Source organism: Rhodococcus sp. NPDC058521 (genome assembly GCF_042719695.1).
Classification (GTDB): Bacteria; Actinomycetota; Actinomycetes; order Mycobacteriales; family Mycobacteriaceae; genus Rhodococcus_F.
In genome coordinates this window covers 231,869-289,539 of the sequence record NZ_JBHXNL010000004.1, presented here as the reverse complement: position 1 = coordinate 289,539, position 57,671 = coordinate 231,869, and the positions used below count along the sequence as shown (strand labels likewise).

52 protein-coding genes and 1 pseudogene (1 of these 53 cut by a window edge) are annotated in these 57,671 nt (G+C 65.2%); 36 read left to right on the top strand and 17 right to left on the bottom strand.

The annotated features are described in order from the left end of the window. From ACFWO3_RS09415 to ACFWO3_RS09400, 4 genes are all read left to right on the top strand, one after another. Positions 1-524: the 3' portion of an esterase/lipase family protein gene (locus ACFWO3_RS09415; protein WP_378576459.1), read on the top strand. The gene continues 451 nt to the left of window position 1, outside the view; the window shows 524 of its 975 coding nt (coding positions 452-975); its start codon lies beyond the left edge, outside the window; the stop codon is at positions 522-524. Positions 525-658: 134 nt separating this feature from the next. Further along, complete coding sequence (gene fmt, locus ACFWO3_RS09410; protein WP_378576457.1) at positions 659-1,582, top strand: methionyl-tRNA formyltransferase; 924 nt, start codon at positions 659-661, stop codon at positions 1,580-1,582. After that, positions 1,579-3,063, top strand: coding sequence for an RsmB/NOP family class I SAM-dependent RNA methyltransferase (locus ACFWO3_RS09405; protein ID WP_378576455.1), 1,485 nt, complete (start codon positions 1,579-1,581; stop codon positions 3,061-3,063). Before fmt ends, ACFWO3_RS09405 begins: the two co-directional genes overlap by 4 nt. Before the next feature lie 100 nt (positions 3,064-3,163). After that, complete coding sequence (locus ACFWO3_RS09400) at positions 3,164-4,021, top strand: mycofactocin-coupled SDR family oxidoreductase (RefSeq protein WP_378576453.1); 858 nt, start codon at positions 3,164-3,166, stop codon at positions 4,019-4,021. A gap of 1 nt (position 4,022) precedes the next feature. Here ACFWO3_RS09400 and ACFWO3_RS09395 read toward each other — a convergent pair whose 3' ends face one another. Further along, positions 4,023-4,376, bottom strand: coding sequence for an MmcQ/YjbR family DNA-binding protein (locus tag ACFWO3_RS09395; RefSeq protein ID WP_378576451.1), 354 nt, complete (start codon positions 4,374-4,376; stop codon positions 4,023-4,025). A 60-nt stretch (positions 4,377-4,436) separates the two neighbouring features. Here ACFWO3_RS09395 and rpe point away from each other — a divergent pair, with 60 nt between their 5' ends. The 18 genes and pseudogenes from rpe to ACFWO3_RS09305 all read left to right on the top strand — a co-directional run bounded on the left by rpe (position 4,437) and on the right by ACFWO3_RS09305 (position 23,917). Next, positions 4,437-5,120, top strand: a complete 684-nt coding sequence (rpe, locus tag ACFWO3_RS09390; protein WP_378576448.1) for a ribulose-phosphate 3-epimerase — start codon at positions 4,437-4,439, stop codon at positions 5,118-5,120. A gap of 7 nt (positions 5,121-5,127) precedes the next feature. After that, complete coding sequence (gene ribD, locus ACFWO3_RS09385) at positions 5,128-6,177, top strand: bifunctional diaminohydroxyphosphoribosylaminopyrimidine deaminase/5-amino-6-(5-phosphoribosylamino)uracil reductase RibD (RefSeq protein WP_378576446.1); 1,050 nt, start codon at positions 5,128-5,130, stop codon at positions 6,175-6,177. Between the two features lie 5 nt (positions 6,178-6,182). Beyond that, positions 6,183-6,791 carry a riboflavin synthase gene (locus tag ACFWO3_RS09380; RefSeq protein WP_378576444.1) on the top strand — a complete coding sequence of 203 codons (609 nt, stop codon included), beginning with the start codon at positions 6,183-6,185 and terminating at the stop codon, positions 6,789-6,791. 81 nt (positions 6,792-6,872) lie between these two features. Beyond that, a complete protein-coding gene (locus tag ACFWO3_RS09375; RefSeq protein WP_378576442.1) occupies positions 6,873-8,126 on the top strand; it encodes a bifunctional 3,4-dihydroxy-2-butanone-4-phosphate synthase/GTP cyclohydrolase II in 1,254 nt (417 codons plus the stop codon). Next, a complete protein-coding gene (ribH, locus tag ACFWO3_RS09370) occupies positions 8,123-8,620 on the top strand; it encodes a 6,7-dimethyl-8-ribityllumazine synthase (protein ID WP_378576440.1) in 498 nt (165 codons plus the stop codon). Before ACFWO3_RS09375 ends, ribH begins: the two co-directional genes overlap by 4 nt. Continuing rightward, positions 8,617-9,087 (top strand): PH domain-containing protein, encoded by a 471-nt coding sequence (locus ACFWO3_RS09365; RefSeq protein WP_378576437.1) that lies wholly within the window; start codon positions 8,617-8,619, stop codon positions 9,085-9,087. Before ribH ends, ACFWO3_RS09365 begins: the two co-directional genes overlap by 4 nt. A 59-nt stretch (positions 9,088-9,146) precedes the next feature. Further along, complete coding sequence (uvrC, locus tag ACFWO3_RS09360; RefSeq protein ID WP_378576434.1) at positions 9,147-11,318, top strand: excinuclease ABC subunit UvrC; 2,172 nt, start codon at positions 9,147-9,149, stop codon at positions 11,316-11,318. Positions 11,319-11,386: 68 nt separating this feature from the next. After that, positions 11,387-12,253: an RNase adapter RapZ gene (rapZ, locus tag ACFWO3_RS09355; RefSeq protein WP_378576672.1), complete on the top strand. Its 867-nt coding sequence runs from the start codon at positions 11,387-11,389 to the stop codon at positions 12,251-12,253. Beyond that, on the top strand, positions 12,250-13,287 hold the full coding sequence (yvcK, locus tag ACFWO3_RS09350; protein ID WP_378576432.1) for a uridine diphosphate-N-acetylglucosamine-binding protein YvcK: 1,038 nt from the start codon (positions 12,250-12,252) through the stop codon (positions 13,285-13,287). The genes rapZ and yvcK overlap by 4 nt, the downstream gene beginning before the upstream one ends. Before the next feature lie 22 nt (positions 13,288-13,309). Then, entirely contained in the window at positions 13,310-14,287 is a 978-nt protein-coding gene (gene whiA / locus ACFWO3_RS09345) for a DNA-binding protein WhiA (RefSeq protein WP_378576670.1), read from the top strand. A gap of 158 nt (positions 14,288-14,445) precedes the next feature. Next, positions 14,446-15,465 carry a type I glyceraldehyde-3-phosphate dehydrogenase gene (gap, locus tag ACFWO3_RS09340; RefSeq protein ID WP_378576430.1) on the top strand — a complete coding sequence of 340 codons (1,020 nt, stop codon included), beginning with the start codon at positions 14,446-14,448 and terminating at the stop codon, positions 15,463-15,465. A gap of 17 nt (positions 15,466-15,482) precedes the next feature. Continuing rightward, positions 15,483-16,694: a phosphoglycerate kinase gene (locus tag ACFWO3_RS09335; protein ID WP_378576428.1), complete on the top strand. Its 1,212-nt coding sequence runs from the start codon at positions 15,483-15,485 to the stop codon at positions 16,692-16,694. A gap of 2 nt (positions 16,695-16,696) precedes the next feature. Beyond that, complete coding sequence (gene tpiA / locus ACFWO3_RS09330; RefSeq protein WP_378576426.1) at positions 16,697-17,512, top strand: triose-phosphate isomerase; 816 nt, start codon at positions 16,697-16,699, stop codon at positions 17,510-17,512. 136 nt (positions 17,513-17,648) lie between these two features. Beyond that, positions 17,649-17,882, top strand: coding sequence for a preprotein translocase subunit SecG (gene secG, locus ACFWO3_RS09325; RefSeq protein WP_378576423.1), 234 nt, complete (start codon positions 17,649-17,651; stop codon positions 17,880-17,882). 70 nt (positions 17,883-17,952) lie between these two features. Further along, entirely contained in the window at positions 17,953-20,754 is a 2,802-nt protein-coding gene (gene ppc, locus ACFWO3_RS09320; protein ID WP_378576421.1) for a phosphoenolpyruvate carboxylase, read from the top strand. 418 nt (positions 20,755-21,172) lie between these two features. Then, positions 21,173-21,687, top strand: a pseudogene (locus ACFWO3_RS09315) (Tn3 family transposase); the annotation flags it as partial. A gap of 285 nt (positions 21,688-21,972) precedes the next feature. Then, positions 21,973-23,490 carry a SulP family inorganic anion transporter gene (locus ACFWO3_RS09310; protein ID WP_378576668.1) on the top strand — a complete coding sequence of 506 codons (1,518 nt, stop codon included), beginning with the start codon at positions 21,973-21,975 and terminating at the stop codon, positions 23,488-23,490. Position 23,491: 1 nt separating this feature from the next. Continuing rightward, complete coding sequence (locus ACFWO3_RS09305; RefSeq protein ID WP_378576419.1) at positions 23,492-23,917, top strand: MerR family transcriptional regulator; 426 nt, start codon at positions 23,492-23,494, stop codon at positions 23,915-23,917. 91 nt (positions 23,918-24,008) lie between these two features. On the opposite strand, the gene ACFWO3_RS09300 is transcribed toward ACFWO3_RS09305, so the two are convergent. Then, on the bottom strand, positions 24,009-25,403 hold the full coding sequence (locus tag ACFWO3_RS09300; protein WP_378576417.1) for an MFS transporter: 1,395 nt from the start codon (positions 25,401-25,403) through the stop codon (positions 24,009-24,011). 79 nt (positions 25,404-25,482) lie between these two features. Between ACFWO3_RS09300 and ACFWO3_RS09295 the strand changes: the two genes are divergently transcribed. Both ACFWO3_RS09295 and ACFWO3_RS09290 read left to right on the top strand, forming a co-directional pair. After that, a complete protein-coding gene (locus tag ACFWO3_RS09295; protein ID WP_378576415.1) occupies positions 25,483-26,115 on the top strand; it encodes a TetR/AcrR family transcriptional regulator in 633 nt (210 codons plus the stop codon). A gap of 38 nt (positions 26,116-26,153) precedes the next feature. Further along, positions 26,154-26,819 carry a hypothetical protein gene (locus tag ACFWO3_RS09290; protein WP_378576412.1) on the top strand — a complete coding sequence of 222 codons (666 nt, stop codon included), beginning with the start codon at positions 26,154-26,156 and terminating at the stop codon, positions 26,817-26,819. Between the two features lie 141 nt (positions 26,820-26,960). Here ACFWO3_RS09290 and pgl read toward each other — a convergent pair whose 3' ends face one another. The 5 genes from pgl to tkt are packed head-to-tail and all read right to left on the bottom strand — an operon-like array spanning position 26,961 to position 33,406. Continuing rightward, positions 26,961-27,713, bottom strand: a complete 753-nt coding sequence (pgl, locus tag ACFWO3_RS09285) for a 6-phosphogluconolactonase (RefSeq protein ID WP_378576409.1) — start codon at positions 27,711-27,713, stop codon at positions 26,961-26,963. Next, positions 27,706-28,617 (bottom strand): glucose-6-phosphate dehydrogenase assembly protein OpcA, encoded by a 912-nt coding sequence (gene opcA, locus ACFWO3_RS09280; protein ID WP_378576407.1) that lies wholly within the window; start codon positions 28,615-28,617, stop codon positions 27,706-27,708. The genes pgl and opcA overlap by 8 nt, the downstream gene beginning before the upstream one ends. A 2-nt stretch (positions 28,618-28,619) precedes the next feature. Then, entirely contained in the window at positions 28,620-30,164 is a 1,545-nt protein-coding gene (gene zwf / locus ACFWO3_RS09275; protein WP_378576405.1) for a glucose-6-phosphate dehydrogenase, read from the bottom strand. Positions 30,165-30,168: 4 nt separating this feature from the next. Beyond that, entirely contained in the window at positions 30,169-31,293 is a 1,125-nt protein-coding gene (gene tal / locus ACFWO3_RS09270; RefSeq protein WP_378576403.1) for a transaldolase, read from the bottom strand. A gap of 4 nt (positions 31,294-31,297) precedes the next feature. Continuing rightward, positions 31,298-33,406, bottom strand: a complete 2,109-nt coding sequence (gene tkt, locus ACFWO3_RS09265; protein WP_378576401.1) for a transketolase — start codon at positions 33,404-33,406, stop codon at positions 31,298-31,300. A gap of 197 nt (positions 33,407-33,603) precedes the next feature. Between tkt and ACFWO3_RS09260 the strand changes: the two genes are divergently transcribed. After that, positions 33,604-34,584, top strand: a complete 981-nt coding sequence (locus ACFWO3_RS09260) for a heme o synthase (protein ID WP_378576665.1) — start codon at positions 33,604-33,606, stop codon at positions 34,582-34,584. Between the two features lie 10 nt (positions 34,585-34,594). On the opposite strand, the gene ACFWO3_RS09255 is transcribed toward ACFWO3_RS09260, so the two are convergent. After that, positions 34,595-35,560, bottom strand: coding sequence for a quinone oxidoreductase family protein (locus ACFWO3_RS09255; protein WP_378576399.1), 966 nt, complete (start codon positions 35,558-35,560; stop codon positions 34,595-34,597). A gap of 111 nt (positions 35,561-35,671) precedes the next feature. Between ACFWO3_RS09255 and ACFWO3_RS09250 the strand changes: the two genes are divergently transcribed. Then, positions 35,672-36,043, top strand: a complete 372-nt coding sequence (locus tag ACFWO3_RS09250) for a hypothetical protein (RefSeq protein WP_378576397.1) — start codon at positions 35,672-35,674, stop codon at positions 36,041-36,043. Here the strand turns inward: ACFWO3_RS09250 and ACFWO3_RS09245 are convergent. The 5 genes from ACFWO3_RS09245 to mptB all read right to left on the bottom strand — a co-directional run bounded on the left by ACFWO3_RS09245 (position 36,040) and on the right by mptB (position 42,123). Continuing rightward, positions 36,040-37,023, bottom strand: a complete 984-nt coding sequence (locus ACFWO3_RS09245) for a heme A synthase (RefSeq protein ID WP_378576395.1) — start codon at positions 37,021-37,023, stop codon at positions 36,040-36,042. The genes ACFWO3_RS09250 and ACFWO3_RS09245 overlap by 4 nt on opposite strands. A 57-nt stretch (positions 37,024-37,080) precedes the next feature. Continuing rightward, positions 37,081-38,511 carry a hypothetical protein gene (locus ACFWO3_RS09240; RefSeq protein ID WP_378576663.1) on the bottom strand — a complete coding sequence of 477 codons (1,431 nt, stop codon included), beginning with the start codon at positions 38,509-38,511 and terminating at the stop codon, positions 37,081-37,083. Positions 38,512-38,603: 92 nt separating this feature from the next. After that, positions 38,604-39,404 (bottom strand): ABC transporter permease, encoded by an 801-nt coding sequence (locus ACFWO3_RS09235; protein ID WP_378576393.1) that lies wholly within the window; start codon positions 39,402-39,404, stop codon positions 38,604-38,606. Then, complete coding sequence (locus tag ACFWO3_RS09230; protein ID WP_378576391.1) at positions 39,401-40,345, bottom strand: ABC transporter ATP-binding protein; 945 nt, start codon at positions 40,343-40,345, stop codon at positions 39,401-39,403. The genes ACFWO3_RS09235 and ACFWO3_RS09230 overlap by 4 nt, the downstream gene beginning before the upstream one ends. Next, positions 40,342-42,123 (bottom strand): polyprenol phosphomannose-dependent alpha 1,6 mannosyltransferase MptB, encoded by a 1,782-nt coding sequence (mptB, locus tag ACFWO3_RS09225; protein WP_378576389.1) that lies wholly within the window; start codon positions 42,121-42,123, stop codon positions 40,342-40,344. The genes ACFWO3_RS09230 and mptB overlap by 4 nt, the downstream gene beginning before the upstream one ends. A 142-nt stretch (positions 42,124-42,265) precedes the next feature. Here mptB and ACFWO3_RS09220 point away from each other — a divergent pair, with 142 nt between their 5' ends. From ACFWO3_RS09220 to ACFWO3_RS09190, 7 genes are all read left to right on the top strand, one after another. After that, positions 42,266-43,060 (top strand): helix-turn-helix transcriptional regulator, encoded by a 795-nt coding sequence (locus ACFWO3_RS09220; protein WP_378576387.1) that lies wholly within the window; start codon positions 42,266-42,268, stop codon positions 43,058-43,060. A gap of 81 nt (positions 43,061-43,141) precedes the next feature. Next, complete coding sequence (gene sufB, locus ACFWO3_RS09215; RefSeq protein WP_378576384.1) at positions 43,142-44,599, top strand: Fe-S cluster assembly protein SufB; 1,458 nt, start codon at positions 43,142-43,144, stop codon at positions 44,597-44,599. Further along, the gene (gene sufD / locus ACFWO3_RS09210; RefSeq protein ID WP_378576381.1) at positions 44,599-45,822 is read left to right on the top strand and encodes a Fe-S cluster assembly protein SufD; all 1,224 of its coding nucleotides are present in this window, start codon (positions 44,599-44,601) and stop codon (positions 45,820-45,822) included. Before sufB ends, sufD begins: the two co-directional genes overlap by 1 nt. A 44-nt stretch (positions 45,823-45,866) precedes the next feature. Continuing rightward, positions 45,867-46,691, top strand: a complete 825-nt coding sequence (gene sufC, locus ACFWO3_RS09205; protein WP_378576379.1) for a Fe-S cluster assembly ATPase SufC — start codon at positions 45,867-45,869, stop codon at positions 46,689-46,691. A 6-nt stretch (positions 46,692-46,697) separates the two neighbouring features. Next, a complete protein-coding gene (locus ACFWO3_RS09200) occupies positions 46,698-47,954 on the top strand; it encodes a cysteine desulfurase (RefSeq protein WP_378576377.1) in 1,257 nt (418 codons plus the stop codon). Beyond that, positions 47,954-48,424, top strand: a complete 471-nt coding sequence (gene sufU / locus ACFWO3_RS09195; protein WP_378576374.1) for a Fe-S cluster assembly sulfur transfer protein SufU — start codon at positions 47,954-47,956, stop codon at positions 48,422-48,424. The genes ACFWO3_RS09200 and sufU overlap by 1 nt, the downstream gene beginning before the upstream one ends. Next, positions 48,421-48,825, top strand: a complete 405-nt coding sequence (locus ACFWO3_RS09190; protein ID WP_378576372.1) for a metal-sulfur cluster assembly factor — start codon at positions 48,421-48,423, stop codon at positions 48,823-48,825. Before sufU ends, ACFWO3_RS09190 begins: the two co-directional genes overlap by 4 nt. Here the strand turns inward: ACFWO3_RS09190 and ACFWO3_RS09185 are convergent. Further along, positions 48,822-49,733 (bottom strand): Ku protein, encoded by a 912-nt coding sequence (locus tag ACFWO3_RS09185; protein ID WP_378576661.1) that lies wholly within the window; start codon positions 49,731-49,733, stop codon positions 48,822-48,824. The genes ACFWO3_RS09190 and ACFWO3_RS09185 overlap by 4 nt on opposite strands. Positions 49,734-49,763: 30 nt before the next feature. After that, positions 49,764-50,894, bottom strand: coding sequence for a lycopene cyclase family protein (locus ACFWO3_RS09180; protein WP_378576370.1), 1,131 nt, complete (start codon positions 50,892-50,894; stop codon positions 49,764-49,766). A gap of 310 nt (positions 50,895-51,204) precedes the next feature. Here ACFWO3_RS09180 and ACFWO3_RS09175 point away from each other — a divergent pair, with 310 nt between their 5' ends. Both ACFWO3_RS09175 and ACFWO3_RS09170 read left to right on the top strand, forming a co-directional pair. Then, positions 51,205-52,836 carry an ABC-F family ATP-binding cassette domain-containing protein gene (locus ACFWO3_RS09175; RefSeq protein WP_378576368.1) on the top strand — a complete coding sequence of 544 codons (1,632 nt, stop codon included), beginning with the start codon at positions 51,205-51,207 and terminating at the stop codon, positions 52,834-52,836. Positions 52,837-52,890: 54 nt separating this feature from the next. After that, the gene (locus tag ACFWO3_RS09170; RefSeq protein ID WP_378576366.1) at positions 52,891-53,118 is read left to right on the top strand and encodes a helix-turn-helix domain-containing protein; all 228 of its coding nucleotides are present in this window, start codon (positions 52,891-52,893) and stop codon (positions 53,116-53,118) included. 4 nt (positions 53,119-53,122) lie between these two features. Here the strand turns inward: ACFWO3_RS09170 and ACFWO3_RS09165 are convergent, their stop codons facing one another. Further along, a complete protein-coding gene (locus tag ACFWO3_RS09165; protein WP_378576363.1) occupies positions 53,123-53,689 on the bottom strand; it encodes a TetR/AcrR family transcriptional regulator in 567 nt (188 codons plus the stop codon). An 89-nt stretch (positions 53,690-53,778) separates the two neighbouring features. Next, positions 53,779-56,583 (bottom strand): aconitate hydratase, encoded by a 2,805-nt coding sequence (locus ACFWO3_RS09160; protein WP_378576361.1) that lies wholly within the window; start codon positions 56,581-56,583, stop codon positions 53,779-53,781. 305 nt (positions 56,584-56,888) lie between these two features. Here ACFWO3_RS09160 and ACFWO3_RS09155 point away from each other — a divergent pair, with 305 nt between their 5' ends. Continuing rightward, positions 56,889-57,521 (top strand): DUF6676 family protein, encoded by a 633-nt coding sequence (locus tag ACFWO3_RS09155; RefSeq protein ID WP_378576359.1) that lies wholly within the window; start codon positions 56,889-56,891, stop codon positions 57,519-57,521. The last annotated feature ends 150 nt before the right edge of the window (positions 57,522-57,671 follow it).

Sequence of the window (57,671 nt, the reverse complement as noted above, 5' to 3'; positions counted from 1 at the left end):
TCGTCGGATACTCGCAAGGAGCCAATGTGACACGGTACTACGTGAACAAACTCGGCGGTTCGGCCGAGGTACGGAAATGGGTCGGACTCGCGTCACCCACCTACGGCGGCACGATGTACGGGCTGGGTCCAGCCCTTCATGGACTACCCGGTGGCGACGACTTCGTCAGGAGGGCCACGTCGACGGCGGTGTTGGAGCAGCTGCAGGGATCACCGTTCCTGAACGAGCTGAACAACCCGGTCGACACGGTTGCGGGGGTCGCGTACACCACCGTGGGATCACGCTACGACGAGATGATCCAGCCGTACACGAATCAGGCGCTGCGTGGTCCGGGAGCTACGAACATCATCGTTTCGGACGTGTGCCCGCAGAACGCGTCCGGGCATTTTCGGGCGCCGTACGATCCCTTCACGCTGGATCTCGTTCGCAGCGCGCTCGACCCTGATGCGCAGCCGCGAGCCGACTGTGAGTTCGTGCCTCTCGGTGCGGACATCCCACAGGTGATTTTCGACAGCAACTCGTAACGGCGGGTAAGTAGGCGTGCACGGACTCCTTAGACTGGTGGTCGCGCCGGGGAGTCCGGCGCTGTCTGCGAGGGAGATTTCTTGGTGTCGGAGTATCTGGCTGCGTTCACTGCCGCCGCGACGGTGTGGTCCGAATGCGCATAGTCTTCGCCGGCACCCCGGATGCCGCAGTGCCCTCCCTCGAGCGCCTGATCGGGTCGACCAGGCACGAGGTCGTCGCTGTCGTGACGAGGCCGGATGCCGCCGCTGGACGTGGCCGCAAATTGGTGCGATCACCGATCGGGGCCCTCGCCGACTCGCACGGCATCGAAGTACTGACCCCGGGTCGTCCGTCCGAACCCGATTTCGTGGAGCGCCTCGAGGCTCTTGCTCCGGACTGCGCGCCGGTCGTCGCTTACGGTGCGCTGCTACCGAAGAACGTGCTCGACATCCCTACCCATGGATGGGTGAACCTGCACTTCTCGTTGTTGCCCGCATGGCGCGGTGCAGCGCCGGTTCAGGCTGCCATCGGTGCCGGCGACGACATGACCGGCGCGAGTGCGTTCCGTCTCGAGGAGGGGATGGACACGGGGCCGGTGTACGGGGTCGTCACGGAACGGATTCGGGACACCGATACGTCGGGCGATCTGTTGGGGCGACTGGCGACCGGCGGTGCGATCCTTCTCGACTCGGTGTTGGACGGAATCGAGGACGGCGCACTTTCCGCCGTCCCGCAATCTGCCGACGGTGTGTCGTACGCACCGAAGGTCACCGTCGACGCCGCTCGCATTCGATGGGATCGACCGGCTGCGTTGGTCGACCGGCACATCCGATCGGTGACCCCGGCGCCGGGCGCGTGGACGACCATCGGTGACCTCCGCGTGAAGCTCGGGCCGGTGGCGCATACCGACGAACACCTCGAGCCGGGGGAGATGGCCGTGTCGAAGTCGGGTATGTCGGTGGGAACGGGCACGACAGCCGTACGACTCGACCGCGTCCAGCCGCAGGGCAAGAAGGAGATGGCCGCAGCCGACTGGGCGCGCGGAGCACGACTCGACGTGGAGGTACGAGCACAGTGAGCGAATCCAGAAGACCGTCGCGGCGAAGTCGCTCCGGTTCCGATTCCAGGAACTCCCCACCGCCTCGCGGCGACAGGAGCGCGCGCGGTGCCGGGTCTCGCAACAACAGGCCGAAGCAGCCGGGACGCCCCGACGCGGCGCAGGCGAACCTGGACCAGCCGCGCCTCGCTGCGCGTGACGTATTGCGGGCGGTACGTGAACGCGATGCCTACGCGAACCTCGTTCTTCCCGGGCTGCTTCGGGAACGTCGCCTCGACGGCCGTGACGCGGCACTCGCAACGGAACTGGCCTACGGCGCCTCGCGCGCTCAGGGGTTGCTGGACGCGGTGATCGCCGACTGCGCGGGACGGCCGATCGAGGAGGTCGACGGCGAACTGCTCGACGTTCTGCGTCTCGGTACCTATCAGTTGTTGCGGACCCGGGTCGCTCCACATGCGGCGGTCGCGACATCCGTCGATCTCGTCCGGGCCGAGGCAGGCCCCGGAAAGTCCGGTTTCGTGAACGCCGTCCTGCGGCGTGTGTCGGAGCGTTCGGAGAAGGAGTGGGTCGACCGCCTGGCCCCGCAAGATCCGGTCGGGAGAGTTGCGTTCCATTACGCACACCCCACGTGGATCGCGCAGGCGTTCGCCGACGCCCTGGGTGCAGATGCCGGTGAGCTCGAGGACGCGCTCCTCGCGGACGACGCTCGTCCGGCTGTTCACCTGGTGGCCCGCCCGGGAGAGATCTCGGCCGAGGAACTCGCACTCGTCACAGGCGGGGAGATCGGCCGCTACTCGCCGTATGCGGTGTATCTCGACGGCGGAGATCCCGGATTGCTCGACGCGGTTCGCGAAGGTCTTGCCGGCGTTCAGGACGAAGGTAGCCAACTCGTCGCCCGCACTCTCGCCCAGGCACCCGTCGAGGGCGTGGATGGCGGCCGCTGGCTCGATCTGTGCGCGGGCCCCGGCGGCAAGGCTGCGCTTCTCGGCGCGCTGGCCGGGATCGAAGGTGGACGTCTCGACGCGGTCGAACCGGTGGAGCATCGCGCCGAGCTCATCCGCAAGACGACGCGAGAGCTACCGGTGGACGTCCGGGTGGTCGACGGCCGGGAGTCCGGGCTCGAACCCGGCTACGACCGGATCCTCGTCGACGCCCCGTGTACGGGACTCGGCGCACTTCGGCGGCGTCCGGAGGCGCGTTGGCGTCGACAGCCGTCGGATGTTGCAGATTTGGCCAAGTTGCAGCGCGAACTGCTCGCCGCCGCGATCGACCTGGTGCGTCCGGGTGGTGTCGTGCTCTATTCCACCTGCTCGCCGCATCTGTCCGAAACGGTGACGGTCGTGGCCGACGCGGTTCGGCGCTATGGGATGACCCAACTGGACACTCCGAGTTTGCTGCCGAACGTGCCGAACGTCGGTGCGGGTCCCGGCGTGCAGCTGTGGCCGCACAGGCACGGCACCGACGCGATGTTCCTCGCAGCGTTGCGTAAGCCGAACGACTGACGGCCGGTCGACCCGGAATCTCTATAACGTGTTCCAGGACTGACTAAAACGTGTTCTACTTTCAGTTGTGTCATGCATCACACTCGACTGGAGGATTTCGATGAATCGCGTTGCCGGAAAGGTCGTTCTCGTCACCGGAGCTGCCCGCGGACAGGGGCGTAGTCACGTCGTGCAGCTCGCCGACGAGGGCGCAGACGTCATTGCGTTCGATCTGTGCGAGAACATCGACTCCAACGAGTACCCGCTCGCCACGGAGGCGGATCTCGAGGACACACGCAAGTTGGTCGAGAAGTCCGGCCAGCGGGTGGTCACCGCGAAGGTCGACGTGCGTGATCGGGCGGCTCTGAAGACCGCGCTGGATTCGGCCGTGGCCGAGTTGGGTCGACTCGACGTCGTCGTTGCCAATGCGGGCATAGCCCCGCTCGGGCCCGAGGTCCCCGTCGAAGGGTTCGTCGATGCATTCGACGTCGACTTCGTGGGCGTGATCAACACCATCCACGTGGCCATTCCGCACCTCCAGGAAGGTGCGTCGATCATCGCTACCGGCTCGGTTGCGGGACTCGTTCCGCAAACGGGTCTCAACGGTCAGCAGGCGCTACAGGGGCCTGGCGGTGACGGTTACGGGCTCGCGAAGAAGATGATCTGGACGTACACGAACTCGCTCGCGCTGACCCTCGGCCCCAAGTCGATCCGGGTCAACGCCGTACACCCCACCAACTGCAACACCGACATGCTGCAGAGTCCGCCGATGTACCGCACGTTCCGTCCGGACCTGCCGAACCCCACCGCGGAGGACGCGAAGGTCACCTTCCCGTTCATGCAGGCCATGCCCACCCCGTGGGTCGAACCGTCGGACGTGTCGCACGCCGTCGTCTTCCTGGCGTCGGACGAATCACGATTCGTGACAGGCCAGCAACTGCGGGTCGACGCCGGTGCCGGGCTGAAGCTGGGCGTCTGACCTATCCGGCGCCGGGCGACTCCTCGTCGAACGTCGCGATCAGACGCTTGGGGGCTTTCGTTCGCCACGCGTCCTCGAGAACTTCGGCCAGCCGCCCGGATTCGACCTGTTCGAGATCGACGAGGATCGCGCCGTAACCGTCGTAATGGGGTGTGGTGTAGAACGGTGCGCCCTCGGCGAGAAGTGCCTGCTTCTCGTCGAGGGCGCACATCGCCACCAATCCACCGTCGGATTCCGTCCGTAGCCGTGCGAAGGTCTTGCCTCGAACCTTCAGCGCAGGTGTTCCGTACGACGTGGATTCCGCGACCTCCGGCAGGTTCTCTGCGATTTCCACTACCTGTTCCCACATCGGCATGCGTCGATTATCGCGGTGGCGACACCGACCGTGTGGGTGTTACCGACTAAACTCCGCCGCGTGGCACATCCGATGATCGCACCGTCCATTCTGTCCGCCGATTTCGCGCGTCTCGCGGACGAGGCCGCCGCCGTCGCGGGCTCCGACTGGCTCCACGTCGACGTCATGGACGCCCATTTCGTCCCGAATCTCACACTCGGTCTTCCCGTGGTCGAAAGCCTGTTGAAGGCCACCGACATCCCGCTCGACTGCCATCTGATGATCGAGAACCCCGGCCGGTGGGCGCCGCCGTACGCCGAGGCGGGTGCGCACAACGTCACGATCCACGCCGAGGCGACCGACGATCCGCGCGCGGTTGCTCGCGACATCCGGGCGGCGGGCGGCAAGGCCGGCCTGAGCGTGAAGCCGGGGACGTCGATCGAGCCGTATCTCGAGATTCTGAAAGACTTCGACACACTCCTCGTGATGAGTGTGGAGCCCGGCTTCGGTGGTCAGTCCTTCATGCCCGAGGTGCTCGACAAGGCGCGTGCCGTCCGCAAACTGGTCGACTCCGGTGAGTTGACACTTCTCGTGGAGATCGACGGCGGTATCAACGCGAACACCGTCGAACAGGCGGCCGAAGCCGGTATCGACTGCTTCGTGGCTGGGTCTGCGGTCTACGGGACAGCGGATCCCGATGCTGCCGTCCGCTCGCTTCGCGAGCAGGCAGCGAAGGCGTCACCGCACCTGACTCTGGCGAACTGATACCTCCGTGGCCCACACCAACAGTCGTGCCGACATCGAGGCCACGATGGCGATCGCGATCGAAGCCGCGGAATCGGCGCGCGGATTCAGCACCCCCAACCCAGCTGTGGGAGCGGTGATTCTGGCGACGGACGGGACGATCGCGGGTGTCGGCATGACCCAGCCGCCGGGCGGGCCACATGCGGAGATCGTCGCGCTCCGGCAGGCCGGCGCCGCAGCTCGCGGTGGAACGGCCGTCGTGACGCTGGAACCGTGCAATCACCAGGGGCGAACCGGCCCGTGTTCGCAGGCGCTGATCGACGCCGGGGTCTCGACGGTGCACTATGCCGTCGACGACCCCAATCCGGCTGCGGCCGGTGGGGCGGCAACCTTGCAGGCGGCCGGGATCCGAGTCACCGGCGGAATCGGGTCCGAGGCGGCATCGCGCGGGGCATTGCGGGCATGGTTGCACAAGCAGCGCACCGGTCGGCCGCACATCACGTGGAAATATGCCGCCACTCTCGACGGTCGCAGTGCGGCGGCGGACGGCACCAGCCAGTGGATCACCGGGCCCGCCGCTCGTGGCCGTGTGCACGAGGACCGCGCGAAGCTCGACGCCGTGGTGGTGGGGACGGGCACGGTCGTCGCGGACGACCCCTGGCTCACTGCGCGAATGCCGGACGGCTCGCTCGCGGCCAGGCAACCTCTGCGTGTGGTCGTCGGCACCCGCGACATTCCGGCGAGTTCGCGGATCCTCGACGATGCTGCACCGACCCTGCACCTGCGAACGCGCGACGTCCACGAGGTGATCGACACCCTCACCGATCTCACCGACGTACTGATCGAAGGTGGCCCCACCCTGGCCGGCGCCTTCCTGGCTGCCGACGCGGTGGACCGAATTCAGGCCTTCGTTGCTCCGGCGATCCTCGGTGCGGGTGCCGCGGCCGTCGGCGACGCGGGAGTACAGACCATCGCGGAGGCTCGCCGGTTCAGCCGCGAATCCGTGGAAACAATCGGGCCCGACATCTTGTTGAGCTTGATTCGGGACTCGGGTCCTGGTGTGGGAAGACAGGAGTAGCGGACGTGTTCACAGGAATTGTCGAGGAACTGGGTGAGGTCGTCGCAAGGGAGGACCTGACCGACGCCGCGCGTTTCACGGTTCGTGGCCCGCTGGTGACGTCGGACGCATCGCACGGCGACTCCATCGCTGTCAACGGCGTCTGTCTGACCGTCGTGGACGTTCTCGCCGACGGGTCGTTCACCGCGGACGTGATGAAGGAGACACTCGACCGATCGAGCCTCACCCGGATCGGCGTCGGCAGTCGGGTGAATCTCGAGCGCGCCGCGGCCCTGGGGAGCAGGCTCGGTGGACACCTCGTTCAGGGGCACGTCGACGGCACCGGGCACGTGGTGAGCCGCAGTCCTTCCGAGAACTGGGAGGTCGTCCGAATCGCTCTACCCGACAGCATCTCTCGATACGTTGTCGAAAAAGGGTCGATCACGGTCGACGGAGTGTCGCTGACGGTATCCGCGCTCGGCGGCGACAAGGGCGACGAGTATTTCGAGATCTCGTTGATCCCCACCACGCTCGAGATGACGACACTGGGTGGCACCGAAGTCGGTTCTCCGGTGAACCTCGAGGTGGACGTGATCGCAAAGTACGTGGAGCGCCTGAATGGCGCATCGGGTTAGGTCGTACTGTTGGGTTGCATCCTCGAGGTGCATCCGCAGGTATTCGTAGTTGCTCTAGTGAAGACGTTGGAGACCGAGCACGTGACCAGGTTCGACAGCATCGAGCGCGCAGTCGCCGATATCGCCGCAGGCAAAGCGGTCGTCGTCGTGGACGACGAGGACCGTGAGAACGAGGGTGACCTCATCTTCGCGGCCGAGAAGGCAACGCCGGAACTCGTGGCATTCATGGTTCGCTACACGTCCGGGTACCTGTGTGTTCCGCTCGACGGTGCGGACTGCGACCGTCTCGGACTTCCCCCGATGTACGCGACGAACCAGGACAAGCACGGCACCGCGTACACGGTGACCGTCGATGCCCGTGAAGGTATCGGAACCGGTATCTCGGCCTCTGACCGTGCCGCGACGATGAAGTTGCTGGCAGATCCGTCGACCGGCGCTCAGGACTTCACCCGGCCCGGCCACGTCGTTCCGTTGCGCGCGAAGGACGGCGGCGTCCTTCGCCGCCCCGGACACACCGAGGCCGCCGTGGACCTCGCACGGATGGCGGACCTGCGTCCCGCCGGAGTCATCTGCGAAATCGTCAGCCAGAAGGACGAGGGCGCGATGGCGCAGACGGACGAGCTTCGCGTGTTCGCCGACGATCACGATCTTGCTCTCGTCTCGATTGCCGATCTGATCGCGTGGCGCCGCAAACACGAGAAGCACGTCGAGCGCATCGCCCATGCCCGCATCCCCACCCGGCACGGTGAGTTCACCGCGGTCGGCTACCGGAGCATCTACGACGACGTGGAACACGTGGCTCTCGTGCGTGGGGACATCGCGGGACCGGACAAGGACGGGAGCGACGTTCTCGTGCGGGTCCACTCGGAGTGCCTGACCGGCGATGTGTTCGGTTCGCTGCGCTGCGACTGCGGGCCGCAACTCGATGCCGCACTCGACATGGTCGCGGAGGAAGGTCGCGGTGTCGTCCTCTACATGCGGGGTCACGAGGGTCGGGGTATCGGTCTGATGCACAAGCTGCAGGCATATCAGTTGCAGGACTCCGGTTCCGACACCGTGGACGCCAATCTCGAACTCGGTCTTCCAGCCGACGCACGTGACTACGGCATCGGTGCCCAGATTCTCGTCGATCTGGGTATCTCGTCGATGCGACTGCTCACGAACAATCCCGCGAAGCGGGTGGGTCTCGACGGCTACGGTCTGCACATCACCGAACGCGTGTCCATGCCGCTGAGGGCGAACGCGGAGAACTTGACCTATCTGCGCACCAAGCGTGACCGCATGGGCCACGACTTGATCGGTCTCGACGATTACGAGGCCGGTGAAGTGCGGTGAGCGCTGAGGGAGTGCCGCATCTGTCGGTGTCGGATGCCAAGGACCTGAAGCTGGCGATCGTCGCCGGCCGTTGGCACGCCGAGATCTCGGATGCCCTCGTCGCCGGAGCTCACCGGGTTGCCGAGGAAGCCGAGATAGAAGACGTGACGTTCGTGCGGGTCGCCGGCGCGATAGAGCTGCCCGTGGTGGCGCAGGCCCTGGCGAGGACCCACGACGCAGTGGTGGCGCTCGGTGTGGTCATCAGGGGCGGAACCCCGCACTTCGAGTACGTGTGCGACGCGGTGACTGCCGGACTCACGCGGGTTTCTCTCGACGAGAGCACTCCCGTCGGAAACGGCGTTCTCACGACCGACACCGAGCAGCAGGCACTCGATCGTGCAGGCCTTGCCGACTCCAAGGAGGACAAGGGTGCCGAAGCGTGCGCTGCGGCATTGGACGCGGCAGTGACGCTGAAGCACCTACGGCAGCCGTGGACGGAGGATTCGTTCCGGTGACCGCCGCAAGCGAGAGCCGTGACGCCGACCGGCAGTGGGAGCTGATCGCGCGACCACGCAAGTCTCGGAGGGCTGCGATCGCGGTCGCGGTGCTCCTGGTCGTCGTTCACGTGACGCTGGGCATCCTTCTGCGCACCGAGCAGACCGGGGTGTTCTTCCAGCGGTCGGATCAGCTCGCGATGGCAGGACTCGGATGCATCCTGGCGGCCGGTGTGCTTCTTCTCACCCGCCCGCGCCTGCGAGTCGGGCCCTCGGGTATCGCGGTACGAAACGTCCTGAGCGAGAAGATCGTCGACTGGGATCTGGCCCGCGGATTGTCCTTTCCCGATGGCGCTGCCTGGGCCCGTATCGAACTCCCCGACGACGAATACATCCCGGTCATGGCCATTCAGGCGAACGATCGTGAGTACGCGGTGGACGCGGTTCGTCGCTTCCGGGCCGTCGAGGCCGAATACACCCGTTCCTGATGGCGGAGGTAGGCGCTCCTGCGGGTGGTCGCGTCGGTGGCTCCCGCTAACGTGGTGGTGTGCCTGATCCCTCGACCTACCGACCTGCAACCGGAACCATCCCTGTTGCGCCGGGGGTATACAAGTTCCGGGACCCGCACGGCCGCGTCGTCTACGTGGGCAAGGCGAAGAGTCTCCGCTCGAGGCTCAATTCGTACTTCGCCGACATAACCTCGCTGCACCCACGCACCCGCCAGATGGTGACGACGGCTGCGAGCGTGGAGTGGACGGTTGTCAGCACCGAGGTCGAGGCACTTCAGCTCGAGTACAACTGGATCAAGGAATTCGATCCGCGCTTCAACGTGCGGTATCGCGACGACAAGACGTATCCGGTATTGGCCGTCACCCTGGGGGAGGAGTTCCCCCGGCTTTTCGTGTATCGAGGTCCGCGGCGCAAGGGCGTTCGCTATTTCGGTCCCTATTCACACGCGTGGGCGATTCGCGAGACCCTCGATCTACTCCTGCGGGTGTTTCCCGCCCGAACGTGCTCGGCGGGCGTCTTCAAACGTCACAACCAGATCGGCAGGCCCTGTCTGCTCGGGTACATCGACAAGTGTTCGGCACCGTGTGTGGGCAGGGTGTCGGCCGCCGAGCACCGGCGGATCGTCGAGGATTTCTGTGACTTCCTCGCCGGGCGCACCGACCGGCTCGTGCGCGAGGTCGAACGCCGCATGCAGGACGCGGCCGAAGAGCTCGATTTCGAGCTGGCCGCACGTCTGCGGGACGACCTCGGAGCGTTGAAGAAGGCCCTCGAGAAGCAGGCCGTGGTGCTGGGTGACGGCACCGACGCCGACCTCGTGGCGTTCGCTTCCGACGAACTGGAAGCAGCCGTACAGGTGTTTCACGTTCGTGGCGGCCGGGTGCGGGGTCAGCGTGGATGGGTGGTCGAGAAGTCCGGGGACGTGGCCGATGCGGCAGGTGACGAACGCCGCGGGGAGTCGGATCTGCCCGCTCTCGTGGAGCAGTTCCTCACGCAGTTCTACGGCGAACAGGCTGCGCTCTCGGGTGAGAGTGCGTCGGACTCGACCACCAACGCGGTTCCGCGTGAGGTCCTCGTTCCGGTGCTTCCGGATGGCGCCCCCGAGATCCAGGAATGGCTGGGGGAACTGCGTGGTTCGGCGGTTCAGTTGCGGGTTCCGCAGCGCGGTGACAAGAAGGCGCTGGCCGAAACCGTGCAGCGGAACGCGCACGAGGCGCTCGCCCAGCACAAGCTGCGGCGGGCAGGCGACTTCACCTCGAGGTCGGCTGCCCTGCAAGGAATTCAAGAAGCACTCGACCTGGATTCGGCCCCGTTGCGGATAGAATGTGTCGATATCAGTCATGTGCAGGGCACCGATGTCGTTGCATCCCTCGTCGTGTTCGAGGACGGGTTGCCCAAGAAGTCGGACTACCGGCACTACGGAATCAAGGAAGCAGCGGGCGACGGTCGCTCGGATGATGTTGCGAGCATCGCCGAAGTCACTCGCCGCAGGTTTCTTCGCCACAACAAGGACCTCGCGAACGAAGCAGCGAGAGGAGGGGACGGTGGTGACCTCGCTCCCGAAGCAGCCATCGACCCACAAACGGGTAGACCGAGGCGATTCGCGTATCCACCCAATCTCTATGTCGTCGACGGAGGCCTGCCACAGGTCAATGCCGCTGCCGCAGTGATGGACGACCTCGGTGTGACGGATGTTGCCGTCGTCGGGCTGGCGAAGCGCCTCGAAGAGGTGTGGGTTCCGGGCGAGGACGACCCCGTCATTCTTCCGCGGGCGAGCGAGTCGCTGTACCTACTGCAACGCGTCCGCGACGAAGCGCACCGATTCGCCATTACCTACCACCGCAGCAAGCGTTCGCGCCGTATGACGGCATCCGCCCTCGACTCCGTGCGCGGTCTGGGGGAAACCCGCAGGAATGCGCTGGTGAGCCACTTCGGGTCGGTGGCCAAGTTGAAGGAAGCCACGGTCGACGAGATCACGGCGGTCCCGGGGGTCGGGGTTGCCACTGCCCGTGCGGTGCTCGACGCACTGGGTTCCGGCGCGGAGCAGTCGGTCCAGGTACAGGGCCGAGATCGAACCTCCTCGCCGGAGGAGTCGAGTGCGTCCTCGCCCAACGTGAGGGATGATGAAGGCGCCGAAGGGCCGATCGACGGGCCATCCGGTACGGACGATCTACACACCCGAGCACAACGAACAGGGCAGAGTGTCGAGTGAGCGATCAACAGGGGCGAAGCGCAGCAGATCGGGATGTGGATGTGCAGGCAGACGTAGCGGGAAAGACCATGGAGTTCCTCCTGGTCACCGGCCTCTCCGGAGCAGGGTTGCAGACGTCCGCGAAGGTACTCGAGGACCTCGGGTGGTACGTCGCCGACAATCTCCCTCCCGAGCTGATCTCGCGGATGGTCGATCTTTCACTGGAGTCTGACTCGCGTATCGAGCGCCTTGCGGTCGTCATCGACGTGCGGAGCCGGTTGTTCACGGGTGATTTCGGTTGGGTGCTCGCCGAGTTGTCGTCGAAACCGATTCACACCAGGGTTCTCTACCTCGACGCCTCCGACGATGTGCTGGTGCGTCGGTTCGAACAGGTTCGGCGCAGCCACCCCCTGCAGAACGACGGAATCGACGGCACCCTCTCCGAGGGGATCGCGGCCGAACGAGATCAGCTGGCGACGGTCAAAGCTGCCGCCGATCTGGTGATCGACACATCGGCGCTTGCCGCCCATCACCTGCGACAGAAGATCGAAGATGCGTTCGGAGGCGACGCGAACAGCACGGTCCAGGTGACCGTCCAGTCGTTCGGGTTCAAGTACGGTCTGCCGATGGACGCGGACGTGGTGTGCGATGTGCGCTTCCTGCCGAACCCCCACTGGATTCCCGAACTGCGTGAGCACACCGGGCAATCGGCCGGTGTGCGCGACTACGTGTTGGCCCAGTCGGGTGCTCTCGACTACCTCACTACCTATCATCATCTGATGGAGCTGACGATTGCCGGCTACAGGCGGGAGGGAAAGCGCTACATGACGATTGCGGTGGGATGCACCGGTGGTAAACACCGGAGCGTTGCCATGTCCGAGGCCCTTGCGGGGCGACTGGGGGACGACGCAGGGCTGAATGTTCGCGTCGTACATCGTGATCTGGGGCGCGAATGACGGCGATCGATTCTGTAGCCTCTGCGCCTCGCACGGTGGCTCTGGGGGGCGGGCACGGATTGTTCGCGACCCTGAGTGCCGCTCGCCGGTTCAGCCGGGAGGTGACGGCCGTGGTGACGGTGGCCGACGACGGCGGATCATCCGGCCGCCTTCGGTCCGAACTCGGCGTTCTGCCACCCGGCGACCTCCGCATGGCGCTCGCGGCCTTGGCTGCGGAGGACTCCGACGTCGCCGACTGGACCGCGACGATTCAGCACCGGTTCGGCGGCATCGGAGCGCTGGCGGGCCATTCGGTCGGCAATCTGATGCTCGCAGGACTCACCGAGGTTCTCGGAGACCCGGTGGCGGCGCTCGACGAGCTGGCGCGTCTTCTGCGGATCGAAGGTCGAGTGCTACCGATGTCTCCGATCGCGTTGGACATCGAGGCGGACGTACAAGGTCTCGAAGCGGACCCGCGGGTCAGTCGTTGTATTCGAGGTCAGGTGGCCGTCGCGACCACGCCCGGAAAGGTACGCCGTGTTCGACTGCTCCCGTCCGGCCCGCCGGCGTGTCCGGATGCCGTGGACGCCATCGGCCGCGCGGACATGGTCGTCCTCGGTCCGGGTTCCTGGTTCTCCAGCGTGATTCCACACGTCCTGGTACCCGAGGTGCTCGAAGCGCTGTCGACAACCGGCGCCCGTAAGGTGCTGGTTCTGAATCTCGCTCCGGAGCCGGGGGAGACTGCGGGATTCTCTGCCGAACGCCATTTGCACGTACTCTCCCAACACGCACCGGACCTCTCGGTCGATCACGTGGTCGTCGATTCCGGCTCGGTGCCTGCTGGGCGCGAACGTGAGCATCTCGACCGCGCCGCACGTAAGTTCGGTGCCCGGACGATGTACGCGGACGTGGCGAAAAACGGCACCCACACGCACCATGCAGACAAATTGGCCGCAGTTTTCGAACGGCTCTGGTCCGACACCACTTCGGGGGTTCCGGACGGTGCCGGCGACGAGCGAGCGGTGAACGAAAGGGAGAGCGCTTCGTGGCAATGACACCGGAGGTTCCGTCGTGGCAATGACAGCGGAAGTCAAGGACGAACTCAGCCGTCTGGTGGTCAGCCAGGTGAGTTGCCGGAAGGCGGAGGTGTCCTCCCTGCTACGTTTCGCCGGGGGGCTGCACATCGTCGGTGGCCGAGTGGTCGTCGAGGCGGAGGTGGATCTCGGTAACACGGCGCGCCGGCTCCGCCGGGAGATCTTCGATCTGTTCACCTACAGTTCGGACGTACATGTCCTGAGCGCGGGTGGACTTCGCAAGTCCTCGCGCTACATCGTCCGGGTGTCGAAGGACGGGGAGGCGCTGGCTCGTCAGACCGGTTTGCTCGACCTGCGTGGACGCCCTGTGCGTGGTCTTCCCGCCCAGGTCGTCGGCGGGAGCGTGGCCGACGCGGAAGCGGCATGGCGTGGGGCGTTTCTCGCGCACGGCTCCCTGACGGAGCCGGGACGGTCGTCGGCGCTCGAGGTCAGCTGCCCCGGTCCGGAAGCCGCACTCGCTCTCGTCGGTGCGGCCCGGCGACTGGGTATCTCGGCGAAGGCCAGGGAGGTTCGTGGAACCGACCGGGTGGTGATCCGTGACGGCGAGGCGATCGGTGCGCTTCTCACACGAATGGGTGCCCAGGACACTCGTCTGGCCTGGGAAGAACGACGGATGCGTCGTGAGGTTCGAGCGACGGCGAATCGCCTGGCGAACTTCGACGATGCGAACCTGCGCCGGTCCGCGCGAGCGGCTGTTGCGGCAGCGGCGCGGGTCGAGCGTGCACTGCAGATCTTGGCAGAGGACGTGCCGGACCACCTGGCGGCCGCAGGACACTTGCGCGTCGAGCATCGGCAGGCGTCGCTCGAAGAACTGGGTCAATTGGCGGATCCGCCGATGACCAAGGACGCCGTGGCAGGTCGCATCCGCCGACTCCTGTCGATGGCCGACCGTAAGGCGAAGGAAACGGGTGTCCCCGACACCGAGTCCGCCGTGACGGCGGATCTGCTCGACGACGCCTGAACGGGAGCCCCGCAGGGTGGGCTTCGCACTGCTCGGGGTCGCACATTAGGGTATGGAACACATCGACCGATGAACCGTGTCCGCCCGATCACTCGCACGTGGTTCGGTGTGCGGGCACGAAAGAGCTGCACCACAGATGATGGGCAAAGGAGCTAATTGTGACTGTCCGGGTTGGCGTAAACGGTTTCGGCCGTATCGGACGTAACTTCTTCAGGGCGGTGGACGCGCAGAAGGCGCTGGGAACCACCGACATCGAGATTGTGGCGGTCAACGACCTCACGGACAACGCTTCGCTGGCTCACCTGCTGAAGTACGACTCGATCCTGGGTCGTCTGCCGCACGACGTCTCTCTCGAGGGTGACGACACCATCGTCGTCGGCGACCAGAAGATCAAGGCGCTGTCGCTGCGTGAGGGCCCCGCCGCGCTTCCGTGGGGCGACCTGGGCGTCGACGTGGTCGTCGAATCGACCGGCATCTTCACCGACGCCACCAAGGCGAAGGGTCACCTCGATGCGGGCGCCAAGAAGGTCATCATCTCGGCACCTGCCAAGGGTGAGGACATCACCATCGTGATGGGTGTCAACGACGACAAGTACGACGGCAGCCAGAACATCATCTCGAACGCTTCGTGCACCACCAACTGTCTCGGCCCGATTGCCAAGGTCCTCGACGACGAGTTCGGCATCGTCAAGGGTCTGATGACGACGGTCCACGCCTACACCCAGGACCAGAACCTCCAGGACGGCCCCCACAGCGATCTGCGCCGTGCTCGCGCAGCGGCCTTGAACGTGGTGCCTACCGGAACCGGCGCAGCCAAGGCCATCGGCCTCGTCCTCCCGCAGCTTCTCGGCAAGCTCGACGGCTACGCGCTGCGTGTGCCGATCCCCACCGGCTCGGTCACCGACCTCACTGCGAACCTGACGAAGTCCGCTTCGGTCGAGGACATCAATGCAGCGATGAAGGCTGCTGCCGAGGGCCCGCTGAAGGGCATCCTCAAGTACACCGATGCGCCGATCGTCTCCTCGGACATCGTCACCGACCCGCATTCCTCGATCTTCGACTCGGGCCTGACCAAGGTCATCGACGACCAGGTCAAGATCGTGTCGTGGTACGACAACGAGTGGGGCTACTCCAACCGCCTGGCCGACCTCATCGGCCTCGTTTCCAAGTCTCTCTGAGCGAAGGTTCGATAACCGTGGCAGTTCAGACACTGAAGGATCTGCTGGACGCTGGGGTCGAGGGGCGCGCCGTGCTGGTGCGCTCCGACCTCAACGTTCCGCTGGACGGTCCGAACATCACCGATCCCGGTCGCATCATCGCTTCCGTGCCGACGCTCGCTGCGTTGGCCGAAGCGGGTGCGAAGGTCATCGTCACCGCCCACCTGGGTCGCCCGAAGGGCGAGCCGGATCCCCAGTTCTCGCTCGCCCCGGTGGCGGCGAAGCTCGCCGAGGTGCTCGGACGCAACGTCCAGCTCGCCGGCGACGTCGTGGGTCAGGACGCGTTGGCGCGTTCGGAGGGGCTCACCGATGGTGACGTTCTCCTGCTGGAGAACATCCGCTTCGATCCGCGTGAAACCAGCAAGGACGAGGCCGAGCGCACCAAGCTCGCGAAGGCTCTCGTGGAACTGGTGGGCGACGACGGCGCGTTCGTGTCCGACGGCTTCGGCGTGGTGCATCGCGCTCAGGCCTCGGTGTACGACGTCGCGAAGCTGCTTCCGCACTATGCGGGCAACCTGGTCGCGGCCGAGGTGGACGTGCTCGCGAAGCTGACCGAGGACCCCGAACACCCGTACGCGGTCGTGCTGGGTGGCTCGAAGGTGTCGGACAAGCTCGCCGTGATCGAGGCGTTGGCTCCCAAGGTCGACACGTTGGTGATCGGCGGCGGAATGTTCTACACCTTCCTCGCTGCACAGGGCGTGTCGGTCGGAAACTCGCTGTGCGAGGAATCGATGATCGATACCTGTAAGGACCTGCTCGACAGGTACGCGGATGTGCTGCACATTCCGCAGGACGTCGTGATCGGGGATTCCTTCTCTGCCGATGCGGAGGCGAAGACGGTGCCCGTCTTCGAGATTCCGGACGGTTGGATGGGTCTGGACATCGGCCCCGAGTCGGTGAAGCGTTTCGGTGCGATTCTGACGAGTGCGAAGACCGTCTTCTGGAACGGCCCGATGGGTGTGTTCGAGTTCGAGAAGTTCGCCGCGGGTACCCGGGGTGTTGCCGAGGCGATCGTCGAGGCGACCGGCAAGGGTGCGTTCAGTGTCGTCGGTGGCGGGGACTCCGCCGCTGCGGTTCGTCAGCTCGGTCTTCCCGAAGACGGGTTCTCGCACATCTCCACCGGTGGTGGCGCTTCGCTGGAATACCTGGAGGGCAAGCAGCTTCCGGGTATCTCGGTTCTGGAGGGCTGACAATGACATCCCCCGTCGCTGCGCTCGCCCGGAAGGCACGTAAACCGCTCATCGCGGGCAACTGGAAGATGAATCTGAACCACTTCGAGGCAATCGCCCTGGTTCAGAAGATCGCCTTCTCGCTGCCGCCGAAGTACTTCGACAAGGTCGATGTCACGGTGATCCCGCCGTTCACCGACATCCGCAGTGTGCAGACTCTCGTCGAGGGCGACAACCTCCTGCTCACCTACGGTGCCCAGGATGTCTCCGCCCAGGATTCCGGTGCGTTCACCGGCGAGATCAGTGGGTCCATGTTGGCGAAGCTGGGCTGCACGTTCGCCGTGGTCGGACATTCCGAGCGTCGGACCCTGCACAGCGAGTCGAACGAGACCGTTCTCGCGAAGACGAAGGCTGCCCTGAAGAACGGCCTCACACCGATCGTGTGCATCGGCGAGGGACTCGAGGTCCGAGAGGCCGGCGAGCACGTCGCGTTCAACGTCGAGCAGCTCGGCGGTTCTCTTGCCGGGTTGTCCGCCGAGGACATTGCCAAGGTCGTCGTCGCTTACGAGCCGGTGTGGGCCATCGGCACCGGTAAGGTCGCGTCCGCTGCCGATGCGCAGGAAGTGTGTGCGGCGATTCGCGGTGAGCTCGCGAACTTGGCATCACCGGAGGTCGCACAGTCCGTTCGGGTGCTGTACGGCGGCAGCGTGAACGCCAAGAACGTCGGCGAGATCGTCGGGCAGACCGATGTCGACGGCGCCCTCGTCGGAGGCGCATCTCTGAAGGCGGACGAGTTCTCGACTCTGTCGGCGATCGCTGCGGGCGGTCCTCTGCCCTGACAGCCCGTGTCCCGCGGGTACGCCGACTTCCGGTTGTATGGGCGACCGGAGCGGCGCACCTGCGGGACGCGTCTGTAAAGTGGACGTGATTGTCGTACCGTATTTGTCGTTATCGGATGGGTGGACGTAAACAGACATGGCACTGTTCCTCGATATCTTGCTGGTCGTGACCAGTCTGTTGCTGATCCTTCTGGTACTTCTGCACCGTGCCAAGGGCGGCGGTCTGTCGAGCCTGTTCGGTGGCGGTGTGCAGTCGAGCCTGTCCGGTTCGACCGTTGTCGAGAAGAACCTCGACCGGCTCACCGTGTTCACGGCGGCGATCTGGGTCATCTCTATCGTGGGCATCGGTCTGGAGATCAAGTTCGGCTGATCCGCTATCGATCGGTCTTCTTCCGCTGTGTCGGAATGCGAGGTAGTCGCCTCCCACAGATACTGGGTAGATGACCGACATCGAACACAGCGACATACCGACCGCTCCCGGCGACAACGACGGACAGCGCGCACTTACCGAACCGCTGCGTGACGATATTCGTTTGCTCGGCGGCATTCTCGGGCAGATCGTGCGTGAGCAGGCCGGCGAGAACATCTTCGACCTGGTCGAGAAGGCGCGAGTCGAATCGTTCCGGGTCCGCAGGTCGGAGATCGACCGTGCAGACCTCGCCCGTCTCTTCGATACGATCACCACCGACGACGCGATACCGGTCATCCGTGCGTTCAGCCACTTCGCACTGCTCGCAAATCTCGCGGAAGACATTCATCGTGAACGTCGTCGCGCTGTTCACGTCGATGCGGGTGAGGCTCCACCCGACAGCACCCTGGCCGCGACGTTCGCGAAACTGGACGCGGCGCATCTGAGTTCGGAAACGGTGCGCGAGGCCTTGCGCGGCGCACTCGTCGCACCGGTGATCACCGCGCACCCCACGGAAACCCGCCGTCGAACGGTCTTCGAGACGCAAACTCGGATCACGGATCTCATGCGGTTCCGGGAGCGAACGTCGCTCAATGCGGACGAAATGGCCGAGGTCGACGTGAAGCTGCGCCGCCAGATTCTGACGTTGTGGCAGACGGCGTTGATCCGGTTGTCGCGGCTGCGGATCCAGGACGAGATCGACGTCGGATTGCGCTACTACGAGATGTCACTGTTCGAAGTGATCCCGCAGATCAACGCGGATGTTCGTCGCGCGTTGCGGTCGCGGTGGCCGGACGCGAACCTACTCGACGAACCGATCCTGCGCCCCGGCTCGTGGATCGGCGGAGATCGCGACGGTAACCCCAACGTGACGGCCGAGGTGGTGCGGGCAGCGACGGGGCGTGCTGCTGGTGTGGCGTTCGCGCATTACCTGCGTGAGTTGGAGGGGCTCGAGCGTGAACTGTCGATGTCCGAACGGTTGGTCGCGGTGACACCGGCGCTGGACCTGTTGGCAGCGGAGTCCGGGGACGAGTCACCGTTTCGCGCCGACGAGCCGTATCGGCGCGCGGTGCGGGGGATTCGTGGTCGACTGACGGCGACAGCGGCGGCGATGCTCGACGAATTGCCTGCCTCCGGACTCGATCTCGGTCTCGAACCCTACGGCGGTCCAGCAGAGTTGTCGGCGGACCTCGAGACGGTCGACGAGTCGCTGCGGTACAGCGGGGATGCCAGCATCGCGGACGACGGGCTCGCCCGGCTGCGTGACGGCGTCGAAGCGTTCGGCTTTCATCTGTCTAGCTTGGACATGCGGCAGAACTCCGATGTGCACGAGAGCGTGATCGCGGAGCTGTTCGCATGGTCGGGAGTTCATCCCAACTACGTCGGCTTGGCCGAGAGCGAACGAGTCGAATTGCTGATCACCGAGTTGTCGACGAGGAGGCGGTTGTCGACACCGGATGCGGAGTTCGGGGAGCTGACGGCAAAGGAACTCGCGATCCTCCGGGCCGGGGCCGAGGCGGTGCGTACTTTCGGTCCGGGCGCCCTGCCCAACTACATCATCAGCATGTGTACTTCGGTGAGCGACATGCTCGAAGCCGCTGTGTTGCTGAAAGAGGTAGGTCTTCTCGACCCGGGCGTGGGTGCGGCGTCTCCTTCGTGCCCGATAGGAATAGTTCCACTGTTCGAGACGATCGAGGATCTGCAGCAGGGGGCAGCGACGCTGACGGCGATCCTCGAGGTGCCGCTGTATCGGGCGCTGGTCTCTGCTCGCGGAAATTCTCAAGAAGTAATGCTCGGGTACTCCGATTCCAACAAGGACGGCGGGTACCTGGCCGCGAACTGGGCGCTCTACCGGGCTGAACTCGACCTCGTGGAGGTGGCGCGAGCATCTGGAATTCGTATGCGGCTCTTCCACGGTCGGGGCGGGACCGTGGGGCGCGGTGGCGGCCCCAGCTACGACGCGATTCTCGCCCAACCCCCCGGCGCGGTCACGGGCTCGTTGCGTATCACCGAGCAGGGTGAAGTCATCGCAGCGAAGTACGCTGAGCCACGCTCGGCGCGCCGGAACCTCGAGACGCTACTCGCGGCGACGCTGGAATCGACTCTCCTCGACGTGGAAGGACTCGGTGAATCAGCCGACGAGGCCTACGAGATCTTCGATACGTTGGCGGCCGCCTCGCGTCGGGTCTACTCGGATCTGGTCCATGACACTCCTGGATTCGTCGAGTACTTCGAGACGTCGACGCCGGTCGCGGAAATCGGTGCGCTCAACATCGGGAGTCGGCCCACGTCCCGTAAACAGACGAAGTCGATCTCGGATCTGCGTGCGATCCCGTGGGTGCTGTCCTGGAGTCAGTCCAGAGTGATGTTGCCGGGTTGGTACGGCACCGGCTCTGCGCTGGAGGAGTGGGCAGGTGGTGACCCGGACCGCGTTGCGACGCTGACCCGGCTGTACGAGACTTGGCCCTTCTTCCGGACCGTGTTGTCGAATCTTGCGATGGTCATGGCGAAGTCCGACATGGGTCTGGCTGCCCGGTACTCGGAACTCGTGCCCGATGTTGCGTTGCGTGAACGAGTCTTCGGCAAGATCGCTGCCGAGCACGAACGGACTGTGCGGATGTATCAACTGGTCACCGGCAACGATTCGCTGTTCGCGGACAATCCCGGTCTCGGGCGGTCGGTTCACAACCGATTCCCGTACCTCGAACCGTTGAATCACCTTCAGGTGGAACTTCTTCGGCGATTTCGGGCCGGCGACGACAGCGACGAGGTCCGGCGCGGCATCCAACTCACCATGAACGGCCTTGCGACCGCGCTACGAAACAGCGGTTAGCGCAGGGGAACCGAATCCTCGGCTGCTGCGTCGTATTGGACATATGGGTTGTTCGTCCGGGAGCGAGGGGGTCGCATGAAGGAGATCGGGGGAGCGCGCCACGGCTGTGGCGGGTTGGGTCGCAGGGGCGTGCAGAGCAGGGGTGGCCGCACCGGCCCGGTTCCAGGGCCGTGTGCGGTCACCAGAACGCCACGGAACCGCGGCCGGATTCCGCCGCTGCAATCCGGTGAACCGGGATCACCGTAGTATCGGCCGAGTTCCGGGCGGATACGGCCTAGCGGCCTGGTAGGGCAGGGTTTTCGTGTTTGGGGGTGCGGGGTCGGATGGTAGGTGCTCGGCTTGGCTGCCGATGAGGTTGGTCGGTGGCCGTGGCCGTGGCCGTGGCCGGGGTCCGGCGGATCGGCTGGGGCCGGCGGTCGCGTCGCTGAAGTTCGGGCATGCCACCGCCTCGCTGCTGGTCGGCAAGCTGTCCGCCTCCGGGCGGCAGAACACCCTGGCCATCGCGCTCGAGGGAGTACGGGGCGGTGCGCCGCACCATCTACGCGGCGAAATACTTGGCGGATCCGGACTACGGGCGCAAGATCTCCCGCCAGCTGAACAAGGGCGAATCCCTGCACGCCTGCGCCGGGATATGCTCTACGCCCACGAGGGCATGATCCGCGCCCGCCAGCTCGAGGATCAGACCGAGCAGTCGTGGTGTCTGACTCTGGCCACCAACGCCGTGATCGCTTGGACCACCGAGTATTACGGGCTCGCGGTCGAGCAGAGGCGGTGGGCCGGGGCCGGATAGATGACGATGTGCCGGCACATATCAGCCCCGCCCACAGCGAGAACATCAACTTCTTCGGCGCAATCGAGGTCGATATCGACGCCGAACTGGCCCAGCTCGGACCGACCGGGTATCGGCCGCTGCGGGTGCGCGACACCCTGTTCCGACACGGCGACGGTCTGGGACGAAGGGGTAATGGCCGGTGCGGCGACGGTGAGAGGTAGAACACGAGCGGCCGTTCCCGCTTGCCACCCTACCCTCCCGTAAGGGTAGAGTTTGGATCGCTAAGTGGTAGCTGATGGTGAGATGTCCGGCAGCGTGGCCGACGCGATCACCTCCTCACCCGTGATGGGTCGTTTACTCGCGTTCCCGACGACCTTCCCCCGGCGGCGGTTCGCGTTGCCGGATGCGCCCGCATGCGCATGAGCCATGGAATGGAGTTTCCCCTGATGGTGTCGACGACACAGCGACCGGCCGACGAAGGGGCGGTGCTGGCCGCGTTGCGCAGCCCGGCACGGCTACGGACCGAGGTGTTGGCCGGTTTGGTGGTCGCGCTGGCGTTGATCCCGGAGGCGATCTCGTTCTCCATCATCGCCGGGGTCGATCCGAGCGTCGGTTTGTTCGCCTCGTTCACCATGGCAGTGACCATCGCGATCGTCGGTGGTCGCCGGGCGATGATCTCCGCCGCGACCGGGGCGATCGCGCTGGTGATCGCGCCGGTGGTCGAAGAGCACGGCCTGGACTATCTGATCGCCACGGTCATCCTGGCCGGACTGTTGCAGATCGTGCTCAGTGTGGTCGGCGTCGCGCGGTTGATGCGGTTCATCCCGCGCAGCGTGATGATCGGGTTCGTCAACGCCCTGGCCATCCTGATCTTCACCGCCCAGATACCGCACCTGCTCGGGGTGCCGTGGCTGGTGTACCCGATGGTGGCGATCGGCATCGCGACCATGGTGCTGCTGCCCAAACTGTCGAACGTGGTGCCGGCGCCGCTGGTGGCGATCGTGCTGCTCACCGCCGCCACTATCGTGTTCTCGCTGAACGTGCCCAACGTCGGCGATGAGGGCGAGTTGCCGTCGAGTCTGCCGACCTGGTTCATCCCCAACGTCCCGTTCAACCTGGAGACCCTGGGCATCATCGCCCCGTACGCGCTGGCGATGGCGTTGGTGGGCCTGCTCGAGTCGCTGATGACAGCCAAGCTCGTCGACGACATCACCGACACTCATTCGGACAAGACCCGTGAGGGCTGGGGCCAGGGTGTGGCCAATGTGGTCACTGGGTTCTTCGGCGGCATGGGTGGGTGCGCGATGATCGGCCAGACCATGATCAACGTCAAGTCCTCCAGAGCGCGCACCCGGATCTCGACGTTCCTGGCCGGTGTGTTCCTGCTGATCCTGGTCGTCGGCCTCGGGGATGTGGTCGCGTTGATCCCGATGGCGGCGCTGGTCGCGGTGATGATCATGGTCTCGGTCGGCACCATGGACTGGCACTCGATCACCCCGAAGACCTTGCGGCGCATGCCGATCGCCGAAACCACCGTCATGGCGGTCACCGTCGCGGTCACCGTGGCCACGCACAACCTGGCCTACGGGGTGATCGCCGGCGTGCTGACCGCGATGGTCGCGTTCGCGCACCGGGTCGCGCATTTCACGCAGGTGGACAAGGTTTCCGAGTCCGACACCGACCACGATGGCGCGATCGACACCCGCGTCTATAAGGTGCGCGGGGAGTTGTTCTTCGCCTCGAGCAACGATCTCGTCTACCAGTTCGATTATGTGGACGATCCGGCCAATATCGTGATCGACATGTCGGATGCCCACATCTGGGATGCCTCGACCGTGGCAACTCTGGACGCGATCACCACCAAATATGCCGCCAAGGGCAAGAACGTCAGGATCATCGAGCTGAACCCGGCCTCGGAAGCCCGTCACGGCCGGTTGTCCGGGCACCTGGCCGGTGGGCACTGAGATGGGCACCGACACCAGCGGCTACCTGCAGATCGGGCAGGTCGCTGAGCGCACCGAACTCTCGCTCAAGTCGATACGGCACTGGGACGAGGTCGGGCTGGTGCAGCCCTCGGCCCGCTCGGCGGGCGGGTTCCGCCTCTACACCGAGGCCGATGTCGCCCGGATGCTGGTGATCCGCCGGATGAAACCCCTCGGGTTCACCCTGGCGGAGATGAAGCAGTTGCTCGACGCGATCGAGGTCCTCGACGACGCCTCGGCCGAGCCTGCCGCACGGAAGGCGGCGCAGGCAGATCTGCTCGCGTTCCGGGACAAGGCCGCAGACAGTGCGGAGCGGCTTCGCCGGCATCTGTCCTACGCCGAGGAGTTCACCGGCTTGCTCACCACGCGCGCCTCGGAATCCTCTTCGCCGCACCACCCGGCACGCTGACTCCGACCGCCGCGCAGATCACCGTCGCCGAGGTCGATCGGCCCGGTCGATCCACCTCTTGGACCGTTGGTTGGCAACACCTGAGCTGCCCTCAGCGCCGGTCCCGATGGGCAGGTAGAGCCACGGCGATCCCGGCGACGGCGATCATGGCCGCCGCGATCAGCCAGAACGCTCGGTCGTAGCCGGTCACCGAGTCCGCCGTTGCCGTGATCAGTGCCGCCAGACCCAGGGCGGCCCCGACTTGCTTGGTGGTGTTCATCAGCCCCGACGCCGCGCCCGCGTCCGCAGCGGGGACTCCCGCGGTGACGGCGGCGGTGAGCGGGGTGTTCAGCAGTCCCGCGCCGATGCCGACCAGGAGCGCGGGACCGAAGATCCCGGTCAGGTAGGTGCTATCGGGGCCGAGCTGGGCTTGCCATCCGAAACCGGCCCCAGCCAGCAGCGCCCCACTGGCGATCAGGACCCGGGCCTCGACCTGGTGCATCAACCACGGGGTCACCTGGGTACCGATAGCGATGGTGACCAATGTATGCGGCAGGAACGCGAGCCCGGTCTGCATCGGGGTGTAGCCCAGAACGTCCTGCATCGACAACGCCAGGAAGAACCACATCGGATTCAGACACGCCCCGGCCAGCAGCATCGCCACATTGCCGACCGCCACCGACCGGATCCGCAACAACGACAACGGGAGCAACGGCACCCGCACCCACCTCGTCTCCACGAGCACGAACACCGCCACCAACCCCACTCCGGCCGCCAGCGCGGACACCGTCGCCGGCCCCGACCACCCCCGCAGCGCGGCCTGGCCGAACCCGTAAGCGATCGCGGCGAGCCCGCACGTCACCAGCACCGCCCCCACCACATCCAGGCGGACCCGGGTCTGCGGCCCCCGATCCGGGGCGATGACACCGATCGCGACCACCAGCACGAGCACGCCGATGGGCAAATTGATCAGCAGCGTCGCGCGCCACGAGGCGACCTCGGTGAGGACACCGCCGAGCAGATTGCCCGCGGTCCCACCGGCCAACCCCAGCGCGGTCCAGGCCGCCAGGGCCTTGGTCCGCCGCGGCCCCTCCGCGAAGCTCGTGGTCAGGATCGTCAACGTCGCCGGCGCCAGCACCGCCGCACCCGCCCCCTGGACAGCACGGGCGCCGATCAACCACCCCGGCGAGGCTGCCAGCCCACCGACCAAGCTCGCAGCGGTGAACACCAGCAGCCCGGTGAGGAAGACCCGTTTGCGACCGAACACATCCGCCAGGCGGCCACCGACCAGCAGCAGGCCCGCGAACACCAGCGCATAGGCGTTGACCACCCATGCGATCCCGGTGTCGGTGAAACCCAGCGAGGATCGCATCGACGGCAACGCCACGTTCACCACCGAGATGTCGAGCACCACCATGAACTGTGCCGCGCACACCACCACCGCCAGCAGCGTGGCAGCCCGCGCCGGGGCTACCGCCGCCTCCTCGTCCGTCCCGGGTTGATGCACACCCCACCTCCAACGTTGATACAGTTGTATCCAATACATCTGTATCACCGACTTCGCGGTGGTGTCGAGAGAGGTGACCGTGCCCCGAACCGTGGACCACGCCCACCGACGCGCGCAGCTCGCCGACGCTGTGGTGGCCGTCGCCGCCCGCGCGGGACTGCACGCGGTCACCATCCGCGCCGTGGCCGCCGAGGCCGGGGTTTCGCTGCGGTTCGTGCAGTACTACTTCCCGACCAAGGCCGAACTGCTCGTCGGCACCCTCAACCATCTGGAAACCCTCAGCCACCACCGCTGGAACCGGCGCCTGGCCGATCTGCCCGATCCGCCACCGGCCCGCGCACTGATCGATGCCTTCTGCGCCGAAGCCCTGCCCACGGACACCGCCAGTCGCGCCTTCCAGCTCGTCGGGACCTCGTATGCGGTGTTGGCCATGACCGACCCCGACCTGGCCCAGCACCCCTTCGTCGCAGGCATCGACCGACTCGAACACCAACTCGCCCACGCGCTCTCACGCGCGCAGACACACGGGGAGATTTCCGGCGACCTCGACGTCACCGCCGAGGCGATCCGGCTGGTCATGCTCGCCCACGGTCTGGGCACCAGCGTGCTGATCGGCCAGCACGACCCCGACACGGCCCTGGCGGTGCTGACCGACCACCTCGACCGGCTGTTCGGGACCACCACCGGGCCGAACTCGCTCAGCCCCGGATAACAGGCTGTTATCCGGAGCAAGCGATGAGAGGTGGGCCGATGGCTGCGACTGTGACCTGGATCCACACGGCCGCGCCCCGCAACCTGCGCGGATCCGCCGAGGCGTTCCTCGACACCATCGGGCCCGGCAACACCCGCCGCGCCTACGGCATCGCGGTCGTCAAGACCGTCGACACCAACTCGACGCCCCCGCGGCCCCGACGGACTGACCAGCCCGAGTCGGGACCTGGACTCGGTTTCCGACGACGAGATCGGCGTAGCCCTCGAATCTCTCTGGGCGCAGCGTCGGTCAATACCTGGAACCCGCGCCGTGCCGCGGTCGCGAAATGGCTGACCTGGTGCCGCGAGCAAGGCTGGGACGCCGGCACCGCCCGGCTCCTGCCCCGGCTCATCCGCAGACGCACCCGCGGGCCGGTGTTCGTGACCCGCCCAGGACCCGGCAAGTACCTCGCCGACCGCGACCTTTGCCCTGACACCGGCCAGGCGCGACCGTCCTACGACCAAGCCCGCAGTATGCTCGACGCCGCCACCGCCACCGCCACCGACGGGCCCGGCTGGGACCTGCACGAACTCCGGCACTCCGGCCTGACACACCTCGGCGAATCCGGCGCGAGCCTGCTCGAGCTGATGGCCAAGTCGCGCCACCGCAAGGCCAAGAACCTGCGCCGCTACTTCAACCATCCCCGCGGGCGATGCGCGAACTGACCAGCCTCATCGGCCCCGGCCGCTTCCCGCGCCCACTGACCAGCAGCTACGCCATATCCGCCCGAAGTTCGGCCGATACTACGGCGACCCCGAATCCGAGAAACAGCGCGGACCGGAGAGATAGGACAGGCCAGGCGGTGGTCAGTCGCTACGCGGTAGGTCTTTCGCTGCGCTCTCGTCGAGAAGCCATCGGGTCGCCTTTCGACCGCGCGCGCCTGCGGCCGGAATGTCGACCGAAGCGGCTCCGCCCATTGCGGCGGCAACCGCCTCCGCCTTTGCCTCGCCCGCCGCCACGAGCCATACCTCTTCGGCGTGCTGCACTGCCGGCAGGGTCAGCGTGATCCTTGTGGGAGGGGGCTTGGGGGAGTCGATCACGGCAACCACGTTCGATTCCGTTTCGCGCACCGCGTCGGTATGCGGGAACAGGGAATTGACGTGTCCTTCACCGCCCATACCGAGAAGGTGGACATCGAAGGTGGGGAGTGACTCGTCGCCCTCCGCTCGTGCGGCCAGCATCTGAGCGTAGGCCCCGGCCGCGGCATCGGGGTTGCCCTCATAGATGCCGTCGGACGTGGGCATCGCATGAACTCGATCGGGATCGATTCCTATGTGGTCGAGGAGAGCCGCGCGCGCCTGCACTTCGTTTCGTTCCGGGTCACCGGTCGGGAGAAAGCGCTCGTCACCGAAATAGACGTCGATCGCCTGCCAGTCGATTGCGCCGGGTTCGTCGCGGACCTTCTCGAGGATCCCGATTCCGGTTCCGCCGCCGGTCAGCACGACCGACGCCGTGCCGCGTGCTCGTTGTGCGGCCACCACGGTGTCGACGAACCGCTTGGCTACCGCGTCGACCAGCGAGGCGGTGTCGGCGTGCACTGCGACGATCGGATCACTCATACGTCACCTTGGTCAGTCCTGTGAGTGCTGCTTCGTAGATTTCGTCCGGATCCAGTCGGCGCAGCTCTTCGGCGAGGCAGTCGCTCGTCTCGCGGCGCCCCAGGGACACACGAGAATCCGGCATCCCGGTTCTGCTGAGAGTTGCGGTGGTCTCCGTCTGGGGTCGGGCGATGCGAATCGAATCGCCGCCGACGAACCGCAGTTCGACGTAGAGATGGCCGGTGAGTCTGGTGACCGGCACGTCGAGGCAACTTGCGAGCCAGCCCGCGATCATGTCGACGGCGGGTTCCTCGGTGAGGCCAGAGACCGTCACCGATTCGACGGTGGGATGCGGTGGTACGTCGAGAGCCGCTGTGATCAGAGCCCGCCAGTAGGTGACCCGACTCCAGGCCAGATCCGTGTCGCCCTCGGCGTACGAAGCGAGCCGGCTCTTGATGGCCTCGGTGGGATTCTCGCGGCCCGTCGCGTCCGTGATGCGCCGGATGGCGAGTTTGCCGACTGGGTCCTGTGACGGCGCGGCAGGGGAGTTCTCCGGCCACCACGCGACGACGGGAGTGTCCGGAAGCAGGAAGGGGACGACAACACTGCTCTCGTGGTCTGCCAGCGCGCCGTAGAGGCGCAGGACCACGACTTCGGAGGCTCCCGCGTCGCCGCCCACACGAATCTGACCGTCGAGTCGTGAGGCAGCCTCACGGGGGCCGCGAGCCACGACGATGACACGGCACGGGTGTTCTCGGCTGGCCTCGTTAGCGGCATCGATGATGTCTTCCGAGTTCTCGCTGTCGTGGGTGCAGACGACGAGGGTCAGGACGCGCCCGAGGGTGACCGCGCCGCCCGTCTTACGTAGTTCCACGAGCTTCTTGCTGACCGCTGTCGTGGTGGTCGAAGGCATGTCGATGATCATCGCTACGGTCTCCTCCACTCGCGCCCTGTGCGGTGCATCATCTCGTCAGCAGACGGCGGACCCCACGTTCCGGCTTCGTACGACTCCGGGGTGCCGTTCTTCGCCCAGCGTTCGAGAACCGGGTCGAGGATCTCCCAGGACAATTCGACCTCGGCATTGACCGGGAACAGGGACGGCTCGCCGAGCAGGACGTCCAGGATCAGTCGCTCGTATGCTTCCGGGGACGACTCGGTGAACGCCTGCCCGTAGCTGAAGTCCATGTTGACGTCGCGAACTTCCATGCTGGACCCGGGAACCTTGGAGCCGAAACGCATCGTGACACCCTCGTCAGGTTGCACGCGGATCACCAATGCGTTCTGGCCGAGCTCCTCGGTCATCGTCTGATCGAAGGGGAGGTGCGGTGCACGTTTGAATACGACGGCGATCTCGGTGACACGTCTGCCGAGCCGTTTTCCGGTTCGCAGGTAGAATGGAACACCTGCCCACCGGCGAGTATCGACCTCGAGGGTGATTGCCGCGAAGGTCTCGGTGGTGGAGTTCGACGCGAAGCCGTCCTCCTCGAGGAGCCCACACACCTTTTCGCCGCCCTGCCAACCGCCGGCGTACTGACCACGGGCGGTCGTTTCGTCGAGCGGTTCGGCCAGATGGGTCGCCGAAAGCACTTTGATCTTCTCCGCCTGCAGTTCCGAAGGTTCGAAACTGATGGGCTCCTCCATCGCGGTGAAGGCCAGCAACTGCAATAGGTGATTCTGGATGACGTCCCGGGCAGCGCCGATTCCGTCGTAATACCCAGCTCGACCACCGAGTCCGATGTCTTCGGCCATCGTTATCTGGATATGGTCGACGTAGTGCGCGTTCCAGATCGGGTCGAACAACTGGTTCGCAAATCGGAGGGCCAGAATGTTCTGAACGGTTTCCTTCCCGAGGTAGTGATCGATTCGGAAGACCGTGTCCTCGGGGAAGACTCGATTGACCACCGAGTTGAGCTCACGGGCGCTCGACAGGTCGTGCCCGAACGGCTTCTCGATCACCACCCGCCGCCATTGACCGTCCTCGGACTGTGCGAGGCCCGCGGCCGACAGCTGCTCGAGAACGACCGGGAACGCATCCGGCGGGATGGCCAGATAGAAACCGTGATTGCCGCTGGTACCTCGCTCGGCGTCCAGGGTTTCGAGCGTGGATGCGAGTTCCGCGAAGGCCTCCGGATCGTCGAACGATCCCTGGACGAACCGAAGACCCTCCGCCAGCCGATCCCACACGTCCTCCCGAAACGGGGTGCGTGAGTGATTCCGAACCGCGTCGTGGACGACGTCTCCGAAATCTTCTGCCGCCCAGTCTCGGCGGGCGAACCCGACGAGAGAGAACCCGGGTGGCAGAAGACCACGATTGGCGAGATCGTAGATGGCGGGCATCAATTTGCGCCGCGCCAGGTCGCCGGTCACACCGAAGATCACCAGGGCACACGGGCCAGCGATGCGCGGGAGCCGTTTGTCCCGGCTGTCTCGGAGTGGATTGACCCAGTCTTCCGACACCTCGGGGTCAGTCACCGGATCAACTCTTCCCACCCGCTGCGTGAAGCTGCTGCGCCGTAGCGTCCAACAGTTCGTTCCAGGAAACCTCGAACTTCTCGACACCCTCGCGCTCGAGGACGACGAAGACGTCCGCGAGATCGATACCGACCTCTGCGAGCTGGTCGAAGACGACCTGTGACGCGGCCGCGGTGCCCGACACGGTGTCGCCGGTGATCTCGCCGTGGTCGGCAACCGCGTCGAGAGTCTTCTCGGGAACGGTGTTGACAGTGTTCGGCGCCACCAACTCCGTGACGTACAGCGTGTCGGGGTAATCGGGGTTCTTCACTCCGGTCGATGCCCACAGCGCTCGTTGTGGGAGGGCACCCGCCTCGAGGAGAGTCTGGAACCGCGGCTCGACCTCGAATGCGCGCTGGTAGGACGCGTAGGCGAGGCGGGCGTTGGCGAGTGCGGCCTTGCCGCGAAGTGCCAGCGCGTCCGGAGTGCCGATCTTCGTCAGACGGTCGTCGATCTCGGTGTCCACGCGCGAGACGAAGAACGACGCCACGGAGTGGATCTTCGACAAGTCGTGGCCGGCGGTCTTGGCGGCCTCGAGACCTTCGAGGTACGCGTCGATCACGGCCTCGTACCGCTCGACCGAGAAGATCAGGGTGACGTTGACGCTGATCCCCTCACCGATGACCTTGGCGATCGCCGGAACACCCTTCTCGGTGGCCGGGATCTTGATGAAGAGATTCGGACGATCGACGATCTTCCACAGTTCGACCGCCTGCGCGATCGTCTTCTCGGTCTCGTGCGCGAGCCGTGGGTCGACCTCGATGGACACCCGGCCGTCGATGCCGTTGCTCGCTTCGTACTGCGGGGCGAGTACGTCACAGGCATCGCGGACGTCGTCTGTCGTGACGGTGCGGATGGTCGATTCGACGTCCGCGCCGCGCTCGGCCAACTCCCGCACCTGCGCGTCGTAGGCAGTGCCCTTGCTGAGCGCACTCTGGAAGATCGACGGGTTGGTGGTGACGCCGACGATGCTCTTGGTGGCGATCAGTTCGGCAAGATTGCCCGACTTGATGCGGTCCCGGGAAAGGTCGTCGAGCCAGATGGATACGCCCGCTTTGGAGAGCTTGTCCAGGTTGACGTTCTGAGTCATGCCATCATCCCTTTACGTGCGTGAGCGAGCGCTGCGCGGCCGCTACGACGGCCTCGGCAGTGATGCCGAACTCGCGGAACAGGGTCTTGTAGTCGGCCGAGGCGCCGAAGTGCTCGATGGAGACGATCTCGCCGGCCTCGCCCACGAACCGGTACCACGGCATCGCGATCCCGGCCTCCACTGCGACACGCGCCTTGACCGACGGCGGGAGAACGCTGTCGCGGTAGGTCTGGTCCTGGGCGTCGAACCACTCGACACACGGCATGGACACGACTCGCGTGGGGTGCCCGTCCGCTTCGAGCGTCTCGCGGGCGGCAACTGCCAACTGCAGTTCCGAACCGGTCGCGACGAGCACGATGTCGGGGGTACCGGTCGATGCCTCGGCGAGAACGTAACCGCCGCGCGACACGCCTTCGTAGTTCGTGCCCTCGAGCACCGGCAGGTTCTGACGGGTCAATGCCAGGCCGGCGGGTGCCCGAGTCGCCTCGTCCGTGCCCTTCTCGAGAACTGCGCGCCACGCATACGCCGTCTCGTTGGCGTCGCCCGGACGCACCACGTACAACCCGGGGATCGCGCGAAGCGCAGCCAGGTGCTCGATCGGTTGGTGTGTCGGGCCGTCCTCACCGAGGCCGATCGAGTCGTGAGTCCACACGTAGGTGACCGGCGTCTTCATGATGGCGGCCAGGCGTACTGCGGGTCGCATGTAGTCGCTGAACACCAGGAAGGTGCCACCATAGGGGCGGGTGGGCCCGTGCAGTGCGATGCCGTTGAGGATCGAGCCCATCGCGTGCTCGCGAACACCGAAGTGCAGGGTGCGGCCGTACGGCGTGGCGGTCCACATGTCCGTCGAGATCGACTCGGGCCCGAAGGACGGTGAGCCCTTGATGGTGGTGTTGTTGCTCTCGGCGAGATCGGCCGAACCACCCCACAACTCGGGGAGAACCGGACCGACCGCGTTGAGGACGGCCGCCGAAGCCTTGCGTGTCGCGATGTCGTCGGAGCCGGCATCCCACGTGGGAAGCGTATCGGCCCATCCGGCAGGCAGGTCGCGTCCTGTGAGGCGCTCGAGCAGTGCCTTGCCCTCGGTGGAGCGGGAAGCCCAGGCATCGAACGAAGCCTGCCACGCCTTGTGCGCTTCGGCACCACGCTCGAGTGCCTTACGGGTGTGGGCGATGACCTCGTCGGAAACCTCGAAGGTCTTCTCGGGGTCGAATCCGAGCGCCTTCTTGACTCCGGCAACCTCGTCGGCGCCGAGCGCTGCACCGTGCGCCGCGCCCGTGTTCATCTTCTCCGGTGCGGGGTAGCCGATGATGGTGCGCAGCAGGATGAGCGAGGGACGACCGGTCTCCTCGTTGGCAGCCTTCAGCGCAGCCTCGATGGCGACGACGTCCTCACCGCCCTCGACGACCTGAACGTGCCAGCCGTATGCCTCGTACCGGGCCGCGGTGTCCTCCGACAGCGCGATCGCGGTGTCGTCCTCGATCGAGATCTCGTTGTCGTCGTAGATCAGGGTGAGGTTTCCGAGCTGCTGCGTTCCGGCGATCGACGAGGCCTCGGAGGTGACACCCTCCTCGATGTCGCCGTCCGATGCGATGACGTAGATGTGATGGTCGAAGGGGCTCTGTCCGGGTGCGGCTTCCGGGTCGAACAGACCGCGCTCGCGCCGTGCCGCCATGGCCATACCGACTGCGGAGGCCAGTCCCTGGCCGAGGGGTCCGGTCGTGATCTCGACGCCGCGGGTGTGGCCGTGCTCCGGGTGTCCGGGGGTCTTGGAACCCCACTGGCGCAGCGACTCCAGGTCCTCGAGCTCGAGGCCGTAGCCGGCGAGATACAGCTGGATGTAGAGCGTGAGGCTCGAGTGCCCACACGAAAGGACGAAGCGATCACGTCCGATCCAGTCCGCGTCGTTGGGATCGTGCCGCATCACGCGCTGGAAAAGGGTGTAGGCGAGGGGAGCAAGGCTCATCGCCGTGCCGGGGTGACCGTTTCCGGCCTTCTGAACTGCGTCGGCGGCGAGCACACGGATGGTGTCGACGGCCTTGGTGTCCAGCTCTGTCCAGTCCTCTGGATGAACCGGTTGCGTGAGGGCGCGGATCTCGTCTGTGATCGACACGGGCAGAAGTCTCCTGACATGGGTGAACGTGGAGCCTGAGGATGCGTGAACCTCTTGTGCGTCCCCAGCCTAGTGTGCGGTCCTATCCGGGTCGATTCGGTTCGCGCATATCGGCGGTCTACCATCGTCTGTAGTAGTGGGAGCCCGTCGTGTCACGGCGGAACGACGGTATCGAGCAAGTGGTGCAAGGAGAGAACGTGCGGACAGGGCATCAGCCGAGCGGTCACGGTCTCGGTAGCTCGAGTCCCACCCCACGCGTCACGTCCGAGACCCCGTTGGGGCGCGCGACCGCGAAGGTTCTGGCCTATGTCGCGCTTACCAAGCCGAGGGTCATCGAACTGCTTCTCGTCGCCACCATCCCGGCGATGCTTCTCGCGTCCCGCGGAACCGTCGACATCGTGCTGATCCTGAGCACGCTCTTCGGTGGCTGGATGGGTGCGGCCAGCGCCAATTCGCTCAACTGTGTGGTCGACGCCGATATCGACAAAGTCATGAAACGCACGGCGCGCCGCCCGTTGGCGCGCGAGGCGGTCCCCACGTCGCACGCCTTCGTCTTCGGGATGACGCTCGGCGTCGGCTCGTTCGCATGGCTGTGGTGGCGAGCGAACCTGCTGGCCGGTGCGCTGGTCCTTCTCACGATCGCGTTCTACGTCCTCGTCTACACGATGGTCCTCAAGCGCCGTACGTGGCAGAACGTCGTGTGGGGTGGTGCCGCAGGATGTATGCCCGTGATGGTCGGTTGGGCCGCTGTGACCGGTTCGCTCAGCTGGCAGCCGATCGTCCTGTTCCTCGTCATCTTCTTCTGGACGCCGCCGCACACCTGGGCCCTCGCGATGCGCTACAAGGAGGACTACGAGGCTGCGGGTGTGCCCATGCTGCCGGTGATCGCGACCGAGGAGCAGGTCACCAAACAGATCGTCATGTACAGCTGGGCGATGGTGATCACCTCCCTGCTGCTGGTACCGGCCGCCGGCCTTGTCTACCTCGTGGTGGCCCTGCTTTCCGGAGCGTGGTTCCTGATTCTGGCGCACCAGCTCTACCGCGGAGTTCGGGGCGGAGCGACGGTGAAGCCGCTCCGCCTGTTCCTCCAGTCGAACAACTACCTGTCGGTCCTGTTCGTCGGTCTCGCGGTCGATTCCGTGCTGGGACTCCAGACGGTGACCGACCTGTTCGGCTGATTCGTCCTTCTCAGGGGACCAGCACGATCGAACCGGTTGTCGCCCGCCCTTCCAGATCGCGGTGCGCGGCCTCGGCCTCCGCCAACGGGTACTGCGCCCCGACCGTCAGCTGCAACGAACCGTCGGACAGTGCGGTGAAGACGTCACGGGCCCGCCATTCGAGTTCGTCCCGGGTACGAATGTGGTGCGCGAGCGTCGGCCTCGTGAGGAAGAGCGATCCGGCGGAGTTGAGCCTCTGCGGATCGAACGGCGGCACCGGCCCACTCGCGGCGCCGAACAATGCAACGGTGCCGCGAATCCGGGTGGCAGCGATGCTCGCGTCGAACGTTGCCGCCCCGACACCGTCGTAGACCGCCGCGGCGCCATCGCCGTCGGTGAGTTCGCGAACCCGGGCGGCGATGTCGTCGTCGTACCGCAGAACCGTGTGCGCCCCGGCAGCGCGGGACAATTCCGCCTTGGCGTCGGTGGACACCGTGGTGACGACACGGGCGCCGCGCGAGACCGCCATCTGGGTGAGCAGCAAGCCGACACCGCCGGCGCCCGCGTGGACGAGGACCGTCTCGTCCTTCCGGACGGGGTAGGTCGAGTGGAGGAGGTAGTGCGCCGTCATACCCTGAAGCAGGGCACTCGCCGCCTGCGGTGCAGGCACTACGTCGGGTACAGGGACGGCGACCGCCGCGGGAACTCGGACGTACTCGGCGTAACTACCCGGCGCCGCCGCCCATGCCACACGGTCTCCCACCGCGAAGTCCGATACCCCGGAACCCACCTGCTCGACGACACCGGTTCCTTCGTCTCCCGGGACGTAGGGGAGTGGGCGGCTGTACGTGCCGGTCCGGAAGTACGTGTCGATGAAGTTGATTCCGATGGCATCGGTCCGGACGAGCAGGTCGGTTTCGCCCGGGACCGGCACGTCGATCTCGACCGGCTCGAGGACTTCGGGTCCGCCGTTCTTCGTCACCTGAATTGCGCGCATGGCGTCCGTTCTACACCGTCGCCGACAGCGTCGTGAGGTCAGCGTCAGTTGGTCGGCGCGCAGGGCGAACCCCGTGGAAACATTTCGCAAGAAGTTCAGTATTCTCGACACATGAGCACCGACACCACCGAACCGGACAAGAAGGTGGCCGAAAGCTCCGGCCCGAAGTTGCCGGAAACCGCGGTCAAGGCAATCGAGAAATTCCTGGCGGATCACGGCGAAACCGCAAAGGCGGTGATCCAGCCGATCGGACTGGCCGGTGTCCGGATCACGCTCGTGGGTGAGGACGGTGTCCTCGGCGATCAGGTCGTTGCCGACGTTGCCACCGCGAATGCGGTCGTCGCGTCCTTCGACAAGGTCTCGGTCTCCGAGTGGGATCGAGCAGTCACCAGCATCGTCACCCCGAGGGAAGGTCACTTCGCGCAGATGGCCGGTTGGGTCGCCAAGCAGACGCGATTCCCGAAGGCGCGGAACGAGAGCTAGACCGTCGCGTTTCGGCTGTCGACCGAGGCGTCAGTGGGCTGTGGAACGGACTTTCGGGTTCGTCCCGCAGCCCACACTGCTGCGGTAGCCGCCGTGCAGAGGCCGGCACCGGCGACGTGCACCGTGACGAGAGCCGCCGGCACGTCGGTGAAGTACTGGACGATTCCGACAAGTCCCTGAGAAACCACCAGCGCAAGCAGAACCTTCAGCCGCAACTTCACGGCGCGAGTGGCGCCGACCGCGTAGACCCCGAAGGTGAGGCCCACGAGCAGCGCAAGGTAGGCGACCAGCGTCTGTGCGTGCAGATGCACGAGTGTCACGATGTCGATGCCGAGGCGGGGGACGATTCGATCGACACTCTTGTCTCCCGCATGCGGTCCCGCACCGGTGACGAGGGTGCCGGCGACGAGGGTCGCCGCGAGCGCCACCCCGGACACGGCCGTCAGCAACCGCAGTGGCCTCGGCAGGGGCCGAGTGACGGCGCCCTCGTCCGGCTCACAGACTTTCGCGAACATGACCGTCGCAACCCAAACCATCGCCATCGACGCGAGCAGGTGGACGGCGACCGTCCACCACAGGAGTCCGGTGAGGACGGTGACACCGCCGATCACCGCCTGAACAACGGTGCCGAGAGGCATCATCCACGCATAGACGATCACCTCCTGGCGACGTCGTGCTCGGGTCACCGCCAATACGATTGCAGCTGCCGCGAGAACGACCACGAAGGTGAGGAGTCGGTTGCCGAACTCGACCACTTGATGGAGAACGGCGACTTCGCCGTGTAGGACAGGGGTGAAGCTGCCCTCGAAGCACTGCGGCCAGGTCGGGCATCCGAGACCGGAGGCGGTCACGCGGACGACCGCTCCGGTGACGGCGATGCCGCCCTGCGTCAGGATCACGACGAACGCCAGCACGCGTTGTAGCCGTACTGACGGAAGCGGGAGTCGATCGACCAGGCTCAGGAAGCGGCGATATAGCACGCCAACGATGGTAGTGGTCGATCAACTACAGCTTGTCGTTGACCCTGGTTCGGTACATTACTTCGACTGGATCTGCAGCATTCCGGTGATTGTCCCTTGCAGGTACGAGCCTGCCTTCGTGATCGTCCCGGACATCTGCAGCGTGTCGTTCGCGACCGTTCCAGGGAGCGGAGTCGCTGCGACCACTCTGCCGTCGGCCGGGTTCAGCACCGTGAACGTGAACGTGTCGAGAGGTGTCGTGGACTCCGGGCCACTTCGAACGACCGTGTAGAGGTTGCCGTCACCGGTCGACAGGTGCGGAACGGCCGCGCTTCGGATCGGTGAGTTCCAGACTTGATGACACCCGACCGGGTCGATGTCGACCCTGGTGAGGCCACCGCCGAACGGGGCCGAGTCGGGTACGGAGGGCCCGGCCCCATCCGGAGTGGCGGGATAGGGGTAGCCGTAGGTGCTCGCAACGTAAACCGAATCGCCGATCCCGATCGGGGAGTTCTCGCTGCCGTTGGGGCGCTCACCGCCGTCCAGAACCGGGATGGTGCACATGTCACGGCCGGACGACGTATCGAATACTCGAAGAGACACCGTGGGGTCCGCGTTGTCCACCACAGCGAGGTAGTCACTCCCGGTTGCCGGACCGAAGTAGGTGGGGGTGGAGCCGGTGCCCCAACTGAGCTGCCCGGGCTTGCGGGCCGGCCCCCGGTCGTACGCCTGTCGCCAATCGACCTCTATTCGGCCTCCTACGAGTCGTAGCTGGTACAGCGCATGTGTCGTGGCGACGGCCGTTCCGGCCGGCGACGTGGAAATGCTGTTCTGTACCTGCTCACCCGATTCGAGGGTGCGGGATCGGACCTGTCCGGACTGATCGACGGCCCCCACGACACCGGCCGCGGTGGCGAACCACACGTTCCCGTCCCAATCCGGAGATAGGCCTGTCACGTTGTCGCCCTCGGCGATCGCACCGGCGAGGTTGACCGTTTCGTCGACGTGCAAGGACCAACGGCCCTCGGCGTCGCGGGAGTGGGAGATTCGCTGCAGTTTGCGTTCCCCGTCGACCGCCACGAGTCGATCGTCGTTGTCGAGATACGCGTACACGCCGCCGAGAAGTGAGCCCTTCGCCAACTCGAGGTGTGCCAGCGATCCGCCGAGCAGCGCGGGTGACTTCGGGTCGAGAAGATGAACCGTGGGCGTGCGCCCGATGATCGGGGTGCACAGGGCCACCACCAGCTCGTCCGAGCCTTCGAGGAGAGTGGGGCAGGCGGCTGCGAGTGGGCGCGCGTCCACGGAGTGTGCCTGTGCGCCGGGTCCGGGCAGGGGAGTGACGTCCGACGATGCGGCGTCACCGTGCATCGTCGCTGTTCCCACCGGTCCGAGATACGGGTTCGGTGGTGTTGCCGGTCCCCAGTGCGGTGCTGCGGACGCAGTTGGTACGCACATGATGATGGCCGCGAGTGCCGCGAAGATCGGGGCGCTCGCGCGACGGGCGACCATGGCCGCGCCAAGGTTCGAATGGGCGAGCTTCTTCGCGTCACGATGCACTGGACGAGCCTGCGCTCGGAATTGAACAACGGCCATGGTTCGGATCAGACGAACTTGAACGTCTTGGTGGCCGCGATGCCCGCAGCTGCAGCCCACACGGTGAGGACGAAGACGCTGAGCCAGTCGACCCCTTGTCCGAGGGCGGACTGTAGCGCATGCGCGAGAGCCCCGGACGGGATGAGCCGAGCGCCCGTGTCGAGGGCTGCCGGCACATCTCCGGTGACGAACACCATGCTGCCCACGCCTACCATGATGAACCACAGAATATTCGCCAGCGCGAGAACGATCTCGGCGCGCAGAGTGCCTCCGAGGAGCAGTCCCATGGCCGCGAAGGTGATCGTGCCGAGTGCCAGGATCACTGCCCCCAGGAGCAGCCCGACGAGGGTGGGGCGCCACCCCAGTGCCAGTCCGATCGCACCGAGAAGTAATGCCTGGAGAGCCACGACCAGAACGACGGCTGCGCTCTTTCCGGCGATGATTCCCCACTTCGGAAGCGGGGTCGCACCGAGTCGCTTGAGGGCGCCGTACCGCCGGTCGAATCCCACCGCGATCGCTTGACCTGTGAAGGCGGTGGACATGACCGCCACCATCATGACGGCCGGAACCACCGTGTCCACGCGGGAAGTTCCGAGGTCTCCTACCGGCAGCAGGCAAAGCCCGATCAGCAGGGTGATCGGGATGAACATCGTCAACAGGAGTTGCTCTCCGTTGCGCAGAAGGAGTTTGAGCTCGAGTGCCGTCTGCGCGCGCAGCATCGCCGCGGGCGCATTCGGGCGTGGATTCGGGATGAACGTGCCCACGTCGAACCGGTTACCAGACAGACGATCTCCGGTGTTCACGTTCATCCTCTCAATTCCTTGCCCGTGAGCTCGAGGAACACGTCTTCGAGGCTCCGCTGGTCGACGCGGATCTCGCCGATCAGCGCACCGAGGTCTACACACCACGATGCGACGGCGCTGACGATCGCCGGATCGATCGATCCTTCGACCACGTAGGTCCCCGGTGTCGATTCGTGTGCTCGGAACCCACTGGGCAGCGTGTTTGCGAGTTTCGTGACGTCGAGACCTGGTGGTGCGGTGACGCGTAGTTGCCCTTCGGCGCCGTGGCTGGTGACCTGTGCCGGCGTACCTGATGCCACGATTCGCCCGTGGTCGATGATGACCAGTTCGTCGGCGAGTTCCTCGGCTTCGTCCATGAGGTGCGTCGTGAGGAGGACGCTCACGCCGTCACGACGGAGTGCGTCGATCAGCTCCCACACGAGAAGGCGGGCCTGGGCATCGAGTCCCGCCGTCGGCTCGTCCAGAAATACCAGTTCGGGCCGCCCGACCAGAGCGCAAGCAAGGGCCAGTCGTTGCTGTTGCCCACCGGACAGACGTCGGTACGGGGTCCGCCTCGAGTCGTCGAGACCGAGGCTGCGCAGCAGCCAGTCGACGTCCAACGGGTCCGCCGAGTACGAGGCGACGAGTTCGAGCATCTCGCCCGCTTTGGAGCCCGGGTACGCGCCTCCGCCCTGGAGCATCACTCCGATACGGCTGCGAAGTTGCGCCGACTCGGCAATGGGGTCGAGGCCGAGGACTCGGACACGTCCCGAATCCGGACGGACGAAGCCTTCGCACATTTCGACGGTGGTGGTCTTTCCCGCACCGTTGGGTCCGAGCAGCGCGAGCACCTGGGAACGATGCACGGTCAGGTCGAGTCCGGCGACAGCGGTCTTGCCGTCGTACGCCTTCGTCACGCCCTCGAGATGAACTGCGGGTGTCGAGTCCCCGCGCGCGTTGGCCGTCACGGGGACTCAGCGTAAGCCCCGGCGGGATCGTCACGATCCGCTGCCCCGGCTTTTTCGGTGGGCGGTTCCACGCGCCACGGGAGTCGATTGCGGGTGATCACGATGAGAGTGCCGACGGTGAACACGGTTGCGATTGCCGCCTGCACGATCACGAACGGCTGTTCCTCGCCGCCCTTCGGCATGAGAATCACGCTGACGATCGACGAGAAGATGATCGCGGGAATCCGAAACGCCCTGGTGGTGGCCCAGGCCGCCAGTGGCAGGACCGCCCACAGCAGATACCAGGGCTGGACCACGGGAAAGAGCAGGACGACTGCGCCGACGGCCAGACCGAGTGCGCCGACTGCGTGGATGCGGCCGTACAGAACGGCGAACAACATCCGGATCGCAATGTACGCGGCGACGAGCGACGCGATCGGCCTGGTGAGACTGAGTACTGCCGTGGTGTGATCACCCAGCCCCAGGAGTACCCCGCCGAGTCCGGTGACCATGCCCAGGAGCGTGGGGATCGACATCCAACTGCGAACGGCGTTGGCGGTCCCGAGGGTGTGAATCCATCCGATGCCGAGGCCGCTGCCGACACTCACCGCGGCCGTGACCAGCACCGCGATCCCGACGAGCAGTGCTGCCGCCCCGAGTACCGCCTTGACCGTGCCGCCCCATCTTCGTGCCAGCGCCATACCCACGAATCCCAGCGCGAGCAGGGACGGAATCTTGATGGTCGAGGAGAGGGCGACCAGGACGGCGCCGGCGACGAGAAGCCACATCGCTCTGCCACCCAGCGGCCTCGAACTTTCGATCGCGCGCAGCGCCAGTTCCATGCCCGCCAACATCAGCCCGAGCATCAGGGCTTCGTTGTGGATCCCCGCGACGAGGTGGAAGAGCACGAGGGGATTCGCGGCGCCCAGCCACAGAGCGGCAACCGCGGACACCCCGCAGCGGCGTGCGAGGCGGGGGAGTGCCCACACGATCATGGCGACGCCCGCAAGAGCCAGAAGTCGGTGCAGAAATATGCCTGCGACGATGTTCTCGCCGGTCAGCGCCGTGATTCCTTTGCCCATCCACAGGAAGAGGGGTCCATAGGGTGCGGGAGTGTCTCGCCAGATAGTCGGGACGGTTCTGGTGAGGACGTGATCCACGCCGAGCGCACCGGCAGGGCCGATCTCATACGGGTCGAGACCGCGCGCCGCAATCTCGCTCTGTGCCAAGTACGAATACGCGTCCTTGCTGAACATCGGAGGCGCAACGATCAGCGGGAGGATCCACAGCAGCAACGTGCGGTCGAGTTGGGAACGGTTGAGTTGGCGACGCACCGGACCACCTCGGCGACCCAAGTTGCCGACGGCGAACCTCCCGAGGAGCAGCCATGCGATCACCACCATGACAGTTCCCGTCATGGTGAGGGTGAGGGCGGCACTGGGAATTCGGGCAGGCAGCCCGAGAACACGCAGACCCTGAACCGGATTCTGGAGAACGGGATGTGACCCTGCGCCCAGGGACCCGACCAGCATGAGGACAGCGCCGGTGGCACCGAAGCGACGAATGCCACGGAACTGCTCGTTTTCGTGGCGGTTCAAGCCGGGCGCTTCGCTCACGCCGGCCGGCTCGCCCGCGTCGTCATGGAGGGCGTCGGCCACGGTAGGGCGGTGCGTGCGACCGTCTATGCCGAGGAATCGTCGCATCAGCTCGATCGGTGCTCGGCGCGGTGGTGTCGCTGGGGTCCGATCGGTGTCGGGCGCCGGAACGGCGGATTCCGGGGTATCGGGGGTCTGCGGCACATGTGGGAGCGTAGTCGGCCCGGGCGGGTGGCCCGTAGGGCCGGGTTGGGGGTGACGCCGTGGGTGGCCCGTAGGGCCGGGTTGGGAGTTCGAACAACTCCGGCAGCGGTCTTGTTCCCGCATGTCATGCAGGTAACCCTTAGTGGACCAGCGTCATCAATTCCGTCACACTGGTGTTGTGAAAACGGATGCAACGCGACGGGTGACCGAGGAAGGTGCTGGTAGAGCGCCTTCGGCGGTCGAGCCTACCCATGCGTCATCGCCCGTTGTCATCGGTCACGAAGGCCATACGCGGGCGGCGGTCGTGAGGCTGCTTCTCGAAGAAGGCCCCATCACCGCCTCCGAGATCGGACGCAAACTGGGTCTCAGTGCCGCCGGTGTGCGACGACACCTCGACGCGCTCATCGAATCCGACGAAGCCCGCGAGGCCTCGACAGTTGCGGTCCGGCATCGCGGTCGTGGACGACCTGCAAAGTACTTTCAGATCACCGCACACGGTCGTGGGCGGCTGGGACACGCGTACGACGATCTTGCAGGTGCCGCGATGCGCCAGCTGCGAGAGGTCGGCGGCAACTCGGCAATCACCGAGTTCGCGAGGCGTCGAGTGGACGCGATCGTCGGAAACGTGGAAGCGGTCGACGGTCAGAACTCGGGCGAGGTCGAGAAGACGGCGGGCGCAATCGCGGATGCCTTCACCGAAGCCGGTTTCGCTGCGTCCATCAGACCGGTCGGTCACGGCGTGCAGATCTGCCAGCACCATTGCCCGGTGTCGCACGTCGCCGAGGAATTCCCCGAACTCTGCGACGCGGAGCGCGACGCGTTCACCGAACTGTTGGGCACCCACGTGCAACGCCTGGCGACCATTGCAAACGGGGACTGTGCGTGCACAACTCACGTTCCACTCGGGCCCGCACCACCCCAACCTCCGTCCACGTAGGTCCTCCACGGATCCACACCAACGTCCTCCCGGCGAACAGCCCCTCGCCGATCAAGAATCAAGACTCCGGAAGGAGCTCGCATGACCGTCACTTCGGACCAGGTCGATGCCACTCAGGGTGGCGCCGAGCCGCTGACCCAGGAAGAGACCATCGCGTCGCTCGGCCACTACGGTTACGGCTGGTCGGACTCGGACGAGGCAGGTGCTGCAGCCCAGCGCGGCCTGTCCGAGGCAGTGGTGCGTGACATCTCGGAGAAGAAGAACGAGCCGGACTGGATGCTGGACATCCGACTCCGTGCCCTGAAGACGTTCGACAAGAAGCCCATGCCGAACTGGGGTTCGAACCTCGAAGGCATCGACTTCGACAACATCAAGTACTTCGTCCGCTCGAGCGAGAAGCAGGCGGAGAACTGGGAAGACCTTCCCGAGGACATCAAGAACACGTACGACAAACTGGGTATCCCGGAAGCGGAGAAGCAGCGGCTCGTCGCGGGTGTGGCCGCGCAGTACGAGTCGGAGGTCGTCTATCACTCGATCCGTGAGGATCTCGAGTCGCAGGGCGTGATCTTCCTCGACACCGACTCGGGTCTGCGCGAGCATCCGGAGCTGTTCAAGGAGTACTTCGGAACGGTCATCCCTGCCGGTGACAACAAGTTCTCCGCTCTGAACACGGCAGTGTGGTCGGGTGGGTCGTTCATCTACGTCCCGCCGGGCGTCCACGTGGACATCCCACTGCAGGCCTACTTCCGCATCAATACCGAGAACATGGGCCAGTTCGAGCGCACTCTGATCGTCGTGGACGAGGACGCCTCGGTGCACTACGTCGAGGGATGTACCGCACCGATCTACAAGTCGGACTCGCTTCACTCCGCGGTGGTCGAGATCATCGTGAAGAAGGGTGGCCACTGCAGGTACACGACCATTCAGAACTGGTCGAACAACGTGTACAACCTGGTCACCAAGCGCACCAAGGTCGAGGCCGGTGGATCCATGGAGTGGGTCGACGGCAACATCGGCTCCAAGGTCACCATGAAGTACCCGGCCGTCTGGATGATGGGCGAGCACGCGCGGGGCGAGGTCCTGTCGGTGGCGTTCGCCGGTGAAGGACAGCACCAGGACACCGGCGCCAAGATGCTTCACCTCGCGCCGCACACGTCGTCCACGATCATCAGCAAGTCCGTTGCCCGCGGTGGCGGACGGTCCTCCTACCGTGGACTCGTGCAGGTCAACAAGGGTGCCCATGGTTCCAAGTCGACCGTGAAGTGTGACGCACTGCTGGTCGACCAGGTCAGCCGGTCGGACACCTATCCGTATGTCGACATCCGCGAGGACGACGTGACGATGGGGCACGAGGCGACTGTGTCGAAGGTGAGCGACGACCAGTTGTTCTACCTCATGAGCCGCGGGCTGACCGAGGACGAGGCAATGGCAACGGTGGTTCGTGGATTCGTCGAGCCCATCGCGAAGGAACTCCCTATGGAGTATGCGCTCGAACTCAACCGCCTGATCGAATTGCAGATGGAAGGGGCGGTGGGTTAGTGACCACGCCAGAAACCGATGTCAACAAGCTGGGTGTGACGGGCGCAGTCGCGGGGGAGAACCCGACGCGGACTGCGACAGGGTCGCCGATCGTCAACAAAGGTGAGGTTTTCACCTCGTACGACGTGAATGCTTTCGAGATTCCCGCTGGTCGCGACGAGGTGTGGCGTTTCACGCCGTTGCGTCGCCTTCGTGGACTGCACGACGGCACGGCCGTGGCATCCGGCGCGGCCCCCGTGGAGGTGAATGGCCCGGACTCCGTGAAGGTGGAGACGGTCGACCGCACCGACGAACGGCTCGGACAGGGCGGGGCTCCCGCCGATCGCATCGCGGCCCAGGCGTACTCGTCGTTCGATTCGGCCACCGTCGTGACGGTCGGTCGTGAGGTCGAAGTACCCGAGACGGTGAACGTCGTCGTCACCGGGCCGGGCGAGGGCGAGGTCGCGTTCGGTCACATTCAGATTCGTCTCGAAGAGTTCGCGAACGCCACCGTCGTTCTCGATCACCGTGGCAGCGGCACCTACGCCGAGAACGTCGAGTTCGTCCTCGGCGACAGCGCGCGTCTGACGGTGGTTGCCGTTCAGGACTGGAGCGATGATGCGGTCCACGTGACCGCTCACCACGCGCGTCTCGGCCGCGACTCCGTGCTGCGGCACACCAATGTGAGCCTCGGCGGAGATCTCGTCCGCCTCACCGGCACGGTGAAGTACACCGGCCCGGGTGGCGACGCCGAAATGCTCGGACTGTACTTCGCGGACGCCGGTCAACATTTCGAGCAGCGCTTGCTCGTCGACCATTCGCAGCCGCACTGCAAGTCGAACGTCGTCTACAAGGGTGCACTGCAGGGTGACCCCGGTTCGGGAAAGCCAGACGCGCACACCGTGTGGATCGGCGATGTGTTGATCCGCGCAGAGGCGGAGGGCACCGACACGTTCGAGCTCAACCGCAACCTGGTTCTGACGGACGGAGCCCGGGCCGACTCGGTTCCGAACCTCGAGATCGAGACCGGTGAGATCGTCGGGGCCGGTCACGCCAGCGCTACCGGCCGATTCGACGACGAGCAGCTGTTCTACCTGCGTGCTCGCGGTATTCCGGAGGAGCAGGCTCGTCGCCTCGTCGTCCGCGGATTCTTCCACGAGATCATCAACAAGATCGCAGTTCCCGAACTGCGTGAGCGTCTCGAGGCAGCTGTCGAAACCGAATTGGCCGCTGTCGGCGCCTGACGCCGCCACCTGGCCGGTAATCATCGAAATTTCGAAGGAACACAATGTCTACGCCTGAAAACACTCTTCCCGAGAACTCGGTTCTCGAAGTCCGCGACCTCCACGTCAACGTCGCGAACACCGACGCCAACGCAGAGCCGATCAACATCCTCAAGGGCGTGAACCTCACCGTCCGGTCGGGTGAAACGCACGCGATCATGGGCCCGAACGGCTCCGGAAAGTCGACCCTGTCGTACGCCATCGCCGGGCACCCCAAGTACCAGGTCACGTCCGGGTCGATCACTCTCAACGGTGAAGACGTGCTGGAGATGAGCGTCGACGAGCGCGCCCGGGCAGGTCTCTTCCTCGCGATGCAGTACCCCGTCGAGGTCCCCGGTGTATCGATGTCCAATTTCCTCCGCACCGCCGCGACGGCTGTGCGCGGCGAGGCCCCGAAGCTGCGCCATTGGGTGAAAGAGGTCAAGGAGTCGCTGGCCGAGCTCGACATCGATCCCTCGTTCGGCGAGCGCAGCGTCAACGAAGGTTTCTCGGGCGGTGAGAAGAAGCGTCACGAGATCCTGCAGCTCGGTCTGCTCAAGCCCAAGATCGCGATCCTGGACGAGACGGACTCCGGTCTGGACGTGGACGCACTTCGCGTCGTCTCGGAGGGTGTGAATCGGTACAAGGACCGTGAGCACGGCGGAATTCTGCTCATCACGCACTACACCAGGATCCTGCGATACATCACCCCGGACTTCGTGCACGTGTTCGTCGACGGTCGTGTCGTCGAATCCGGCGGCCCCGAACTTGCCGACGAGCTCGAGGCCAACGGCTACGAGCGGTTCACCGCTGCCGCAGCGAACCAGGCCTCCGCAACCCAGGGAGCGTAACCACAGATGACCACCTCGGTGCGTGCACTGGACGTCACCAGGATCAGGGAGGACTTCCCGATCCTGGGGCGCACGGTGCGCGACGGCAAACCTCTCGTCTACCTCGATTCGGGAGCAACGTCACAGCGCCCGAATCAGGTACTCGATGCCGAACGCGAGTTTCTGACGACGTGTAACGCGGCGGTCCACCGAGGTGCTCATCAGCTGGCCGAAGAGGCAACCGATGCCTACGAAGGCGCGCGTGAGGCGATCGCCGGCTTCGTGGGCGTCGACGGCGACGAGATCGTGTTCACGAAGAACGCGACCGAGGCACTCAACGTCGTCACCTATGTTCTCGGCGACGATCGATTCGATCTGAAGGTCGGCCCGGGCGACGAGATCGTCATCACCGAACTCGAACACCACGCCAACCTGGTGCCGTGGCAGGAACTCGCGCGCCGAACCGGCGCTACGTTGCGGTGGTACGGCGTGACGGACGACGGGCGCATCGACCTCGATTCGTTGGATCTCACCGACGCGGTGAAGGTCGTTGCGTTCAGTCACCAGTCGAACGTCACGGGCGCCGTCGCCCCGGTGGAAGAGTTGGTGCGCCGCGCCAAGGCGGTCGGTGCGCTGGTGGTTCTCGACGCCTGCCAGTCCGTGCCGCACATGGCGGTGGATTTCCACCGCCTCGGTGTCGACTACGCCGCGTTCTCGGGACACAAGATGCTCGGGCCCTCGGGCGTCGGCGTGTTGTACGGCCGACGTGAGTTGTTGAACGCGATGCCGCCGTTCATCACAGGCGGTTCGATGATCGAGACCGTCACCATGGAGGTAACCACCTTCGCGGTGCCGCCACAGCGCTTCGAGGCCGGCGTTCCGATGACCTCACAGGTGGTGGGCCTCGGCGCTGCTGTGGCGTACCTGGACGAGATCGGGATGGATGCCGTTGCCGCACATGAGCACGCGCTGACGGCGGCCGCTCTGGAGGCGCTGACCGCCATCCCGGGTGTACGCATCGTAGGACCTACCACGACGGAAGATCGTGGCGGAGCGGTGTCCTTCGTCGTGGACGGCATCCACGCACACGATCTCGGTCAGATCCTCGACGACGAGGGTGTCGCGATCCGGGTCGGCCACCACTGCGCCTGGCCGTTGCACCGACGTTTCGGTGTCACAGCCACGGCACGCGCGTCGTTTGCGCTGTACAACACCGTCGACGAGGTAGACGCGCTCGCAGCGGCGATCCGACGGGCGCGTGATTTCTTCGGGGTGACCGACTGATGCGAATGGAACAGATGTACCAGGAAGTGATCCTGGACCACTACAAGCATCCGCACGCACGAGGCCTGCGCGAACCCTACGGGGCCGAAGTGCACCACGTGAACCCGACGTGTGGTGACGAGGTGACCCTCCGCGTCCACATCGCCGACGACGGAACCGTGGGCGACGTGTCGTACGACGGACAGGGATGCTCCATCAGCCAGGCCGCCACGTCCGTTCTCACCGATCAGGTGATCGGCATGCCGGTGAACGAGGCGCTGGAGACTGTGGCCGCTTTCAACGAGATGGTGAGCAGCCGTGGCACCGTGGAGGGCGACGAGGACGTCCTCGGAGACGGCATCGCCTTCGCCGGAGTATCGAAGTACCCGGCCCGCGTGAAGTGCGCGTTGCTGGGATGGATGGCATTCAAGGATGCGGTTGTTCGAATAATGGAAGACGAACCCGCACGAATCGGAGGACCCACATCATGAGCGAGACTCAGGCTTCGGAAGCCGAGACCACGACAACCGAGGAGGGCGCCACATACGACGCGAATCGTTCGACCGGCACAGTCCCCGAAGTGGCGCGGCTCGAGGATCTCGAAGAGGCGATGCGCGACGTCGTCGACCCCGAACTCGGGATCAACGTGGTCGATCTCGGATTGGTCTACGGCATCACCGAGGACGACGACGTCGTCACGGTGGACATGACACTCACCTCGGCTGCGTGCCCGCTCACCGACGTCATCGAGGATCAGGCGAGAGGCGCTTTGGTGCGGAGCGGAATCTGCGAAGATCTGAAGATCAACTGGGTATGGCTGCCGCCGTGGGGTCCTGACAAGATCACGGACGACGGACGCGAGCAGCTTCGCGCCCTCGGCTTCACCGTCTAGCCGGTCTTTCTGGCGGGTCGGCGGCTGCTTGCCGCCTTCTTCGCAGGTTTGGCGGACTTGTCGTCGCCCGATTTCTTCGTCGACGACTTTGCTCCCTTCGTGCGGCTCTCCACCGACTTCCCAGCGGCCTCCACACTGCGTTGGAGGGCCGCGACGAGGTCGACCACTTCGGCATCCTCTTCGGGCTTGTCGCCTGACTCGACGGGTACGACCTTCCTGCCTCCGGAGCTGATCATCTCGTCCAGGAGTTCGCGCAACTGAGCTTGGTACTCGTCGGTGAACTCGCTCGGGTCGAAGTCTTCGGCCATGCTCTCGACGAGTGTCTCGGCCATGGCCAGTTCTTTCGGCTTCGGCTTCTCGGCGCCGTCCAGAGAGGGAAACTCGGCCGCTCGTACTTCGTCCGGCCACAACAGCGTCTGGATCACGAGGACGCCGTCGCGTGATCTCATCGCCGCGAGTCTCGTGCGCTGGCGCAGCGTGAAATGCACGAGGGCGGTCCTGTCACTCTCCGCCAGTGCGGTGGCAAGCAGGACATAGGCCTTCGGTGAGGACGAGTCCGGTTCGAGGTAGTAACTCTTCTCGAAGAGGATCGGGTCGATCTGGTCGGTGGGAACGAACTGCAGTACCGGTATTTCGTGCTTTTCGGCCGCCGGCAGTTTGTTGAAATCGTCGTCGTCGAGAATTACTCGGACGCCGTCGTCCGAGTCGTAGGCCTTGTCGATGTCGGCATATTGGATGACATTCCCGCACTCGGAGCACACACGGTTGTATTTGATTCGTCCGCCATCCTTGGCGTGGACCTGGTGAAAGCGAATGTCATGGTCTTCGGTTGCCGAGTAGACCTTGACCGGCACATTCACCAAACCGAACGCAATCGAGCCTTTCCATATCGAGCGCATGGGTTCCATCATGAGCGCAATGGCGTGGTTCCGCGAGGCTCATGGCCGATGTCGGCGAAATACGGCTCGAACGATCGTGTATCGAAGTCGGGTGGGGGAGCGGCGAAACACGCTCCACATGGCAGCGAGAGTCCGCCTCGTATCCGCACGCGACGACAGGTAAGCGCGTTGCTGCCCGGGGGGGCTCGTGAAGAAGGCCTCGAAGAAGTCACCGGCGTTCGACGTGTCGAGGTCGAGAAGTACCCGCAGGCCCGCCATGCGAAGTGCTGCGACCGCGCGTGCGGGCAACGGCCACACAGTCGACCCAGACACCGTGCCATCCGCCAGGGCAGCAGACATCCGATCGGCCAGCGCGAGGCTCGCTGCGACGCTGTATCCCGTTCCCGGATGGATCAGGCCACCGCGCGCACCGAAAGCGAGGCTTTTGCCGTGACGCGCGGACGGTTCCACCACGAAGTTCACCACCTCGATCTCGGCGCCGTCCGGAACGGTGATCCCTCGTGCTTCCAGTCGATGCAACAGTCGTTCTCGGAGCACGCGGACCGACAGGGGAGGAGAGCCCACCAGACACGTCTCCTCGAGCAGAACTCGGTCGGGTCCGGTCGGTACGGCGTACAGGAACGACGGCTGCTCGGAGGAGTCGGCGCCGTTGTCGCCTTGCCAGTCCATGAACCAGCTTGTCCGGCCTTCCAGGGCCGGAGCCGCGGAGGCTCGATCGAGGAAGACGCCATAGGCGGTCTGGCGGGCCGCACCACGCGTCTCGGTGCCGCGGGCGTCGACAACATAACGAGCGTGGAGAACCGTGCCGTTCTCGAGGACTACTGCGTCCGTGGCCAGGAGAACAGCTCTACCTGCAACTATGTGCGCTTTGCTGATATTCAGTATTGATTGCAGTGTACGTGTATCGAATACGCAGTAGGTGCGCCCGAGTGTGCGGGGCCGTCCGGCGCGGACGGCGGGGTAGGGGACACGCGAAGCCACGGACGACCGATCGAGCCACTCGGGTAGCTCGTCTTCCCATGCGGCGTAGGTCGGTGCCCAGACTCTGTCGGGGGAGTTGTCGACGACGAGGACGTCCAGCCCGCGGAGGAGGCATCGATGGGCGAGCGCTCTGCCTGCCGGGCCGAGTCCGACGATCGCCACGTCGGGGAGGGGAGGTTCGCCGGCCATCCTCAGGACGTTAGTCGGGTTCGCCGAGAATCCCTCGGCCTTTCGTATTACACTCGGACTGCGACGGAACTGCTGGATAACCGGAACTTGGCCCCGGCTCTTACGTGCGGGTCGCACACAGGCGAGACAACCAGACCACGTACCGAACTGCACGACCTCGCCTACCGCATCCACGACAAGGCGGGCCCTGGTTAGCAGGGTCACGGTTCGTGTGGTCGGGGAGAGGGCCGATGGGCGGTAAACTCGGTGGTTCTTGTGCTCGGCATCGGGCATTCTGACATCGACCGGTCGACAACCACGAGGAGTTCTGTTGATTACCGCCACCGACCTGGAAGTTCGTGCAGGTGTGCGGACCTTGCTCACTGCGCCGGGGCCTGCCCTGCGTATTCAGCCAGGGGATCGAATCGGACTGGTGGGTCGAAACGGTGCCGGCAAAACCACGACGCTGCGCATTCTCGCCGGCGAGGGCGAGCCGTATGCAGGTTCCGTTGTCAGGACCGGTGACCTGGGTTATCTACCCCAGGACCCGAAGGAGGGGGACCTGGACGTCCTCGCCAAGGACCGGGTTCTGTCCGCACGTGGACTCGACGCACTACTCCGTGACATGGAGAAGCAGCAAATCCTCATGGCCGAGGTGGTAGACGACTCGGCGCGCGACCGGGCAGTAAAGAAGTACGGCCAGCTCGAGGACCGATTCTCGTCCCTCGGTGGATACGTCGCCGAGTCCGAGGCCGCGCGGATCTGCAACAGCCTGGGACTTGCAGATCGCATCCTCGATCAACAGTTGCACACGCTCTCGGGTGGTCAGCGTCGTCGCGTCGAACTCGCCCGGATTCTTTTCGCGGCCTCCGACGGCAGCGGAGGCCGTTCCGACACGACACTGCTTCTGGACGAGCCCACCAACCACCTCGACGCGGACTCGATCACGTGGCTTCGTGGCTTCCTGCAGAACCACGAGGGCGGTCTCGTGGTGATCAGTCACGACGTCGACCTCCTGAACGACGTCGTCAATCGCGTGTGGTTTCTCGACGCCGTCCGCGGTGAGGCCGACGTCTACAACATGGGCTGGAAGAAGTACCTCGATGCACGTGCGACGGACGAGCAGCGTCGTCGCCGGGAGCGGGCTAACGCGGAGAAGAAGGCCGGTGCACTCCGTGCCCAGGCGGCGAAGCTCGGTGCGAAGGCCACGAAGGCGGTGGCCGCTCAGAACATGGCGAAGCGTGCCGACAAGCTGATCGCGAACCTCGACGAGGAACGCGTGTCGGACAAGGTGGCGCACATCCGGTTCCCGGAACCGGCCGCATGCGGCAAGACGCCGTTGATGGCCAAGAACCTGACGAAAGTGTACGGGTCACTGGAGATCTTCACCGGTGTCGACCTCGCGATCGATCGAGGCTCCCGCGTGGTCGTACTCGGACTCAACGGTGCAGGCAAGACCACGCTGCTGAGACTGCTGGGTGGCACGGAAGAGCCGGACGCCGGCGCATTGGAGCCAGGTCACGGTCTGAAGATCGGCTACTTCGCGCAGGAACACGACACGTTGGACGACAATGCGTCCGTCTGGGAGAACATCCGTCACGCTGCACCCGACACGGGGGAGCAGGAACTGCGATCCCTGCTCGGTGCGTTCATGTTCACCGGACCGCAGCTCGAGCAACCCGCCGGAACCCTGTCCGGTGGTGAGAAGACTCGATTGGCTCTCGCGGGTCTGGTCTCGTCGGCGGCGAACGTGCTTCTGCTCGACGAGCCCACCAACAACCTGGATCCGATCTCTCGTGAGCAGGTGCTGGATGCGCTGCGTAGCTACAAAGGGGCGGTCGTACTCGTCACTCACGACCCGGGAGCTGCCGAAGCTCTCGATCCCGAACGCGTGATTCTGCTTCCCGACGGCACCGAGGATCACTGGTCACAGGAATACCTGGAGCTGATTCAGCTCGCGTGAGCGGACCTGCAGGTTCTAGGCTGGAATCACCGTCGCACGTCGACTGGAGGAACCATGGCCGACCTCGGAATGTTCGCCAAGGGCGCCCGTATCACCGGGTCCTCGCGTGTCGATCTCCGTAAGGAGCTGCGGGCCAGATACGACAACGGGGCAAGCATCCGATCTCTCGCCAACGAGACGGGGCGCTCGTACGGATTCGTCCGCAACGTTCTGGCGGAATCCGGGGTCGAACTCCGGGGTAGGGGCGGAGCGCACCCATCGAGCGGGCACGGATCGGCGTGATCGCTCAGCGGCTGCGACGCACGGTTTCCTCGACGAGGTCCAGCACCGACTGCAGGTTGTCACCCGCATGCCCGGACGCGATCCTCGCGACCAAACCGTCCATCACGAGGTCCAGGTAGCCGATCAGCACCTCCGTCGGGACATCGTCACGCAGCCTGCCGGCGGACTTCTGTCGAGTCAGACGCGCTGCGGTCGCCTCCGTGAGTTCGGCGGAGCGCAACGACCAACTCTTGCGGAACTCGGGATCGGTGCGGAGCCGACGGGCGATCTCGAGTCTCGTGCCCAACCAGTCGAAATCCTCGGGCGTCTCCAACATGTCGCGCATGACCTGTACGAGGCCTTCTTCGGCGACGACGTCGGCCATGCGGGTCGCGTCCTCGTGAGCGAGGGCGAGGAACAACCCGTCCTTGTCCTTGAAATGATGGAAGATCGCACCGCGCGACATGCCGGTGACCTCTTCGAGACGGCGCACGGTGGCACCGTCGTAACCGAATTCGGCGAAGCATCGACGCGCACCGGCCAAGATATGGCTGCGCCGTGCTGCGAGCTGGTCTTCGCTGACCTTGGGCACTTCTTCCCGTCCTCGTTTCGCGTGCCGAAAGCACGCGGCGGACTCAGCCCTCGAGCTGAGTCCGCCGCGCGGTCGGTTCGGCTGGTGAACTAGCCCTTGATCATGTTGCGTAGCACGAACTGCAGGATGCCACCGTTGCGGTAGTAATCCGCTTCACCCGGGGTGTCGATGCGAACCACGGCGTCGAACTCGACCTTGGTTCCGTCGGTCTTGGTTGCGGTGACAGCCATCGTTTCCGGCGTGACGCCCTCGTTCAGCTTCTCGATACCGACGATGTCGAAGGTCTCGGTGCCGTCGAGCTTCAGCGACTTCGCGCTTTCGCCCTCGGGGAACTGCAGGGGAACCACGCCCATACCGATGAGGTTGGAACGGTGGATGCGCTCGAAGGACTCCGTGATGACAGCCTTGACGCCCAGGAGCGACGTGCCCTTGGCTGCCCAGTCACGCGACGATCCGGAGCCGTACTCCTTGCCGCCCAGCACGACCAGCGGGATGCCGGCCTTCTGGTAGTTCTGCGACGCGTCGTAGATGAAGGACTGCGGTCCACCGTCCTGGGTGAAGTCGCGGGTGTAGCCACCAGAGACGTCGTCGAGGAGCTGGTTGCGCAGACGGATGTTCGCGAACGTTCCGCGAATCATGACCTCGTGGTTACCACGACGCGAGCCGAGGGAGTTGAAGTCCTTGCGCTCGACGCCGTTGGCCTCGAGGTACTGCGCAGCAGGCGTGCCTGCCTTGATCGGACCTGCCGGGCTGATGTGGTCGGTGGTGACCGAGTCGCCCAGGAGAGCGAGGACGCGGGCGCCCTTGATGTCCTTGACCGGGGCAGGCTCCTTGGTCATGCCGTCGAAGTACGGTGGCTTCCGCACGTAGGTGGACTTCTCGTCCCACGCGAACGTGTCGCCCTCGGGGGTGGAGAGGTTCTGCCAGCGGCTGTCACCGGCGAAGATGGTCTCGTAGGACTTGCGGAACATGTCCTGACTGATCGAGGACTGGATGGTCTCCTCGATCTCCTGAGCCGACGGCCAGATGTCCTTCAGGAACACGTCGTTGCCTTCGGTGTCCTTACCGAGGGAATCGTGCTCGAAGTCGAAGTCCATGGTGCCGGCGATGCCGTAGGCGATGACCAGCGGCGGGGATGCCAGGTAGTTCATCTTCACGTCGGGGGAGATACGTCCCTCGAAGTTGCGGTTACCCGACAGGACCGCGGTAGCGGTCAGGTCGTTGTCGTTGATCGCCTTCGAGATCTCCTCGGGCAACGGTCCCGTGTTACCGATGCACGTGGTGCAGCCGTAACCGCCGAGGTAGTAGCCGAGCTTCTCGAGGTAGGGCCACAGACCGGCCTTCTCGTAGTAGTCGGTGACCACCTGGGAGCCGGGTGCCATGTTGGTCTTGACCCACGGCTTGGTGGACAGACCCTTCTCGACTGCATTACGTGCCAGGAGCGCCGCACCGAGCATGACGGACGGGTTCGAGGTGTTGGTGCAGGAGGTGATGCCTGCGACCACCACGGCGCCGTGGTCGAGTACGAACTCGCCGTGAGTGTCCGAGAGAACCTTGACCGGCTTGGTGGGGCGACCCTCGGAGCCGTTGGCGGCCGACTGCACGTTCACTGCACCGTCGTCTGCGAAGGAGAGGGTGGCCGGATCGCTGGCCGGGAAGGACTCTTCGACAGCCTCGTCGAGCTTGGTGTGCTCGGCGGGGTGGTTCTCCTCCACGTAGTTGTGGATGTCCTTGCGGAACGCGGTCTTGGCCTCGGTCAGCAGGATGCGGTCCTGCGGACGCTTCGGGCCTGCGATGGACGGGACGACCGTGTTGAGGTCGAGCTCGATGTACTCCGAGTACTCGGGCTCGTTCTCCGGGTCGTGCCACATGCCCTGTGCCTTGGCGTACGCCTCGACGAGCGCGAGCTGCTCGTCGCTGCGGCCGGTGAGGCGCAGGTAGTTGATGGTTTCCTCGTCGATCGGGAAGATCGCGGCGGTGGAGCCGAATTCGGGGCTCATGTTGCCGAGCGTGGCGCGGTTCGCGAGGGGAACCTCGGCGACGCCCTTGCCGTAGAACTCGACGAACTTGCCGACGACGCCGTGCTGGCGAAGCATGTCGGTGGCGGTCAGAACCACGTCGGTGGCAGTCACGCCGGGCTGAATCTCGCCGGTGAGCTTGAAGCCGACGACGCGGGGGATCAGCATCGACACGGGCTGGCCGAGCATCGCGGCCTCGGCCTCGATGCCGCCGACGCCCCAGCCGAGCACGCCGAGGCCGTTGACCATCGTGGTGTGCGAGTCGGTGCCGACGCAGGTGTCGGGGTAAGCCTGACCGTTACGGGTCATGACGGTGGGAGCCAGGTACTCGATGTTCACCTGGTGGACGATGCCCATGCCGGGGGGAACGACCTTGAAGTCGTCGAACGCGCCCTGACCCCAACGCAGGAACTGGTAACGCTCCCCGTTGCGCTGGTACTCGAGGTCGACGTTGCGCTCGAGTGCGTCGTCGCTACCGAACACGTCGAGGATGACCGAGTGGTCGATGACCATGTCGGCGGGGGACAGCGGGTTCACCTTGTTCGGGTCGCCGCCGAGGGTCGTGACCGCTTCACGCATCGTGGCGAGGTCGACGACACAGGGGACGCCGGTGAAGTCCTGCATGATCACGCGGGCCGGCGTGAACTGAATTTCGACGTTGGGTTGTGCCGAGGGGTCCCATCCCGCAATGGAGCGGATGTGATCGGCGGTGATGTTCGCGCCGTCCTCGGTGCGGAGAAGGTTCTCGGCGAGGACCTTCAATGCGTAGGGCAATTTCTCGGTGCCTGGCACGGCCGAGAGGCGGAAGATCTCGTAAGAGTTCTCACCGACCTCGAGGGTGCCCTTGGCGCCGAACGAATCAATACTGGTGCTCACGTCAGCTCCACTCGTCTATGAGGGGTGGCCGCCGACGGGGCTGTGTCGACGGCTGAACGAAACAGCGCGGGAGGCGTGTCGCCGCGGTGCTTCGCTCCAAGTCTAACAGTACGCTTGTCCTGTGAGAATTCGGGGAGTGCGTACACCCACAATCTTCACCGAGACGTCGGTACGCCGCAACGAAACGGGCAACGAAACGAGACCCAGGCAGATGACCCGTGACCACGTACAGCAACGTCGCCTCACGTACCCTTCACGAAAGTCTTCACGCGAGACCGACGTTCCTACAGCAACCCGGATGAGAGATGTCTGACCCTTTTGCCACTGTGACTCATACGAGTGCTGTGAACCCTGCGCACACCGCATCGCCGATGCTCGCGCTGCCCGTCGAATCGGTGGTCCGGCCGATGGCGGCGGATCTTCCTCCCAAAGTGGAACTGTCCGACATTCTCGAAGATGTCGCGGACGATTCGGTTTCCGCGCCCGACAAGATCGAGAAGGAACTGGTCGACGTCGTTCAACGCGCGAAGGAGTACGACGTCGATCTGCGCATCGTCGTTCTCGGCAAGGACCCGGGTCGGGATTCTCAATTGCGCGATCTTGCAACAGAAGTCGGCGCCGAGGACGGCGGGACCGTATTGGTGCTCAGCCCGAGTTGGGTGGGCACCTTCAGTGATTCGATCAGCCGAGTTCAACTCGAGGGCGGCCAGGACCGCACGTACACCGACAGTTCGGTGGACGCAGCGAACAACTTCCTCGACGAGATCATCGACCCAGGACCGCCGTGGGCTCTGATGACCCTCGTGTTGATCTTCGTTGTCGTTGCCGTAGGGGCGCTTACGTTGTTCGCGAAGAGTCGGCGTTCGTCCGGGTCGAATTCGGACACGACGCCGCAATCGCGCAACGCGGACGATTCGGCTCCGGATATCAGCGGGTAATCGGAGAAACATCACAGAGAAGTGGGGGGCGGGGGGGGCGGCGGGGGGGGGGGGGGGGGGGGCGGCGGGGGGGGGGGGGGGCGGGGGGGGGGGGAGTGCAAAAAAATCGCGCACGGAAACAAAAGAGGTTTTTTTTTGGGGAGGTTATAA

Excerpts from the sequence above, each read along its gene's own strand:
- fmt (WP_378576457.1), top strand. The coding sequence starts at position 659 with ATGCGCATAGTCTTCGCCGGCACCCCGGATGCCGCAGTGCCCTCCCTC.
- ACFWO3_RS09400 (WP_378576453.1), top strand. The coding sequence starts at position 3,164 with ATGAATCGCGTTGCCGGAAAGGTCGTTCTCGTCACCGGAGCTGCCCGC.
- ACFWO3_RS09395 (WP_378576451.1), bottom strand. The coding sequence starts at position 4,376 with ATGCCGATGTGGGAACAGGTAGTGGAAATCGCAGAGAACCTGCCGGAG.
- rapZ (WP_378576672.1), top strand. The coding sequence starts at position 11,387 with ATGGAGTTCCTCCTGGTCACCGGCCTCTCCGGAGCAGGGTTGCAGACG.
- yvcK (WP_378576432.1), top strand. The coding sequence starts at position 12,250 with ATGACGGCGATCGATTCTGTAGCCTCTGCGCCTCGCACGGTGGCTCTG.
- whiA (WP_378576670.1), top strand. The coding sequence starts at position 13,310 with ATGACAGCGGAAGTCAAGGACGAACTCAGCCGTCTGGTGGTCAGCCAG.
- tpiA (WP_378576426.1), top strand. The coding sequence starts at position 16,697 with ATGACATCCCCCGTCGCTGCGCTCGCCCGGAAGGCACGTAAACCGCTC.
- secG (WP_378576423.1), top strand. The coding sequence starts at position 17,649 with ATGGCACTGTTCCTCGATATCTTGCTGGTCGTGACCAGTCTGTTGCTG.
- ppc (WP_378576421.1), top strand. The coding sequence starts at position 17,953 with ATGACCGACATCGAACACAGCGACATACCGACCGCTCCCGGCGACAAC.
- ACFWO3_RS09310 (WP_378576668.1), top strand. The coding sequence starts at position 21,973 with ATGGTGTCGACGACACAGCGACCGGCCGACGAAGGGGCGGTGCTGGCC.
- ACFWO3_RS09305 (WP_378576419.1), top strand. The coding sequence starts at position 23,492 with ATGGGCACCGACACCAGCGGCTACCTGCAGATCGGGCAGGTCGCTGAG.
- ACFWO3_RS09290 (WP_378576412.1), top strand. The coding sequence starts at position 26,154 with ATGGCTGCGACTGTGACCTGGATCCACACGGCCGCGCCCCGCAACCTG.
- pgl (WP_378576409.1), bottom strand. The coding sequence starts at position 27,713 with ATGAGTGATCCGATCGTCGCAGTGCACGCCGACACCGCCTCGCTGGTC.
- opcA (WP_378576407.1), bottom strand. The coding sequence starts at position 28,617 with ATGATCATCGACATGCCTTCGACCACCACGACAGCGGTCAGCAAGAAG.
- tal (WP_378576403.1), bottom strand. The coding sequence starts at position 31,293 with ATGACTCAGAACGTCAACCTGGACAAGCTCTCCAAAGCGGGCGTATCC.
- ACFWO3_RS09255 (WP_378576399.1), bottom strand. The coding sequence starts at position 35,560 with ATGCGCGCAATTCAGGTGACGAAGAACGGCGGACCCGAAGTCCTCGAG.
- ACFWO3_RS09250 (WP_378576397.1), top strand. The coding sequence starts at position 35,672 with ATGAGCACCGACACCACCGAACCGGACAAGAAGGTGGCCGAAAGCTCC.
- ACFWO3_RS09240 (WP_378576663.1), bottom strand. The coding sequence starts at position 38,511 with ATGGTCGCCCGTCGCGCGAGCGCCCCGATCTTCGCGGCACTCGCGGCC.
- ACFWO3_RS09235 (WP_378576393.1), bottom strand. The coding sequence starts at position 39,404 with ATGAACGTGAACACCGGAGATCGTCTGTCTGGTAACCGGTTCGACGTG.
- sufB (WP_378576384.1), top strand. The coding sequence starts at position 43,142 with ATGACCGTCACTTCGGACCAGGTCGATGCCACTCAGGGTGGCGCCGAG.
- sufC (WP_378576379.1), top strand. The coding sequence starts at position 45,867 with ATGTCTACGCCTGAAAACACTCTTCCCGAGAACTCGGTTCTCGAAGTC.
- ACFWO3_RS09200 (WP_378576377.1), top strand. The coding sequence starts at position 46,698 with ATGACCACCTCGGTGCGTGCACTGGACGTCACCAGGATCAGGGAGGAC.
- sufU (WP_378576374.1), top strand. The coding sequence starts at position 47,954 with ATGCGAATGGAACAGATGTACCAGGAAGTGATCCTGGACCACTACAAG.
- ACFWO3_RS09190 (WP_378576372.1), top strand. The coding sequence starts at position 48,421 with ATGAGCGAGACTCAGGCTTCGGAAGCCGAGACCACGACAACCGAGGAG.
- ACFWO3_RS09185 (WP_378576661.1), bottom strand. The coding sequence starts at position 49,733 with ATGGAACCCATGCGCTCGATATGGAAAGGCTCGATTGCGTTCGGTTTG.
- ACFWO3_RS09180 (WP_378576370.1), bottom strand. The coding sequence starts at position 50,894 with ATGGCCGGCGAACCTCCCCTCCCCGACGTGGCGATCGTCGGACTCGGC.
- ACFWO3_RS09170 (WP_378576366.1), top strand. The coding sequence starts at position 52,891 with ATGGCCGACCTCGGAATGTTCGCCAAGGGCGCCCGTATCACCGGGTCC.
- ACFWO3_RS09155 (WP_378576359.1), top strand. The coding sequence starts at position 56,889 with ATGTCTGACCCTTTTGCCACTGTGACTCATACGAGTGCTGTGAACCCT.